Source organism: Oscillatoria nigro-viridis PCC 7112 (assembly GCF_000317475.1).
Taxonomy (GTDB): domain Bacteria; phylum Cyanobacteriota; class Cyanobacteriia; order Cyanobacteriales; family Microcoleaceae; genus Microcoleus; species Microcoleus nigroviridis.
Genome location: NC_019729.1, coordinates 115,344 through 173,014, shown reverse-complemented (window position 1 = coordinate 173,014; position 57,671 = coordinate 115,344). Strand labels below are relative to the sequence as shown.

Sequence of the window (57,671 nt, the reverse complement as noted above, 5' to 3'; positions counted from 1 at the left end):
AAAGCCCAAACAACCTACAAACAAATACTCCGCGACATCACCAACCCCAAAATCGTCTCCCAGACCCGCCAAGCTATTCAACGGGTTGAAACCGCACAACAAAACCTCCGCCAACAAGCCATAGAAACCGCCAAAAACGACCCCAGCAACCTCGAACCCGGACTCCTCATCCTCGAACCCGTGAGTCCCGAAAACAAAGCCGCAGCCGTACAAAATATCAGCAGAATCTTTAAAATCGACGCCTACACAACCCGGATGCAAATCCAAAGCCGCGGCTGGAGACTCTACAAAACAGGCCCCATTGCCGAACTCCGAATTTACGGTCAAGAACTCCTCAACGCCGGCATTCCCGTATTTTGGGCAACCCTAAGCGATATTCAAAAAATCCAAATCTTCCGAGTGCAACACTTCCAGTCTCTCTCTTCCCCAGCCGTTGTTTGCAAAGATCGACTCGATCGACTCGGTGCGATCGAATTTAGCTGGTCAGAAGTTAGCCAAAGAGTAGAAGGCTTGTTGCCGATGTTCATCGAAGTCATGGACTACTCGCCCAACCGAAGAAAGGAGCAATTTCGCCACAGAGAGATCAGGCAAGATTACGCTCAAATCTGTGACTTGCACATTCCCAGCAGAAACTGCATTCTGCGAATTTGCGACCAAAGTTACGAATTTCAACAAGGAGTTGACTTCACCAAAGCTTCTGCAGATCTCCCCACTTCACCGAACCAGAAAAACAAAAAATCCAGAGTCAAAAACTCTCAACAAATGCCTCAAAGTACAACCAGAATTAACTGGAATAACTTACTGGAAATATTCGATCGCCAGGTTGACGTTACAGTTTGGTCAGAATTTACGCCCTTTGCCGAGACAGTGCTCGATTACACTAATATGTTGAGCAAGATCGAATCTCATATAGAAGTCGATCGCAAATCCGAAACTCCTTGGGACTCAGCTTTTCAGCTATACAGCGGATTAGCCTTCCTCAGAAATGAAAAAAATAGGGAATAGAACAAAGGGTTAAAATTAAAAATGGGATTACTCATTTTTATTTTTTAACGCCAGCATTGGGAATTATCCAATGCCCAATTCCCTATTATCAATTCCCAATTTCCTACTTCGTTTTCACCTGACGGGCCATTTCCCGGAAATTGTTCATGCTGGGGCCAGGACTCCGACGACTTCCAGTTGGTGTTGGCATTAAATTATTAGGAGCAAAAGTCCGAATCGGTTCAGCTTGACTCGGCACTTTCCCGTTAGTTGCTGCTGCGACAGGTACCTTCACGGGTTCCGGAGTATTAGCAGGAACGCTAGCGACTGGTTCCTTGTCTTTCTTAGACTTTTTCTCTACCTTAGCCTTCTTAGCCGGTTCAGACTTCTCAGACTTCTCAGACTTCTCAGACTTCTCAGACTTCTCAGACTTAACAGGCTCAACTTTTGCCGGTGCGACCGCAACAGGCTCAGCCTTCGCAGGCGCAACTTTTGCTGGTTCCTTCGCTCCCGACTCGCCCAAATCTAGGAAATATTCAGACTTTTTCAAGCCCAACAGTCTGGCAAAAAAGCCGAAAATACCGCCGAAGAAATTTTTGATAAAACCAAACATTAGACTTACTCCTTTTGTTCTTTTAGAGAAATTTGTACAAGCTTGTCAACAAAATTAGACTACGAGGTTAGGCAACTTTTGTCTACATTTCTTAATCAAAATTTACATTTTGCTGTATTTAAGCTCGCTCATTCAAGCAAATTTTAGGTATAAATACCATCACAGCTTTGCACTTATTTACAAAGTATCTCAGAATTTGTTAGGGATTCCCACTAATTGCCGATCGTACCTCGATCCGATTCGCTAGCTGTCCTAGTACGGGTCACACTCCCTAGGGGAGTGATTTATGCTTTAATCAGCAAGCAATTTTCTTTTCAAATGAACAGTTCGCTCGATCGCAATCCCGTCATCCTCATACACGGCATCTGGGACACAAAGATTATTTTCAGCAAAATGTCCGCCCGCCTCACCCAACTCGGATGGTCAGTCCACAGCCTCAACCTCACCCCCAACGACGGCAGCCTCGGGCTCGACTTACTGGCCAAGCAACTCGCAGACTACATCTCTGAAACCTTCGATCCAGAACAGCCTTTAGACATAGTAGGCTACAGTATGGGCGGCATCGTCAGCCGCTACTACGTCCAGCGACTCGGAGGAATCAACCGCGTACAGCGCTTCATCACCCTATCTTCCCCCCACCACGGCACCCTCACCGCCTATTCCCTACGCCTACCAGGATACCTGGATATGCGCCCCGACAGTCGCTTGCTGCGCGATTTGAATCAAGATGTGACAATGCTCAAACGCATAAACTTTACATCAATGTGGACGCCATTTGACATAATGATTGTACCGGCGAACAGCTCCCAAATGCCAGTAGGTAAAGAAGTTAAAGTCAACGTTTTGCTGCACCGCCAAATTGTGACAGAACCCCAAAGTATTAACGCAGTAGTTGAAGAACTCAAAGCACCTATAGAAAATAAAATTCCCACTTCAAAATGAATAGCAATTTCAGCCGCAATCCCGTCTTGCTAATTCACGGTATCTTCATAAAATCGGGAATTTTTCACAAAATGTCTGCCTACCTCACCAAACTGGGATGGTCAGTCTACACCATCAATCTCTCGCCCCATTGGGGCAACGCCAGCATAGACGAATTAGCCCAACAAATAGCAGATTATATAGACAAAACCTTTGCGCCCGAACAGCATCTAGATATAGTAGGATTGAGCATGGGCGGTTTAGTAACTCGCTACTACCTGCAAAGGTTAGGCGGCATTAACCGAGTGCAGCGCTTTATTGCGATATCTTCTCCTCACAGCGGTACTTGGATGGCTTACACTCTCTGGGGAAAAGGCTGCGTCCAAATGCGTCCTGGCAGTGCTTTTCTCGAAGATTTAAATCGAGATGCAGCCTTGTTGGAAAAGCTCAATTTTACTTCTATTTGGACAGATTGGGATTTCATCATCGTACCGGCTTCTAGTTCCCAAATATCGGCTGCCAAAGAAGTAAAATTGTCCGTATTCGCCCACGCCATGATGGCGAGGCATTCCAGCAGTTTAAAAGCGGTCGCTGAAGCACTTTCAGAACCATTGAAAGTTCATGATTAACCGTTTGATTAATTCTTGTATAATGTCAAATTTTGTAGGGGCGGGTTTCACCGACAATCATTGCCTAAAACCAACAATCTCGTAAACCCGCCCCCACGAACACGGCAAATCGCTACCGGACTAGATATCAAACAGCGTCGCCAACTTCAGCGTATTCGCTGCGGCCAAAAATTGCTTCAGCCTCACAATAATACTTGAACTCCAGTATATTATGGAAAGGGTCTTCTAAGAAGAAAGTGCGGTGTTCTGTAGGCAAACCGACAAATCGCCGTCTCGGTTCTTGATAGAAATTTAAGTTGTTTTGCTGGGCTTTTTCTAGCAACGCTTCCCAGTCAGCTTCGGAAGTAAAAATCAACCCAAAATGCCGGGGATAGATGCCTCGCTGAGGCGTCAAAGGTTCGTGGCTGACGTGGGCGACAATTTGATGGCCGCACAAACCCATAATCGCAGAATTAGCCGATTCGCGACCTAGTTCGCAGCCCAGCCCGTCTACGTAGAACGCTTTTGTTTGGGCAATATCGGTCACGGGGAAGGCAAGATGAAATAAGACTTGGCTCATCAGAAAAATGGGTTTGAAACCCCGTCCTTACAGGACGGCTTTACAGGGAACGTGGTAAAATGTCCGGCATGGAAAAAGCCTATCGCTACCGCTTCTATCCCACCACCGAGCAAGAATCACTTTTGCGACGGACTTTGGGCTGCGTTCGACTGGTATACAACAAAGCGCTGGCTGCCCGTACAGAGGCTTGGTACTCTCGTCAAGAACGAGTTGATTACCTTCAAACCTCCTCCATGCTGACAAGTTGGAAAAAAGAGCCAGAGCTTGATTTTCTTTCGGAGGTGAGCTGTGTCCCTCTGCAACAGGGACTCAGACATTTGCAAAAGGCGTTTACTAACTTCTGGGCCGGTCGTGCTAAATATCCCAACTTTCAGAAAAAGCATCACGGCGGTAGCGCTGAATTTACTAAGTCTGCTTTCCGGTGGAAAGACTCTCAAGTATTTCTGGCTAAATGCTGCGAACCTTTGCCGATTAGGTGGAGCAGGCAAATCCCTCCTGGATGCAATCCATCCACTATTACGGTCAAACTGGATGCACAAGGACGATGGTTTGTCTCCTTGCTGGTAGATGACCCTACCGTCAAACCGCAGATCAAAACCGATAAAGCAGTTGGTTTGGACGTTGGGATCACCAGTCTGATTGCTACCAGTGACGGCAATAAGATTGCTAACCCCAAACACTTTAAGCGGCTGCACAAGAAGCTGAGGCGGGCGCAAAAAGCCTTGTCTCGGAAACAGAAAGGAAGCAACAACAGGCACAAGGCGCGACTTAAAGCAGCCAAAATACACGGGCAGATAGCCGATGCTCGCAAAGATTTTTTGCACAAGCTGACAACTCAACTGGTGCGCGAAAACCAAACGATAATAGTTGAGGATTTGGCTGTCAAAAATATGGTCTTGAACCGCAAACTGGCACAAGCTATTTCTGACGCTAGTTGGGGTGAACTGACCCGACAACTTACCTATAAATGCCAGTGGTACGGTCGGAAACTGGTAAAAATTGACCGCTGGTTTCCCAGCTCTAAAAGATGCGAAAACTGCGGGCATATTGTTGAGAAAATGCCGTTGAGTGTCAGGGAGTGGGAGTGTCCTAATTGTGGGATGAACCATGACCGAGATTTGAACGCGGCTAAGAATATTTTGGCGGCAGGGCTTGCCGTTGCAGTCTGTGGAGCGAACGTAAGACCCGATAGAGACTCCTCTAAAAGGCAGTTGCGAAAAACCCGTCTCGGGGACAGAAGCAGAAACCTAAATCGTGAGGTTTGGGAATTCTAGCCCTTATAGGGCGGGGTGGATGTCAAGGAGGTACTAAATGCAGAATTCAGAATTGTTCTTTAATTATTTATCTTGGTCTAATCCTTGGTTGGTGGCGATCGCCCTAAATACAGTTTTACTCGCGATCGCCACCATTGCTCCTAAAAAATTGCTCACTCCCGCCGGCCACTTTCACGGCTGGGTATTGGGCATCCTCATCTGGGGCTGTTTGGGATGGCAAGGCTATGCTGTGGTGATGTTTTACTTTCTTGTCGGATCGGGAGTTACCCGCATCGGCAAAGCCCAAAAAGAAGCTGAAGGCATAGCCGAAAAGCGTTCAGGCGCCAGAGGCCCAGAAAATGTCTGGGGTTCGGCTTTAACCGCTACTATGAGCGCTTTGGGAGTTTTGGCATTATCTATTTTAGGCAATACAGGCAAGATGCCTGTTTTAGGAGAGACAGGCATCTTGCCTGTGCCACAAGATGCTATTTCCCTGTTATTGCTGGGTTACGCGGCGAGTTTTTGCACCAAACTTTCCGATACCTGCGCTAGCGAAATCGGCAAAGCTTACGGCAAGCGGACTTTTTTGATTACCAGCTTGCAGCCTGTACCTAGGGGTACCGAAGGGGCCGTAAGTTTGGAAGGAACGATCGCGGGTATTGTCGGCTCAATTTTGATTGCGCTGTTGAGTTGGGCCGTCGGTTTAATTGATTTGACAGGAATTCTTTTTTGTGTTATTGCAGCTTTTATTGCCACGAACATCGAGAGCGTGATTGGGGCGACGGTGCAATCAAAGTTTGAGTGGCTCACGAACGAGGTGGTAAATTTTTTTAATACACTCATAGGAGCGATCGCAGCGATTATTTTAGCGGCAACCTGGAGAGCTTTTTTAGCTTAGTTAATCCGGACGCATTCGCGACCCAATCAACCTGGTTTTTTACGATAATTCAAACGATTAATATTATGTCCGGTCGATTACCCCTAATACGGTAGGGGCAGCTTCACGAAAAATATCTGCCAATAATTGACCATCTCAAAAACCCGCCCTTTTAATCGCGATCACTCGATCGGACACGATCTAACACAGTGTTTTTGGAAAAAAAGCCGATTGGGCCGTCCAGGACTATTAGCTATTAATCATTAGTCATGAGTCTCAAGCAATCAACTCATGACTAATGATTAATAGTTAATCAAACTAAGCGTCGTCTTGCGGTCCAAAAACCATTTGTAAAATCATCGTCGGTTCGCCCCGCTTGTGATAGCGATCGGCCCAATTGCGAATAATTTCATCTAATTCTTCAAGGGCTTGGTCGAGCCGTTCCGGCGGAATATCCAAAGTCTCCATAATTCGCATCACCTTCGGTTGTTTTTCCGCCCAATCCTTCATCAGCCGGAAATATCTAGCCGTATCCTCAACCATAGTAAATGTCCGCTCTTCCTGCTCTGCGGGAGAGTAAGTAGCGCGGGTGAGGGCATAAAACGGCATTCCCCAAGGAGCATCAATGCGAGTGACTGTTCCCGAATAGATCAAGCGGCGCTTGATGTGTTCTGCTAGAGCTTCGCTCAAAGGCATTCGCCTTTCTGGAGACATATCTTCTTGCGATCGCCTGTGCAGAAACTCGATCAACTCCATAAACTGAAAAGAATTGATCAGTTGAGCGTCAGGGGGATTCGGAGGAATCTTGCCTTCGAGATATTTTTTTTCATCTGCAGTCAAGTTGTTCCCCGGAATCCGAGGGCGTCCCGGCAACCAAGGATACTGTTCCAGCCAGACATAAGGAAACTGAATCAAATATCTAGGTTCTTGGGAACCCAACATTTTCAGCAATTTTCCCTGAGTCAGAGCTTCCTGGACTTCCTCAACAATCACCTTCACCCGTTTAGGCTCAATGTGATGCAAGTGTCCGGTCATCCGCAGGTTGTTTTTTTCCTCAATATAGGTCATGTAAATAGCACACTTAGCCGCCGTTGCGGCCGCGTCTAGAAACGCCCCGTGCCTGTGCCCACTGGTTCTCATGGCGCTAAACGCCAGATATAGCATGATCTGATCCATTGCGCTAGGGCTGAGGCTTTTGACCAGATCCAAAGAGTCATTTTTCATCACTATCCCCGAAATAGCCAAATTAGGAGGCATTTTATCGTCCTCCATTAAATTATTGCGAGAGCGCCGAATCAAGCATAGCCGACTGTCGCCGGAAAGCTTGCCAGCTACCCTAATATTCAGGTTAGTTAATTTCCCTGAGGTAACAGGGGCATGGGCTTAAAGGCTATCCACACCGCATAAGTGGTTCTTATTGGTGGCCAATTTAAGTAGATTGCTGCACCCTCTGCGCTGACAGTTTACCTATATATAAGTTAGTTATCGCAAGTTAATTATAGTGCAGCCCTTGAAAATTCAACCCTACCTGTGGGGGGGAGAAGGTAAATAACTGTTGCGGTCCCAGGAATTTGACGCGACTCCGAGCCCCTAATTCTTGAATAGTCATGGATGCCGAAACTCGGCTCGATCAAATACAATCAGGGTGTTGCATAATTGCGGGAAAATTTTGATGTTTTTTTGGGATGGGAGCTCGTAGCCCGTCCGCTGTATTTTCACAGCAGGCGGGACACCCCACAAGCATCCTCGTCAAATTGTGCAATGCCAAAATAAGGCGTGAAGGGCGAGGGATATCGGTTGAAAAAGCCAGATGATTCGGAGGGCTGTGGTTAGTTCCTGTTTAATAGAAGCGTTTTCAATACAAAACCGCCACATACTAGAATCTATCTCTAGGTAGATGGCGGTTTCCCGTTTATATGCTAACATTACTCACACAAAAAAGAATCTCCTCAGAACTGTCCACAAAAAGTGCAGTTGTCGCTTAACCTGAAAAACTAGAATCCCAGAAAATTCGATCGAGTGATCAAATGAACGGCCCGAAGCAACTCAGTTGTGGTAACCACTTGCGTCCAGTGCTCTTAGAAATCTTGTAGCGCATGAGTGTAAACATTAGGCTCCGTAAAACCCCTGCGTCCGCTGCCTCTCTCAGGACGGCGCTCGCCCTTTTGTTGAGTTTGGGCTGACAACATATATTGGGCGGTGGCAGTTTCGAGCTTGGGGAGTGGAGATTCAAAAGCTTGAGCGGCGCTGGCACTCAAGGTAATGCCCAACAGGCTCAGTAAAGCAATTGCAGTGTAGATTTGCATGGGTAGTATCCGTGTCAGTGTCTATTACGTGATACGGACTTGCCCGGGTCTATCAGGATAGATATCTGTGCAATTTTCGGATCTGTGCAAAAAACCCTACCTCTTCAATTCTACTGCGCCCGCCAGCAGCCAAGCACCTGCCGAATTCAGCCTGCCCCATACTGTCAGGGGCTTTTCGGTTTCGCAATTCTGTAAAAATCTGTCGGTTTCCGAGTCCAAAGTCACGAGTTGCCAAGTTTGACCGGCTAAGGATGCAGGGCTTGTCAGCGTTAGTGTCCAGTCTTGTTCGCCGAGGCGGCGGAAAATGCCAGAAAATTGGCTGTGGGTATTTGCTGTTTGACTGCTTTGTTTCTCTACAGACTCCTGACATTCGCCGCTGGCGGGATATGCTTCAGGTCGATCGAGATAATAGCGTTGCCAGTCGAGCCAGTCCGATCGCCCCCGTGTCAAATTAAATAAAGGAATAACCGCCGCACTCGCCTCGGAATCTTGCAGCAAAGCTTCCTGCAAAACTCTCACCGGCAAATCCCGCGGCTGACATCCAGATTCCGCGCACAAAGCCGCCGCCATCCCGGCCGCCTGTCCAATATTCATTACCGTCGGTTGCAAGCGAGTTGCACCGTTGGCGATGTGAGAGACGGAAATATTTTTTTCGCAGACTAGCAAACCGTCTGTACTCGCAGGAATTAGCGCGCTGTAAGGAATGGTAAACGGAGTTCCCGTCCAGCGGCCGCCCCAGCGGATCGATTTGGGCTGCAGAGGGATGTCGCCACTGGTGTAGTGGTGGTCGTTGGCATAGTTGCCGATCGCAATTGTTTCACAAATGCCCTCAGAATTTATCGGCAACTTCGCGACTCTTCCACCGACAATCGGCAAAATATCTTGTTCTGTGACTGTACTTATCCCTCGCAAGCGGCGACTTTCTCGGTAGTAAGGATGTAAGGCAAAGGAAGAAAGAAGGGAAGAATTTTGTTGATTGTCGATCGTTGAAATGGGGAAAATATTCTGTGCTAGGCCGTAGCGGCGGCCGAGTTGCGTTTGAATGAAGCGGGCGAAACTTTGAGTGTGCCACAGACTTTCTTGCAGGAATTCTTGTCGAGATGCTTCAGATTTAATGAGTCGATCGACCCCTTCACCATAATCATTACCTCGAATCGGCCAATTAATCATCAACAATCCCCCTGGCAGCCGGCCGTAATTGAGAAATTGTTCGGGAGTGTAACCGTCCCAAGCACCGATAAATCGATCGGGATTGTCAACTGGCGGCGCGGGAATTTCTGGCCGGGCTGCACCTTTACCAAAATCCTGCATGATTGCCACCCAAGTCGGAGCTTGCACCGAATAGCTCTCTGTGAGAGCATTAGAGGCAGCCGGCGCGCTGGGTTCTCCCCACTCGGCTTGGAATTCCCAACCCCAGCGGTGCCCAACCTCCGCTAAAGCCAGCAGATCTCCCAATTCCGTGGCATCCAAAGTGATTTTGGCCGAAACCGTAAAATCTGCAAACCGAACGCCAGAAATGCGAGATTCTTCCAGTATCACATCTTGAGCTTTTTGTCCACAAATCCACTGTAAGTTCGGCAAACATTTAACCCAATCAGCAAAAATTTCAGCACCGGTGCGGGGATCGTAAGTAAAAAAACTTACCCAGCCCCAATCCAAACCTCCCGGCTGTCGCTGCTGGAGTTCCCGCAAAAACGCGCCCCACAAACCAGTTTGAAAAGCTGCTAATTCATTGCCATCAGGGGCCGAAACGCCTGCTGCTGTAAGCATTCCTCCCAGCCAGGGGAATTCGCTTACTAAAATAGTTTTGGCACCTCGGCGGGCTGCTTGCACGGCTGCTGCGGTGCCGCCGGTGCCGCCACCGACAACCAAAACATCTGCTTTTAAGACCGAAGACATGGGCAATACCATTTTAGATTTTAGATTTTAGATTTTAGATTGCGAAAGGCTCAGTAAGGTCATGGGTGCGCTACAGATAGATGTTCGGCCTTTGTTATCGCCCATTGAATGTAAGGTACACAAGTGGCGCACCCTACGGATTTTAAAATGACCTCTTTCTCCTCTTCCCTCTTCCTCTGTGTCCTCTGCGTCCTCTGCGGTTAATAAAAAAAATTAGTTATTGTGAAAGTCAGATCGCATCTCAAATCAAAAAGAATCAGAAAATGGGGAACCGAGACAGTAAAATAATACGTCGCGTAAATTCCCCACTATTCACTACTAACCAAACAATTGAAAATGGAAAAAGGTTTTATTTTGTGGTTCACCGGGCTGAGCGGTTCCGGCAAGACAACTATCACCAAAGCTCTCGAACCAGAATTGAAGGCAAGAGGTTGCAAAGTGGAAATATTGGATGGAGATGTCGTTCGCACCAACTTGTCAAAAGGTTTGGGATTTAGCCGAGAAGACCGAGATACTAATATTCGGCGGATTGGATTTGTCGCCAACTTACTCAGTCGCAATGGAGTTGTGGCAATTACGGCAGCTATTAGCCCCTACAGAGCAATTCGCGACGAAATTAGAGGAATCGAGCCAAATTTTGTGGAAGTATATGTCACAGCGCCGTTAGAAGTGTGCGAAAGTCGCGATGTCAAGGGGCTGTACGCTAAGGCGAGAGCCGGAGAAATTAAGGGTTTTACGGGAATTGACGATCCTTATGAAGAACCGCTCAATCCTGAGATTATTTGTTACACAGAGCGAGAAAGTGTGGAAGAGAGTGTTAAAAAAGTTCTGAGCAAGTTAGAAGAGTTGGGTTACATTTGATGGTGGCGGGGTAGGAAGCGGATAGGGGCAAAAGGCGATGGCGAGCAAAAACTATTCAAAATTCAATACTGTCAAAGGTTTAACGGTCAAATTTTTAACAGTTTCAGCGCTGGCTGCAGGTTCATCTCCGGCAATGGCTCAGTTTTTGCCTCCTCCTCCTGCTTTCTCTCCTCCTCCTCCTCCTCCTGGCTCTTCTGTTCCCGTACCCGTGCCCGCAGTTCCGGGATTTCCGGCGGTTCCGGCAAGTGAACCTTCAAGTGTCCGATCGGAAGTTTACACTTTAGGAGCGGGCGATCGCATTCAAATGGACATCTTCAACGTCCCGGAATACAGCGGCCCCAACGGTCAACACCAAGTACAGGCAGACGGTTCCCTGAATTTGCCGTTAATTGGCAGCGTTTCGGTGTACGGGATGACCCTAGAACAAGCTTCTAATGCTGTTAAAGACAAATACGGCAAATACCTCAAACGTCCTTGGATTACCCTGAAACTGCTGGCGGCACGTCCTTTGCAAATTGCGATCGCGGGCGAAATCAACCGCCCCGGAGCCTATACAATATCCTCAACAGCAGGCCCCGGAGGCACAGCAGAGCAAATGGGAACTCAAATGCCAACGATATCGCGGGCTCTGCGAATGGCCGGCGGAATTACCCAGTCAGCAGACGTGCGGCAAATCAAAATCCGCCGCCCCCAGCGCAACGCACCCGAACAAATTATTAGTGTGGATTTGTGGGAATTATTGCAAAACGGCGATTTGCGGGCCGATATGACGTTGCGCGACGGCGATACTATATTTATTCCCACTGTAACTAGCCTCAACCGCCAAGAAGCACCGACTTTAGCAGTAGCTAACATTACCGGACAAAGCACTCAACCAATTAATATTGCTGTGGTGGGCGAAGTAACTCGCCCCGGTACTTATACTTTGGCAAAAGAGGCTCAAAGTAGGGTACAAGAGAATGAAATGGGTGAAAATTCGGGTTTGTTTGCTGCCAGCGAAACCAGCGGCGGGGAAAATGTTTTGCAGCAAACTGTCACGAGGGCAATTAAAATGGCGGGCGGCATTACGCCGGTAGCTGATATCAGACAAATACAAGTTCGCCGCCTGACGCGGGCGGGTACAGAACAAATTATTAATGTGAATTTGTGGCAACTTTTGGAAGGGGGAGATGTATCCCAAGATTTAGCGCTGCAACAGGGAGATACGGTAATCGTTCCCAAAGCCGAAAACCTCGATGCAACCCAAGACGAACAAGTTGCTAATTCTAATTTTTCCCCGGATACGATTAAGGTCAACATTGTGGGAGAAGTCGTGAAACCGGGAGCGATTGCGGTACTGCCCAACACTACTTTAAATCAAGCGCTGGTAGCAGCGGGAGGTTTTAATAAAGCGCGGGCTCAAATGGATTCGGTGGATTTAATTCGCCTCAATCCTAACGGCACAGTTTCCCAGCTAACTGTTAAGGTTAATTTTTCTGCAACTGCCAATGAAGAAACTAATCCCAAACTGAAAAACAATGATGTAATTATGGTAAGGCGATCGGGTCGCGCTACGTTCTCGGATAATGTAGGCGGGACTCTCGCTCCTCTCAGCCCGCTGTTAGGAATATTTCGGTTGTTCAATATTTTTCGGTGATTTGAATAGACTGGCATTAAGACCTCAGAAACCCGCTTTATAGAAAAAGTTGCGGTTGGGTAATGAAATATCTAGGAATCAACCGATTTCCTGAAACTCCTCCACCAATACAGACGTTTAAACTAATAAGTTGTAGAAATCCAATGAAACCAGGGAAAAAATCTCAAGTCGCACTGTTTAATCATAAAAAAGCCGCTGATATGCAAAAGATGTCTTCTGGGCTTTATGAAGAAGATCAATTTTTAGGCAGAAACAAAACCGAGGCAGAAGAGTTAAGTTTTTGGGAAGTTTGCCGCAGTCGCTCCATCTTAGTCATCGGCGTAGCAGCGGCAGTGACTACCGGAGTTTTCGCCTGGACACTGAATCAAAAAAGCGAGTACGAAGGGCACTTTCAATTATTAGTAGAACCAGCGGTTACGCAAAATACTTTAGCAAAAATATACTCCGGTGAGCTGAAACTGCAACCAGCGCCCCCCGCGACGACCGAAAAGGGGGGTTTTGACTACGAATCCCAAATTCAAGTTTTGCAAAGCCCGCAAGTAATGTCGCCGATTATTAAACAGTTGCAGGCTAAGTATCCCGAAATAAATTACAACTACCTCTTGAACCAAAAAGCAGATAATTTGCCGTTTTCTCGGGCAACTAGGCTGTCAATTAATCGATTCAAAAATACCAAGATTATCGAAGTTAAATATCGCGATTACGATCCGAAAAAAATTCAGTTTGTTTTGGAAAAAGTTGCGCTAGGCTACCGCAACTACAGCGTGCAAGATACTACAACTCAAATTAGTCAGACTCTGGATTTTGTGAAATCGCAAATTCCCAACCAGCGAAAGCGCCAACAAGCTCTGCAAACAGAAATTCAAAAATTGCGGCAGCAGTACAATTTCATCGATCCGCAAATTCAAACCCAACAGCTTTCGCAGCAAATCAGCCAACTGCAAGCGCAAAGATTGGACGCGCAAACGCAGCTCAACCAGCAGAGATTGCTCTATTCCAATCTGCAAAATCAGCTCGGACTGAACCAGCAGCAAGCGCTGATGGCATCGGCTATAAGTCAAGCTCCCCGCTATCAAGCGATGCTGACTCAATTGCAGCAATTAGAAGGGCAAATTGCGATTAACTCGGCTACGTTTACAGACGAAACTCCGCAAATGCAATTGTTGCGAGAACAGCGCAAGAACCTGATTCCTTTGTTGAAGAAAGAAGCCCAACAGGTTCTGGGAACTGATTTGGCTAAGGTAAATTCACAAGTGCTGGCTTTTCAAGATCCGGTGCGGATTAAGTTAATCGAGCAGTTTATCGGTACTGCTAATTTAATTCAGGTGCTGGGCGTGCGGAATCAAGTTTTGGAACAAGCTGCTAAGCAGTTGAATCAATACTCTCAAAAATTCCCGGTGATTTTGCGGCGCTATTCGGATTTGCAGCGCGAGTTGGATTTGACTAACAATACGCTGAATAGTTTGCTGGCAAAACAGCAAGCTTTGCAGCTTGAAGCTGTGGGCAAAAAAGAGGTGGCTTGGGAAGTTATTGCTAAGCCGGAAATTCCGCGTTACAAAAATGGCGAGTTGATGGCTGTTGCTCCGATTATGCCTTTGAATTTGGCTTTGGGGGGATTGGCTGGTTTGCTGTTTGGTATGCTGGCGGCGCAGTTGGCGGAACGGTTTAAGAATAAAACGGTGTTCCAAACTCCAGAGGATGTCAAACAGTCGATTCGCCTGCCTTTGTTGGGGGTAATTCCTGCTAGCGATAAAATTTTGAGACTTCCTCCTGCTGAGACAAGCCCGGTGGATGTGGCAATTTCGCCGATGCCGACGGATGCTTTTCAAGAAGCTTTTCGATCGCTCAATGCTAATATTCGCTTACTAAACGTTAATACTCCAATCAATTCTTGCGTAATTACTTCTTGTCAAGTAGCTGACGGCAAGTCTACTGTAGCAGTCAATCTGGCGCGGGCAGCAGCAGCAATGGGCCAGCAAGTGCTGTTGGTGGATGCGGATTTGCGGCGCCCGCAGGTGCACGAAATGCTGGGTTTACCGAATTGGCAAGGCTTGCACAATGTGATTTCTGAGGATGTGGATGTACAACAGGTGATTTTGCGATCGCCCCGCGATGAAAATTTGTTTGTGTTAACTTCCGGCCCGGTTCCTCTCGATCCCACAAAGGTGCTTTCTTCCCGAAAAATGCAGCATTTAATGGCAGCTTTGTCAAGTCATTTTGACTTAGTTATTTACGATACTGCGCCGCTTTTAGGTTTGGCGGATGCGAATTTGTTGGCGGCTCACACTAACGGGTTGATGCTGGTAGTAGGGCTGCATCAAACTGAGCGGGAGGCGCTGTTGTTGGCTTTTGAAGATTTGAAAATGGCGGGAATTCCGCTGTTGGGAATGGTGGCGAATAACGATAAAGGCAGCAGGTATTACTATCAGTCTTACGTGCAGGATTACGTTCAGGAACAGTCTGTTTGAGGGAGAGGAATACCTAATTATCGTAGGGTGCGTCGCTGCGAGATTTTCGCTCTTTTTTGGGATTTTTGATGGCGACGCACCCTACCGCTATACTAGGGATTTGCTTCCAGGCTGTTGACAATTTCTTGATATCTTCATTATTTAACCAGTTCAAACTGGAGGCCGTCGCTACTTTTAACTACCTTGACAAGAACTGGTTCTTGACCTTGGCGTTCACCGTTAGAAAAGCGGATTGGATTTCCTGAAGATTCATTTTGTGAAAAATTACGCTCTTGGAGAGTTGCTAATATCTTCTGGCGAGTGGGTTTCTCATCCGAAGGTAGAGCTTTAATAAAAGCTTGAGTTGCATCATAACTAGCAGCGGTGCGCCAGCTAACGCGCCCTTTCCATCTTTTCTCAGCTTCACCAGCAAATTTTTTTGAATTTGGTTCTTCTGCAAACCAAGGTACAGCTAAAACCAAACCTTCAACAGCATCTCCAGCCTCGAAAATCTTTGGATTGTACAAAGCATCAGCTCCCAGTAGCGGTAGCTTTTTAGTCCCCTGCTGGCTTAACCTTTGCTGGGCGCTGGCAATTTCATTAACCACAGAAATAGTCTCTGTGTCTGGCAACAATACAAATGCCTTAACTTGATTATCATACATTTTTGAAACTACACCAGAAGCATCCAGTGCAGAATAGCTCAAATTAATCGGATCTCCGACAACCGATCGACCTTTGTTTTTGTCTTCAAAAAATGTTTGAAACTCCTGCGTTATGCTCTTGCTATATGTACTATTAGGGTTATTGGCAATACCAACTTGTTTGTAGTTGTTTTCTATGGCATAACTCGCTAATTTTTCAGCAGTTTTTTCGTCATTCGGCACGGTTCTAAAAAAAACGCTAGGTTTTTCGTCGTTCGGCACGGTTCTGAAAAATCTGAAAAAAACGTTAGTTTTAGTTTTAATATTCTGTCTCTTCAGTGAAGTGCCTGTGCTAGTAGGGGAGATGATGGCTATACGAGCTTTTTGATACTCATCTAGCGCAGATTCAGTAGCTTTAGTCGTGTTGTGTCCAATCACTCCTATAATATCTGGGTCTTCGATTAGTTTCCGAGCAACTGTTTTAGCTTTATCGGGAGCGTTGTCATCTTTAGCGATCTTAATTTTTAAGAATCTATCCTTCGATTTTTTGTTGAAACTTGTTTGTGCTTGTGCCACTCCTCGCAAGATTTCCGCAGCGATTTCGTCTTTAGGATCGAGAGGTAAAACTACGGCGAGAGTGACTAATTTATCCTTTTCTTTGTTTCCTGATTCCTTATTTTTCAACAAGGCTGTGGCATTATTAGCATAGATTTGTACTTCTGGATCTGTAGGATTAGCTTGTATCGCGTCTTCAAAATAATTCATAGCATCGGCATACTTTTCATCTTTGAAAGCTTCAATACCTCGATCGCGCTTGGAATTTTCAATGCCCTTAAAGAGAGTCCGCTCACCTTCGCTAAAGAATTTCTGATCCACCTGATTGATATGCCACATAGACCAGATGCCTATCGAACACCCAGCCCCCAAAAATCCCAAAATCGTTAAGCTAAAGTTACGCCGGTTCCTTCGTCTTTCCAATTCTAGGCTTGCCGTTATAAAAACATTGTCTTCTCGGCTCAAGGTTTTACCCTTACTCCATAGGAGTGCCTCATTTAATTTTTTTCCTCGCAACAGTTTGGATGGGTGTTGGTCATTAGCAAGCCATTTCGTTATTTCCTGTTGGTAAGGTCGTTGATTCAGTAGCTGATTGTTAACCAACTGTAACTGCTTATTAACCCATTGATAATTAAAAATAAGCGGGTAAATCTGATTGTAAACTCTTAATTTCCCATCCTGTTTAACAACCAACCCTGATAACAGCAATTCTGGTTTTTCATTGCTGCTATTAGCAGTCATTTCTCCCTTATCTAAAATTTGCTCATATACCTCTAGTAATCGAGCTACACTTTCCAGGCTGGACTCGTAATTAAGAATGCGATCGCGTATCGTCGTCAAATGTGGCGGGTTATCCTGGGATTCCCAATTTTGAACGATTCGCTGTTGCACCAACTGTTCTACCCCTGATGCCTCCATACCGTTTGTTATAAGTTCGCAAATTTTTTGGGTAAGAAAAGGTTGCCCACCCGTCCAATCTAAGACTGCTTGCAGCACCGCATGGGGATTGCTAACTTTCCCCTGTAATTCCTGAATCAAGGGTTCAGCTTCATGCAGATGAAAGCCGTTAAGCTCAATCTTCGTACCAATATTAAACGGAGTCTTGTTTGGATCGCCGATCAAATCTGAGGGAATGGCTACCCCTAACAGGGCAAAAGTTATACGGTTGAATTCTGGTTTGCGAGCGCGTCGGTTATGGCAACTTCGGATCAAAGCAAAGAAATCATCTAGCTTGCCCTTCAGACTGGGACTGAGAACACAGTTTATCTCATCTACAAAAATGACTACTTTTTTTGGCAGAGTTACCAATTTATCTTTAATAAAATGGTTCAATTGCTGCAGCGACGAACGAAATTTATGACGCTTACACCAGGTTTCTAAATCAAAATTATCGAGATTTATATCCTGCTCTCTAAGCTCATTCACCAGGCTCTCAATTACCGCTCGATACCATTGGTCTGTAGAAGAAATATCCGTGCCGATCTCAGTAAGATCAATCGCAATACAAGCAAACCCTTGTGTCCTCAACCGTTCCATTGTTCTCACCATCAAACTGGATTTGCCCGTTTGCCGCGAGTTCAGGACATAACAATATTCCCCATTATTTAAAGCTTGGTAGAACCTTTCATCTGCTTCCCGCTCGACGTAGGTAGAGGAATCAGCAGGTAAAGGTCCTCCGACATAGTATTGAGACATAATCAATTAACTCTCCACTAATAAAATACTATGGACACAAGTCGCGTAAAACCAAAACATTATTGTCCTGCTTCTGGCTTTCCAAACTAAATCACGAGTCATACATTGAATGGCGGATCGGTTCTGATATCTTTAGAATGCACAATCACCAACCGCAATTTTTTCAAAGTATCCTCGTTCCTGCGATTATGTTTCCAAGAGCGCAGCAATCCAAAAAAGTTGTTTGCGATCGCTTGATGTTCAAGAATAAACTCGACGTTATACAATACCAAGACAAGGGGAGTTTGAATTTCCGCTAGCAGGTATTCTCGAAAGTAGTTGGTACATTTCATGTTGCCCGGTATTACTCCCTGCCAAAACTCAGCTAGTGTATTTGTTAGCTTAAGTTTGCTTGTAATTTCGGTACAAAACCACTGCAATAACCGTTCGGAACTGGTGAACGCATCTTTGTTTGCCTGCTGAAAGTCCACGGATACTGCTTGATAGCCTTGAGGAATGTCTTCCTTCATAATTTTCATTATTAAAGAGGCTGTTTTCATTTGTGAGGAAGTCTTCACGCAGATTACTGTTTTTGGCTGCTTCATCCTCCGATAAATTTCCGATCGTAAAACTGGTAGTTTTGGGCGTGTTAACTCTTTGGGTTGATCGTTCGTCAGATTAGGTTTTGAGGTTGCAGGTGAAACTGCTATTTGTGAGTTTTTTTTTCTTTTTCATCTATTGCTTGCTTAAAAATTTTTTTAATTCGATCAAATACCCTTCTCAACGAGATTTCTGTATCCAGTTCCACCTCATAAGACATAATTAAAGGTACAAGAGGCAGAGCGACTTTCAGTTTTGCTGCCGCAGGTGTCTGCGGTTCATTTAGCTTGTCGAGAATCTCCTGTAACTTCTGCATCAACTCATCGGAATATTTATTAGGTTGGATTTGAATGAGTTCCACTTCTGTCACAACCTCAACGATGGCATTACGCGCATCCTTTTCTATTACTTCGCAAAATGGTGCCTCTTGCACAAGAATATTCCAATACTCACGCTCATGCTGGCGAATCATTGGCAGGATCTCCTGCTCAATTCGGACTTCAAGATCGAACTTTTCAGCAGCGTTTGAGGTATGAGCAATCCTATACTGGAACTTACGAAGTTTTTTATACTCAACATCCAATATTTTTTCTAAATCAGCTAACTTTTGCATTGAGTCCATGCGAGCCTAACTCCTGTAAAATTCACGAGATATCGTAGTCAAATTCACCATTACTAGAAGCAATAGCTGCCGATCCCCTTGTTTTTTTGTTACGAGCATCTTTCAGTATTATCACTAAGCCTCACAACTCATCCGGAATACTTAGAAGGTTTTTAGCTAATATTCCTATGACACCGGGTTCTGCCCGATCACATCCTCGGCCGATTTGAGATTTGAGAATTACTCCTGTCCCAATCCTTCCCCCGGCTGACGATGCGAAGGGATTAATCCGGGGGCTTTGTACCCTGGATGCTTTCAGTCAGCAACGCCTGCACTCCATTCTGCGATCGCATTTCCGGCTCAACATTAACTTTAAAGACTAATTTTCTTAATATTTGCGATCGACATCTTGGACTATAATTAAAAGTAGAAAAATTTCAACAAATTGCGGCACTTGCAAATTGGCAAGACCTGAAAGAAAACGTGGCTGGTAAATTCCTATTTTGTAATACATCGATACAACTCCCCAGCTAGCTTTAAAACTAGCAGGGGTTTTTGTGTTTTTCACACAGGAGATGAAACAATGGCTATTGCTACTATTAACCCAGCAACGGGAGAAACGCTGAAAACTTTCGAGCCGATCGCAGATGAGGTAATAGAAGCTAAGCTGGAATTAGCACAGCAAGCTTTTAACAAATACCGCCAACTGCCGTTTGAACAGAGAGCTCTGTGGATGCAGAAAGCTGCCGACATCTTGGAGCGCGATCGCGAAATTTACGCTGAAATGATGACCCTGGAAATGGGCAAAACGCTTAAATCTGCGATCGGCGAAGTGGAAAAATGCGCCTTAGTTTGTCGGTATTACGCCAAAAATGCCGCTCAATTTATGGCAGACGTACCGGCAACCACCGATGCTAGCACCAGCTTTGTCCGCTACCAACCGCTGGGCCCTATTTTAGCCGTCATGCCGTGGAATTTCCCATTTTGGCAAGTTTTTCGGTTTGCGGCGCCGGCGCTGATGGCTGGCAATGTCGGCTTGCTCAAACACGCTTCCAACGTGCCTCAGTGCGCTTTGAAAATCGAAGAAATTTTTACGCTTGCTGGCTTTCCCGAAGGAGTTTTTCAAACTTTGTTAGTCGGCGCCGACAAAGTAGCCGATATCGTTGCGGACGATCGTATCAAAGCAGCAACTCTCACCGGTAGCGAACCAGCGGGTGAAAGTTTGGCAGCAAATGCGGGCAAAAATTTGAAAAAAGTAGTGCTGGAATTGGGAGGAAGCGACCCATTTATTGTGATGTCCAGCGCCGATTTAGCAGCAGCTTTATCAACTGCTGTGACATCCCGGATGCTGAATAACGGTCAATCTTGCATCGCCGCGAAACGCTTTATTGTAGCAGAAGAGATTGCCGACGAATTCATCACAGGATTTGTCGAAAAATTCGAGCAATTAAAAGTAGGCGATCCGATGTTGCCAGAAACCGATATCGGCCCTTTAGCTACTCCCGCAATCCTCAAAGACTTGGACAATCAAGTGCAAACTTGCATCCAATCGGGAGCAAAACTTCTGACAGGTGGCTGCCCCTTGTCAGAGAATGCCGGCAATTTCTACTTGCCAACTATTCTGGCAGATATTCCGCCGAATGCCTCTGCCCGTCAAGAAGAATTTTTCGGGCCCGTAGCTTTAGTATTCCGAGTTGCAGACATCGATGAGGCGATCGCCCTCGCAAACAGCACATCTTTTGGCTTGGGTGCGTCAGCTTGGACTACAGTAAACTCAGAGAGCGATCGATTTATTTCCGAACTAGAGGCCGGCGCCGTATTCATCAACGGTTTAGTAAAATCCGACCCTAGATTGCCCTTCGGCGGCATCAAACGCTCCGGTTACGGACGCGAATTGAGCATCCAAGGAATACACGAATTTGTTAACATTAAAACAGTGTGGGTGAAATAAGCTCCCACTCTATCAACCGATCGCACAAATCTACATAAGCCTGGGTTTATCTGCGTTTACCTGCGGTTAAAAATTCCCCTTTAGTATTTTTGCGATCGGTTGAAAAACAAAGACCAAAAAAACCCATTAGCCGAGGATAAAAACGGAAATGAACACAGCTCAACTATTGGTAAAATGTTTAGAAAATGAAGGCGTAGAATACGTCTTCGGACTTCCCGGAGAAGAAAATTTAGAAGTTCTAGAAGCCCTGAGAAACTCTTCAATTAAATTTATTACTACTCGCCACGAACAAGGCGCCGCTTTCATGGCAGACGTTTACGGTCGTCTCACCGGCAAAGCCGGCGTTTGCTTGTCCACTTTGGGCCCTGGCGCAACTAACTTAATGACAGGAGTTGCTGACGCCAACTTAGACGGCGCTCCTTTAATAGCAATTACCGGACAAGTCGGCACAGACAGGATGCACATAGAATCGCACCAATATTTAGATTTGGTCGCCATGTTTGCGCCAGTTACTAAGTGGAATGCTCAAATTGTGCGCCCCAGCACGACGGCAGAAATTGTCCGCAAAGCCTTTAAAGTAGCTCAAAGTGAAAAGCCGGGAGCAGTTCATATTGACTTACCTGAAAACATCGCAGCCATGCCTGCTGAAGGACAGCCGCTCACTAAAGACAACCGCGAAAAAACTTTTGGCGCTTACCAAAGCTTGAATAAAGCCGCTGTGGCAATTTCCAAGGCAAAAAGTCCTCTGCTTTTAGTAGGAAACGGCGCGATCCGCGCTAACGGCAGCGATGCTTTGACACAATTTGCTACTCGATTGAATATTCCTGTAGCTAATACTTTCATGGGTAAAGGTGTAATTCCTTACACTCATCCTTTGGCACTGTGGACGACGGGATTGCAAAAACGGGATTACATTAGTTGTGCTTTTGAAGAAACGGATTTAGTGATTGCTGTTGGCTACGATTTGATAGAATATTCTCCGAAGAAGTGGAATCCAGAAGGAAAAATTCCGATTATTCACATTGGATCTTTGCCAGCAGAAATTGACAGCAGTTATATTCCTCTTATAGAAGTTGTGGGGGATATTTCTGATTCCCTCAATGAAATTTTGCAGCGTGCCGATCGCATGGAGAAAGTAGACCCTTTTGCTAAGCAATTGCGGGCGGATATTCGCGCTGGGTACGAACAATATGCAGCCGACGACGGTTTCCCGATCAAGCCACAAAAACTCATTTACGATTTGCGGCAAGTTCTGGACCCGGAAGATATTCTTATATCTGATGTGGGAGCTCACAAAATGTGGATCGCGCGGCACTATCATTGCGATCGCCCGAATACCTGTTTGATTTCCAACGGCTTTGCCGCGATGGGAATTGCGATTCCGGGTGCGGTAGCTGCAAAACTCGTTTATCCCGATCGCAAAGTAGTAGCAGCCACCGGAGACGGTGGTTTTATGATGAATTGCCAAGAGTTAGAAACTGCTTTGCGAGTCGGTACTAATTTTGTAACGCTGATATTTAATGACGGCGGTTACGGGTTAATTGAATGGAAGCAGCAAGATTATTTTGGTCATTCCGATTTCGTCAAATTTGGCAATCCCGACTTTGTAAAATTTGCGGAAAGTATGGGTTTAAAAGGCTATCGAGTGGAATCTGCAACGGATTTAATTCCGATTCTGAAAGAAGCCCTGGCTCAAGATGTCCCTTGCGTGATTGACTGTCCGGTAGACTATCGGGAAAATGCGCGTTTCAGTCAATTATCTGGGGATATGAGTTGCAATTTGTAAGCGTAGCCAGAAATCAGGAAACGGCAGTGCCGTTTCCTCCATCGCCGTGTTGTTTGCGGTTATATCCGATCGCACGATCGCGCTTTTTGACAAGTTGGGATGTCGCGGGCGATCGCGCTTTCTCAGATTCAAGTATTCGGATTAGCTGTTGCCTTCGTGATGTACTGGATAATCAGGTCAAAATTATTACGGATTTCTGCCAATTGTTTTACCCAAGTATTAGAAGCATAAATCACTTCCTTTTCCTTTTGGCGATCGGCTGCAATTTGGTTCTCAATTTCTCTGGATAGTTTTATTTTAACTTGTCGGATTTTTTATTCTATCTGAGTTTCGAGGTCTTTGGCAATGGCAATAAACTGACTCATTCTCTCGCCACGAGCTTCAACCAGTTCCTGAGCTAATTCTCGTTCGTTTTTGACTGCATGGATATCCATTGCAACTGAAACCACTCCTAGAATTAGCCCTACATCCATCGCCACGTTAGTTATCACGTTAGTTATATTTTTGGCAATGTTGACTGCCTCCCAATTGTTGGGTCTGCCGTACTTAGTGTGCTAATTTTTCTCAAGAAATGCCTCAAATCCTTGCGGGGCAATATTTTTTAGCAATATTTAACTTAAATAGAGGCGGTTTTTCAGTCAATTCAGACGTATTTTAGTTGGTGGCTACTTCCAGTAATATTTGAGCATAAGCTGTTGTGCATTTAAAACGCATATTGGTATAATATAACATAATGATATTCAGAAAAAGTGAATGCCTGCTAAAAACTTTCTAAGTTCCGAAACAAAGGAAAATCTTCAACAAGTATTAAAAGAGCATGAGCATCCAGATATTCGGCAAAGAGCCTTAATTTTTTGTTACTAAATAACGGAAATACACAAGCTCAAACTGCTGAACTAATTGGATGTTCTCTAAGAAAAGTTGCTTATTGGAGTATTCATGGTGATCCTGAGAATTTAGACAGTTTTAAAGATGATAGGATGAAGGGTAACTACCGAAAAGCCACAGAAGAATACATTGATTTACTTCTAGAGACAATTGAAGTAGAACCTGAGAAATATGGCTATGAATTCGGGAGATGGACAACAGCTAGACTTGCCATATATTTAGGAAAAAAGACAGGAATTGAACTGAGTAGCACTCAAGTAAGGAGGATTTTAAAGTCAAAAAAGTATGTTTACCTTTGGGCAAAATATAGCTTAGAGGATAAACAAGATACCGTAGAGAGGGGTTTATTTAAAGATAAATTAGCTGAATATCTAAAAATAGAAAAGAATCTCCTAACCTTTTACAGGTATGGTTTTGGGACGAGAGTGGATTTAGTTTAAGAGTAATCAGAAGGAAGAACTGGTGTAAAAAAGGGACTCGAAGTAAAAAAGAGGAGAGCGACGAAAAGGTCGTATTAATGTCATGGGTGGAGTGAGATATTCAGATAAAAAAGATGGGTAGATTTTATTCCATCTGGGAATTCTGCTAATTTTTATGCAGTGCTAAAAAATTTTTATGAAGATTTAAAAGCCGAGTGGATATTGCAAGGAAATTTAGCCGAAGACTTTAAAGATAAGGGCTGTAAGTTTGTGATAATTTTGGACAACGCTAGTTTTCATAAAAAAGCCGAGACTTTGCAGAAAATAGCGTCAGAAATGCCGAATCTAATCATAGAGTTTTTGCCCAAATATAGCCCTGACTATAACCTAGTTGAATTAGTATGGCATTCTGCCAAGGAATATGTTGCTAATAGATTATTTGAATCCATTGAAAAACTAGAATCACTGTTACATAAACTTTTAAACGAAGGAGGACTAATTATGAAATGGAACCGAAAAATAAAAAATAAAGGTAACTTGGTTAATGCTGTTTAGATGTCGAACAGCTTACTAAGTATGGAAGACCCGTTTTTGGCTACTTAAACTAATATTTAAGCACACTAAGGAATGAGAATTAAATAACTTCCACTCTTGAAAGTGGGATGGGCGTCCCGCCCGTCCTTTTTGAACGGGCTATAAGAGCCTATCCCACAATAACAATTAAAATTGTAAGTTATTTAATTCGCGATCCTAAGTACGAAACAGCCTATTTTTTGATTTTTTAGCAAGCCCCAATACTTCTGTCTCGCATCTCATCACTTCAAACCCAATAATAAGGCGATTCCGCCGATCGCACCAACTACCCCCAAAACAGCCCGAATGCTCACTTTTTCGCCCGCCAGCACCGCTAAAGGCAGTATAAACAGGGGACTGGTAGAAATGAGTGCTTGAGCGATTGCTGCGGGTGCATATTTCAGCGAAATCTGTTGCAGGAAAATTCCGAGATAGGTTCCTAAAAAAGCTGCTAGAATTATTGCACCTAATAGTTTTGGCGCTTTTAATTGTTGGAAACTGTCAAGATTTGTTGGTTTCAAAAAGCAGAGCATGACTGCCATGCCGCCGCTCAAACGCAAGGCTACTGTCCACAGGGGATCAATATCTATTTGAGTGAAGGCGGCGCGGGATAAAATAGCTCCAGCGGCGTTGGCTATTTGTCCTAATAAACTAATCCCTAATCCCTGCCACAGATGTTTTGATGGTAAGATTGTTTCGGCTGTTCGTTCTGCAATTACCCACGCTACGCCGCCGATTGTTAAAAGAATGCCAGTACAAGCAATGGGCGATAAGTTTTCTTGCAAAAATATTAAGCCCAATAAAGCTGTTAAAGGGGGAGATAGGGTTTCTAAAAGCAGCGTTCGCCTCGCGCCTAAATATTTTAATACGATAAAGAAAGTGGTGTCTCCGATGCCAATTCCTAAGCCGCCGCTGATGAGCAGCACTGCTAAAATATTAGGGTTGATTGCGGGTAAGGGTTTGCCTAAAATTAGTACAGTGGCAAGGATCAGGAAAAGGGCGATCGCGCCTTTGAGCAAGTTTAGCACCACTGCCGGGAATTGGTGTTCCACTCGCTGCCAGATAGTTGAAGATAGAGCCCAGACAAATGCAGCGCCTAAAGCGGCAATTTCACCCATAAAATCTGTTGACTGTTGACTGTTGACTGTTGACTGTTAACGGTTGACTGTTGACTGTTGTCATTAGTTACCAATTCGCAATTCCCGATGCCCTCTTTGGCCGATGCCCGATTCCCGATGCCCGATTCCCCATGCCATATAAATTAGGGTTCCCGGTGACCTACCTGGAACCCTAGATTTATTAAGCTTTTTTAGCACTGGGCGGTGAACGTAAATCAATACCGTCATGTCCGAATAGAGGAACGAATTCGCTTGCAGTTTGGGATGGCTTCGTTCCTTTCTTCGGACACCCAAGATATATGTCTACCTACGGATTAACCTTGTGGTAATCCCGGAGATTGCGAAGGTTGAAATTGTGACCGCATATCTGTTCTTACCCAAGAACCAAAACGATCGGGACGAACGCATTCAGCATTCTCTAATTCGTCTTTGAGTTTATTGGCGAAAGATTCAAAGAGCTCCACTAAAGCCTGACGATCTGTTAAGCAACCTTGGAGAGCAATAAGTTGTTCCAGCGTCCAGTTATACAGTTGAGTGTCCCCTTGTTCAATTCGTAAATAGAACTGATTCTCAAACTGTGCCAGATTAGAGTAGAAGTTCTCAACTTCTGCCTTGATCAAGTTCATATCCAGGTAGAATTGTTGCTGTTTCAATTCTGCAAAAATCGTATTTTTGAGGTTCTGCGTGAAGTTTTGGTTCAGCTCATTATTGACGATAGCAGAGACATCATTACGGAAGTTGAGAATCTTGTTATCCAAGCTAGTATTAATGCGATTGTCAAGATCGTTGACAATATTAGTAGTCACTAACTGCACGTTGTGATTGCTAGATTGATTAACCACCGTATTGATGCGTTGATCCATGTTAGCTTCAATCTGCTGAATGACCAAATTTTTAATGTTTTGGCTTTGGTCAGCAATTCTGAGATTAACTACGGCATTAATCCGCTGATCTATGTCGTGTTGAATTTGCTGAACAATTTGAGTGTTAATATCTTGAGATAGATTAGACACTTTGAGGTTCACGACATTATCGATGCGTTGATCGATGTAAGTTTGCATTTGCTGAATCACCAGATTCTTCACATTCTGGGTTTGATCGGAAATCTTGATGCTCACCACATTCTCAACACGCTGATCGATAGTATGTTGGAGTTGCTGAATTACCTGATTAGTGATCTCTTGAGATTGATTTGCGATTTGGACATTAACGGAGTTACTAATGCGCTCATCAATATCAGCCGACATTTGATTAATTACCTGGGTATTAATCTCTGTAGACTGATTGGCAATTTTGATGTTAACTACATTGTCAATCCGTTGCTCAAGTTCAGTTTGCATTTGCTGAACTACGAGGTTCTTAACTTCTTGAGTCTGATTAGACACTTTGAGATTAACGACGGACTCAACACGCTCATTGAGTTCGGTTTGCATTTGTTGCAGCACTAAGTTTTTAATCTCTTGGGTTTGTTCAGAGATTCTTAAATTCACCTGCTCACTAACAATGCGGGGAATTCGGGAAATAAATAAGTCATTGAGATTTTTGTTGAAGTACCCCGACCAATTGTGGAAATTCTGATTAAAACTAACTTCCATTTGTTGGGTAAGAGTCTTAAGCATAAACTCCAGCCGTGCTACCTTCATCCCTAAGTCTTTAGCTTGAGTTTGATAGCCTTTAAGCAGCCATTTTTCCAAATTGTCCCAATAAGCTTCTTTTTTCTCGTTCGGATCGCCTGTTACTGTGATGGAACTATTGATTTGGGCTGCCATTTGCTGCCACATTTGTTCCATCTGATCTTGGTCAAAACTGAAGTTAAATCCACTGCCAATATTGATATTGTCAGGGCCAGAGCTAGTTGTACCACCAGTCGTAACTGATGTACTACCAGAGCTAGTTGTACCACCAGTCGTAACTCCTGTACCACCAGTCGTAACTCCTGTACTACTAGAGCTAGTTGTACCACCAGTCGTAACTCCTGTGCCACCAGTCGTAACTCCTGTACCACCAGAGCTAGTTGTGCCACCAGTCGTAACTCCTGTACCACCAGAGCTAGTTGTGCTACCACCACCCACTACACTAACACTGCTTTCGCCGCTGCCCGTACCAGGTGGTAGTGATGACTGTGCATATTCTTCGGCTACTTCTAGATCGCTGATGTTGTTGATTTCTAAAACAACTTGCCCTTCGTTATCTTCTATGTATGTATCAAAAAAGAAGCCGGAGAGGGTGGTTTTTTGTTTGACTTCAAAAATAACGTCATCTTTGAAGCCATTTAAGGAACACCAACTTTCGCTAAGTTCAATTCCTGTCAACTTGGAGATAAATTTTCCCCCTTGAATCAACAGTAACGCCCAAGGTTCTAATTGGAAATTTTTTGCTTCTGCTCCATAGGTGGCATTGCTTTCCCGAATCTTGACGCGATAGTTCCCTGGGGCTAACTCGATAGAATTAGCATTGGCTTTTTTAAGAGTGGAGAGATAATTGCCATCCAGCGAATAGCAGTTTTCCTTGCTATCAACGGTTAAAGTTTGGGGATTAAACTGTTGATTGCCAGTGATTGAAACAGTCACTTGTCCTTGATTATCACCACTATAGGTATCAAAGAATAAAGCACAGACTACAGCTTTTTCTTTGATGTCTAACTGCAATTTGTCGTTATAGCCGTTTAAAGTTGCCCAAGTTCCACCTGTCTCAACACCTGTCTTTGTGTTGATAAAGGTACTGCCATCAAGTCCATAAATCCAGAGAAAAACAAAAGGCTCACCGACGGTATTGTCTGCACTATAACTGTAGCTACCGCTGGTAATTTGGATGTCAAAAGTTCCTTTGTCTAATGTCAGAGACTTAGCAACATTTTGTTGCAAGTCATTCATCTGAGCAGTATTGATAACGTAACAGTTTTCTTTGGTATCAATCGTTAACAGTTGCATAGTTTCCTCACGAGTTGTAGTAGTTGTTTGTGCAGCTTGTGTACCTTCAGTGTTAACTTTTGAAGTGATGGTTGCGATCGCTTCTGCTGCTGGTTGATAAACCGCAATTCCTGCCCAACGACCGCTAGGCATGGTTTGAGCCACTAATGTGCCTTTACCTGTCTTGGTATTAATGCGGATTAATTGACCGTCTTTTCCCAAGTTAAAAAAGCTGCCCGTAACGCCATACAGGACATTGCTAACAAATTCCATACTGCCAATACCAGGAAATCCGGTATCACCAATAGTTTTAACTTCGCTAGTATCGAGATTGCATCTAGCAAGTAATTTCTTCTTGTCGTAACCAATTAATGTTATGATTAAAGTCAGTGAAGGAGTCGCCTCCTCCACTGCTCTCCAAAACGGAACGTGATAGTTTCCCATCATTCCGCTCCTCAATAAAACGGCTGTTGTCATCAGTACGTCATTACCAACATATCGTTTTCCCAAGCCCAAAGGCTTGGTTCCACTGGTGGCTTAGGTTTAGCACTTTTGCAGCTAGATTTGTTACCAAGACTGCCATCATTGGCAGTCTTTGTGTCGTGGCAATGTCGATGGAGTAGCTGCCAATTATCATACGATTCCTTTCCACCTTTCGATTTGGGGGCGATGTGGTCAACCTCTATCGAATCTCCATCTTTGAAGTAGTTATCGCAGTGAGCGCATTTCCCTTTTTGTCGCTTGAGTAGTTTGGCTACTCTTACGGGTATTTCTGGGTGTACTCCCATTCTTGAACTCCAATATATCCAGTCACCGTCATAGGGTGATGCCATCCCTTTTACTTTTACATAGCGCTTTATTTCAGTGGAACTATGTTGTATGAGCTTTAGAGGATTGTTACCCTCTCCGGTTGCGAACACCCAGTTATTGCCTTCTACGGTTTTGAAGTATTTAAGGCGTGTCCATCCTCTGCCCTTGTTCCTATGACGATGGCGACCCCATTTGAGAAGCTTCCAAACCACTAAGTGCCACAGCCTATCAAATATTTTCTTGCTGACGACTGTTGAGAAGTAGTTACACCAACCCCTAATGATAGGATTGAGATTTTTTATTAAAGTCGCTTGGTTTAACCCACGCGATTTATTTATTACTTCCGCAACTTTTCTGTAGTGCCTTTTCTGACTTTCCTTGCTAGGGCTGATAATAGTTTTAAAGCCCAATAAAGTGCCTCTAGTTCCCTTACTTGAGTTGTGTTTTCCTACTGGAAACTGCCTGATGTTGAATCCTAGAAAGTTAAATCCAGGTTTTTCATCATCTAGTTTATTCAGGGTGTGGGCTAATCTTGTTTTACTCGGCTTTAATTCTAACCCAATGTCACTTAACCACTTCTCTATCTCAACCTTACACAGCTTCACAACTTCTACATCCTCATGGAGAACTACGAAATCGTCCGCATATCGTATCAGTGAAATCGATTTGATTTTGTCTCGTAATCCATAAGTATGACCACGAGAGTCTCTCATCTCGAATTTTGGGGCTAAACCCATAATCAATTCCTCAATCCCATGTAAGGCGACATTGGCAAGTAGAGGTGAAATCACCCCGCCCTGTGGTGTCCCTTCATCAGTTGGGAACAGCTTGTTTCCATCCATAACACCAGCTTTTAACCAAGCCCGGATTTGTCTCCGTAGGGTAGGATAGGTATTTAATTTTGAGAGAAGTACATCATGGTTAATGCGGTCGAAGCATTTACTGATATCGGCATCCAGCACATATTTTGATTTCTGACTTACCGCACTGAATATTGCTCCTATTGCATCGTGGCACGAGCGTCCTGGTCTGAACCCGTATGAGTTAGGTTCAAATCGCGCTTCCCATTCTGGTTCTAACACCAGTTTGACTAACGCTTGCAAGGCTCGGTCTTCCATTGTCGGTATGCCTAACGGTCTTTCCTCATCTGTCCCTGGTTTGGGTATCCAAACTCGGCGTGTTGGCTTAACCTTTGAACCCAATGATATTTTATCTATCAGTGCGAGACGTTGCTTTGGGGTCAGCGATTTAACACCGTCCACGCCTGCCGTCTTCTTTCCTTGATTATCTTGTGTTACCCGACGAACCGATAATGCTTTTGCTGCCCAAGAACTTATCAACAGTTTCTGGAGTCTGCGTACTAGCTTGACATCACCACGATTAGACGCTTGATATATCCGCTTTTGCAATTTAAAAACGTTACGCTCTAGCTTTCGCCAGTTGATATCGTTCCATTCATACATCGGTTTTTCTACCGTGTTCATAACATATTCATTGCTACTTGTAGCTATACCATCCGTATTACCGTAAGTCCGTTAGCATATCCTCACCATTGCAGTGAGGCGTTGGCTTTTGACTCAATCTCTACCACCTGTTACCTGGAAGTCCAGATGTTTCGTCTTAGCTGACTGCTCGAAGTATTCGACCTCTTCGAGAGTAATCAGGTGGGTTACTTCGTTCCTCATAACCATTGGTCTGTTCCGTTAGGATGTCACCTCTTCACCGAGTTTTTGGGTAACGTAGGTATGTCGGGCAAAATTCTCATACCACCCTGTACTAATGCCCTTTTGGGACTACCAGCGCATAAAGCCTTATTTCGCTGGTTCGCCGTAACGGTGATTCAGGCAGTGACTTCGCATTTGCTATCCGTAGGAACTTGCTCACGGGATACCACTTTTAGGCTAGTGGCTCTTTCCGCTTTTATCTCCGCTTCACCGATTGATGGCTAGTCTCTACAGTGGGAGATATGCTTTCACCTCTACGTCTGAGGGGCAGGACTTATCGTTTTCTAGGATACTAACGCTCACCTGCAAGGTTATGAAGTTGTCATCTACAAGGGATTAAAGTGCGAACTCAATCCTCATGGATTACCCTGTAGAAGCCAGTCATCCCCCAATTTCTCGGTTTCGACTGAACGAATCGCACTATGCTATGCCATTGCTATCAAAAGCAACTTCACCACAGTTGTAGTCTTTATTCGCTACGGTAGCTACTGGTGTACCTTTTCCTGTTTTGAGATCGAGGGCAATGAGTTGTTTAGCTGTGGTGGCATAAAGGGTTTGACGTTGGGCGTTATAAGCCAAGCCGGCTGTAGCAAAGCCCGTATCCCCAATGACAATAGTCTCGCCCGTTTTGATGTCAATTTTAACGAGCTGCGTTGTGCCGCCTTCTTGCTCAATGCCATAGAGCTGTGAATCAACAAAGGCAATATCATACATTTCTGTAATGAGCTCACCGATGAATGTTGCTTTACCTGTGGCTAAATCAAGAGTATACAGTTTACTTAACTGATTCGAGACACAATCTTGGATATAGACTGTGCCTGGAACCATAGCTAAATCCACAGAAGGTATATTGCTTCCCTGATTACTCATCTTTTTCTGTTTTTATTACATAAAAAAGCAGATGAACGTAAAAGTGGGGTTGGTCATCAGTTATTTCAACTGATTTTGGGAAAATACTCGCCTAGCAACGACAGCCACCAGCGAGTGCGAGATAAAGTGATGATAGATGCAGTTGGAGCTGCTTGGCTATTGAGCACAGAGCGCTTTATTACAACATCACTAGCTTTCCTCGCAGTGGGCGGGGAGAGAATCGAACTCTCATACCTTTCGGTGTCAGATTTTGAGTCTGATGCGTCTACCAATTTCGCCACCCGCCCTTTGTGTTGGTTTCACGCTAATAACACACCGATCGATTTCCTCCAAGCAAAGATTCATAATCTTTTAAACTTGTCCAGCGATCGATCTCTCTGGCGCGCGATCCTGGTACAGGATGGGACAACTGAGCCGTCTGAGCTTGTCTGAGCTTGTTTGAGCATATCTCCTAGTTGAGTGGTGCTGAGGTCGTCGTAGGCTCACGCCTGCGCCAAAAACGCATCTACATTCAGTTTTTGGTAATCACTTAATGTGATATATGCTATTAGACTTGTTTTGCAAAACTGTTAAGAAATCATACTCGAGGTTGCTGATGACGGTATTTCCATTAGTGCCGATCAACTCTCAGCATCTGCTAGAATTGGTCGCCAATTTTACCGCTCCGGGCATGACTATTACTCTATCTAAAGGCGTAGATAATTTTTTTTTTATTAATAAAACGTAATATCTTTCTCTTCTTTCAGTGGTGCGAAGTCAGCAGCAACGAGCATTTTATCGAGATCGTACTCGCTCCATGCCATAGAGTTGTGAATATACAAAGGCAATATCATACACTTCTGTAATGATCTCACCGATGAAGGGGGTCTCCTGGCTATCCGGTGATTGATATAGCTGATGTGTCTCTGGGTAAGAATTTCAGTGATTTTATTGCCAAAATTTTGTACTTTTCGATACACTTTCCAGCACAAATCCAAGAGAGCCGATGAATGTTGCTTTACCTGTGGCTAAATCAAGAGTATACAGTTTGCTTACCTGATTCGAGACACAATTTTGGAGATCAACTGTGCCTGGAACCATAGCTAAATCCACAGAAGGTATATTGCTTGCCTCCTTACTCATCTTTTTCTGTTTTTATTACATAAAAAAGCAGATGAAAGTAATAGTGCGGTTGCTCATGAGTTATTTCAACTGAAGTTGGGAAAATACTCGACTAGCAACCACAGCCACCAGCAAGGGGGATATCAAGTGATGAGATATGCACTTGGAGCTACTGGGCTACCTAGCACAGAGTTCTTTATTAAGACATCACTAGCTTTTTTAGCAGTGGGCGGGGAGAGAATCGAACTCTCATACCTTTCGGTGTCAGATTTTGAGTCTGATGCGTCTACCAATTTCGCCACCCGCCCTTTTGGGTTTCACCATCATAACACACCGATCGATTTATTGCAAGCAAAGATTCATAATCTTTTGAACTTGCCCAGCGATCGATCTCTCTGGCGCGCAATACTGGTACAGGATGGGACAACTGAGCCGTCTGAGCTTGTTTGAGCATTTCTCCCAGTTGAGTGCTGCTGAGGTCGTCGTAGGCCCGGGCCTGCGCCAAAAACGCATCGACATTCAGTTTCGGAGCTAAACTCGGCGAACCTCCGGCCAGTTTCATCAACAGCGATGCTACCACTTTTGGGTCTTGGGTGGCGAGCAAGGCGGCGCGATCGCACGTAAATTCCGCACACCGCAACCATTCCAACATTTGCGCCTGCAAACCCTGGGCGAGCACGGTTCCTACAGGCGAAAATTGACCGGCGGCCAACACAATTAAATTAGCCAGAGTCAGGTAAACTCCGTGTTCGCACTTCAAATGCCCCAACTCGTGAGCAATTACTGCCTTAACTTCCTCGTCTGTGAGCAAATCAATCAGAGAAGTGTGCATCACCACAAAAGGCTGTTTTCCCCGCATCGCAAAGGTGTAAGCATTGGGCATCGGATGCTGGCGGACATAAAGCTGCGGCGGTTCCAAATCAAGAGTTTTGCAGGCATCCAACAGCAATTGATGCAGGTGGGGCAATTGATTTTCGCCGACTTGGACGCTGGAAGCCAGATTTTCCAGCATAAAAAACTGTTCGCCCAGTTGTCCCAGCAACTGCCGCACCATCAAATCCAGCCCGGGCAGTTGTTTGAGAGTGCTGGTAGCTTCCAAGTCTAGCGGGTGGCGAAACTGGTCTGCTTTCAAACCGATGAGCGGTATGTTCGACATTTTAATCCTGAGTCATTAGTCAATAGTCACTGGTCGTTAGTCATTGGTCATTGGGAAATGGGAATTATGAATTGGCAATTGGCAAGTGAAAAAGGTTGAATTATTTTTCTTTCTTCTTCCTGCTTCCTGCTTCCTGCTTCCTTTTTCCTAATGACTAATGACTGCTGACTAATGACTAATTAACAGTTTAAACCCGATCGCACGGGATTGACAGGAGCCTCAGCAGTCGCCGGGTCTGTGCCCTCTTTGACCCGTCGCAACTTAGCTCCCAATTTTTGCAGTTTCACCTCTAACTGCTCGTAGCCGCGGTCTAAGTGCTGCAAGCTGCTGATGGTGGTGACACCATCGGCTGCAAGTCCCGCTAGCACTAACGCCGCCGAAGCCCGCAAATCTGTAGCCACTACCGGCGCACCCGACAGCAGCGGCACTCCGCGCACAATCGCTACATTGCCTTTAAGGCGAATGTCGGCGCCCATGCGGTTGAGCTCTGCTACGTGGCGCAAGCGATTCTCAAACACGGTTTCTTTGATCAAGCTGTCTCCTTGGCTCAGCGTCAGCAAAGCCATAAACTGAGCTTGCATATCTGTGGGGAAACCCGGATAAGGCAGAGTTTCGATGTCGGTGGCCGAGTGAGTTTGGCCGGGAACTATCCGCAAAATGTCGGGGGATTCTGCAATAATTTTCGCCCCAATTGTCTGCAATTTGGCAATGACTGCGGTCAGGTGGTCGGGAATTACCGGCGACAAACTGATTTCGGAGTGAGTGATGGCTCCTGCTACTAAAAATGTTCCGGCTTCAATGCGATCGGGAATAATTGAATAGTCTACCGCGTGCAGCTTGGGAACTCCCGAAATGACGATCGTATTCGTGCCTGCGCCTTGAATTTTTGCTCCCATAGCGCGGCAGAAATTCGCCAAATCTGCGACTTCCGGCTCTTGAGCCGCATTTTCAATCACGGTTTCTCCTTCAGCCAAAGTCGCCGCCATCATCAAAGTTTCAGTTGCGCCGACGCTGGGGTAGTCCAAATAAATTTTGGCTCCTTTCAGGCGGCGGTTCGGCCCTTTGACGTAAGCGTGAACCGTGCCGTGGTCGATGTGGACTTCGGCGCCGAGGGCTTGCAGACCGCGAACGTGGAGTTCCACGGGTCGCGCGCCGATGGCGCACCCACCGGGCAAGGGTACTTTGGCAAATCCCAAACGCGCTAGCAGCGGGCCGATGATGAAGAAGCTCGCCCGCAGTTGGCTGACTAATTCGTAGGGGGCTTGAGCGTCTATGAGGTTGCTGGCGTTGATGTCTAAAACGTCGCCGTTTTGCTGTAATTTGACTCCTACAGCCGAGAGAATTTGCCCCATGCGGGCGACATCGACTAGACCGGGAACGTTGCGGAGACGGCAATCCTCTGGGCATAGCAGGGTTCCTGCCATGACGACTAAGGCCGAGTTTTTGGCGCCGCTGATTTTGACGTGTCCTTTAAGGGGCTGGCGACCCCAAATTTGCAATACTTCTTGGTCGCTTTCAGGTGAAGCTGGGACGTTAGATGAGTTCTGAGCTGGTGTAATGGGTTTGCCCTCCATAATGCGCTTCGTTACTTTATACATTATTAATTTTGGTTCGATTTTACCGGAAAGTTTTTATATGTCTAGGGGTAAAATGAAGAATTTTCTGGCTTGTATTTACTGAAATTCAATAGGGACAAGGCTTTTAGGTTTACTGGCACAAATAATCCCGATCGAGTCTCATGCAGTTATCTGTATCAAAATTTACGTTCATTTGTAGCGGTCGCTCGGATCGCAGATATTGTACATTTGTCAACGAACTTTTTAAGTAAAAGTCGGCTGGGTTGTTGACAAAGGTGTTACACTAGATAACCAAATCCCGGGATTTTACCGTACATTACCGGACTTAAACCAAAAAAACTTTTCTCCCCCAAGAAAATATGATGGTTGTTGAAAGACATTACATAGACAGACAGCATCAGTTTTTTCAACAGTTCGATCGCTTATCCTTCGTGTCAAAAAACCTCTACAATCATTCTAACTATTGGATGAGGCAACACTTCTTTAAGTCTGGGTCGAGCGCGGGCTCGGGTTTAAGTCTCAAACAGTTATATGCTATCGTCAAACCCACCTCCGACTATAAATCCTTACCCGCCAAAGTTAGCAATCAAGTTCTCAAACAAGTTATTCACGATTGGTCAGCTTGGCAAAAGTCAATAAAAGCCGATCGCCGGGAGATCCCGAAATTTTCATCCCGCCCCAAAATTCCCAAATATAAACATAAAACTTGCGGAAGGAACTTATTAATTTACGATAACCAATCCATAGGACAAAGAGGGAGACAGAAAAATAACGGCCGACTTCATTTATCTGGAACAGACATAATAATTGCCACCAAAGCACAAGATGTCATAGAGGTAAGGATAGTTCCAAAAACCGCAACCTACATAGTTGAGGTAGTTTATGAGAAGCCCGTTACCCTTGCGGATTTCCACCCCAAATTCATAGCAGGTATAGATTTAGGGATTGATAACCTCGTGGCAATGGCATCAAATAAGCCCACATTTAGACCAATTATTTATGACGGAAAGCATCTCAAATCAATCAATCAAGGTTTCAACAAGCGCGCCAGCTTTCTACAGTCGCAACTAGAAACAGGAAAATATACCACCCGCCAAATCCAGCAAATCACCTTAAAGCGAAACAAGCGAGTAGAAAACTACCTTCATCAAACCAGCAGTTTAATTGTCAAGCGCTTGGTGGAGGAGCAAATAGGGCAGTTAGTAATTGGCAAAAATGAAAAATGGAAACAAAATGTAGAGTTAGGAAAAAAAACTAACCAGACATTTTGTTCAATTCCTCATGCCAAGCTAATAGACACGATCGCCTACAAAGCTCAGTTAGTGGGTATCGAGGTAACAGTTACAGAAGAATCTTATACAAGTAAGTGCAGTTTTTTAGATTTAGAGCCTGTCGGTAAGCAAGAGTCTTACCAGGGTAAGAGAGTGTTTCGCGGGTTGTTTCGGTCAGTGAGTGGGACTCCGATTAATGCTGATGTGAATGCAGCATTAAATATGATTAGAAAAGTAAGCGGAAACTCACCCTTTGAGGGGTGCAGCAACCGTTTAGAGGTGTTTGCAGTTTCACCTGTGCGGGTCAATCCTGTACGAAAAAAAACACAAAAAGTCCGGTAATGTCAAGCATTGCCCGGTTTTTTGTGAACTGTAAGATATCGGTTCGATCGACCATGCCAGAAAGTTAACACATTGTCCATCACCCCATTGCCTGTGCTACCCTGTGACAACAACCTAGAGCCAAAGCTACTCCTAGCACATGGTTCACATTAAACGGATCGAACTGACTAACTTTAAATCTTTTGGCGGCACGACGGCCATTCCCGTGCTGCCCGGTTTTACTGTGGTTTCCGGGCCCAACGGTTCTGGAAAGTCCAACATCCTCGACGCTTTGCTGTTTTGTCTAGGGCTTTCGAGTTCTAAGGGAATGCGGGCTGAACGTTTGCCGGATTTGGTGAACAGCGCCCAAAACAAACGCGGTACGATCGAAGCTAGCGTGACTGCGACTTTTGCGCTGGAAGATGTGGGAGAGGAATGGTTCGCCCGGGATGAAGATGAGGAGGAAAATGCAGCAGATGAGTTATCTGTTGAAGCTGAGGAAGTCGAAGGGATAGAAATTGCCGAAACTCCAGACAACAACGGCCAATCATCTCCTGTAAATCGAAAATCAAAAATCCCAAATCGCAAATCGGATGAGTTATCTGTTGAAGATGTAGAAGAGATTGAAATCGCCGAAAATCAAGACAATAACGGACAACTACTCGCTACCAATCGAAAATCGAAAATCGCAAATCGAAAATCGGATGAGTGGAGTGTGACGCGCAAACTTCGGGTAACTCGCCAAGGTACTTACACTTCAACTTATTACATTAACGGCGAAGCTTGCACGCTAACTCAACTTCACGAACAACTCAACCGCTTGCGAATTTATCCCGAAGGCTATAACGTCGTCCTGCAAGGAGACGTTACCAGCATTATTTCGATGAATTCTAAGGAACGCAGAGAAATCATTGACGAATTGGCTGGGGTCGCTCAGTTCGATCGCAAAATCTCTTTAGCTAGGCAGAAGTTGGATGAAGTTAAGGAGGTGGAAGAACGCAGCCGAATTGTAGAAAAAGAGCTGATTTCGCAGCGCGATAGACTTGCTTCCGATCGCACAAAAGCGGAAAAATATCAAAAGCTGCGGGCGGAATTTCAAGAAAAGTCGCAGTGGGAAATTGTGCTGAAATTCCGGCAATTGCAGCAGCAAGAATGGAAGCTGCGAGAACAAATCGAAACGGGCGATCGCACTTCTGCATCTCTCACCGAACAACTGCAAGCAATTAACACCCAAATTCAAGAAGCAACCGCCGAACTTGACGCGCTGAATGCCCGCGTTAAAGCTTTGGGAGAGTCAGAATTGTTGGCTTTGCAAGCGACGATTGCGACTCAGGAAGCGGAACGGCGGCAAGTGCAAAACCGCAAACAGGATTTGGAAACAACTGCTGGGCAAATGGCTGCTAATATAGCACAAACCGAGTCAGAAGTTCGGCAATTTAAGCAAAGTTTGGAGCAAATTGAGATTGAAATATCTTATGTTAAGTCTCAAACAGGAAGTTTGCAGGAACAGCGGGACGCAGCCCAACAAAGTTTAGATGAAAGTCGGGAAGTTGCAAATGCGATCGCCTCGACGGCAGAAGCTTGGGTACAGCAGCAAACGGAACTGCACCGCCAAATCGAAACAATTCAACAAACTTTGGAACCGCAGCGTACAGAACAAGCTACCATTGGCGAAAGAGCCGATCGCCTGCAAAGTCAAATTCAAGAACAAAACCAATCGCTGCAAGTATTGGAACAGGAAATTGCAGCGAAAAAAGAGCAGCAATCTCGTCTTGTGGAAACCAAAGGCGTTGCATCTTTGCAAGTAGAATCGCTGAATCAGATTTTAGTCGAAGCCGAACAAGAATTGCAACTGCAACAGGAAACTCAAACTCGTTTGTTGGAAGAACAGCGGGAAAGACAGCGCAAATTAGACAAACTAGAAGTGCAGTTTCAAGCACTGCAAGAAGCGACGGGAACGTTTACTGCAAAAATTGTCGCGCAAAGCGGAATTGGCGGAGTTTGCGGCTTGGTGGCTCAACTGGGCAGGGTGGAACCGCGCTATCAGTTGGCGCTGGAAATAGCGGCGGGCGGGCGCATGGGAAATATGGTGGTGGAAGATGACAGCGTGGCTGCTGCTGCGATCGAATTGTTGAAACAAAAACGGGCGGGAAGGATGACGTTTTTGCCTTTGAATAAGATTAGGGGCGGCAGGTATTCGGTGAATGAAAATTTGCGGCGGGCGGCTGGGTTTGTGGATGCGGCTGTTAATTTGATTGATTGCGATTCGCGGTATCAGGAAATTTTTGCTTACGTTTTTGGCAGTACGGTTGTGTTTAGCAACCTCGGCGACGCCCGCCGCTATTTGGGACAGTACCGGATTGTCACTTTGGACGGGGAAATTTTGGAAACTAGCGGGGCGATGACTGGGGGAAGTTCTACTAATAGATCTACCTTGCATTTTGGCACGGTTGAGGCTAGCGAGGCTGCTAGTGAAGCGCGCACGATCGCGTCTTTGCAAGAAAGGTTGGAGGAAATTGAGCGGATTTTGGAACGGTGCAAAATTGCGATCGACCGCGCGTCTGTTGCAGTCAAAACTCGCAGCCAAGAATTGATGGAAGCGAAACAAAACTTGCGCGAACATCAGTTGCGCTTGGAACAGTTGGAGTCAGAAATTAAGAATTTGCAAGCGCAACAAGAACAAGTGCGATCGCAAATTGCGAAAAACACGCAGGAATTAATTAATTCGCGATCGAGATTGCAGTTGCTGGAGGGAGAATTGCCCGCACAGGAAACTCAATTGCAGCAGTACCGCCAAACTTTGGCGCAGTTGGAAGAGTCGAACAGTCACAGCGAATGGCAGCAAATGCAATCGGGTTTGCGCGCGCAAGAAGCGCAACTGCAAGAGCGAGAATTGGCTCTGAGAAACGTCCAGCAGCGCCTTGTAGACTTGGAAAATCAATTCGGGCGTTTGGAAGACAAAATTAAGGAAGGCAGCGAGAAATTGCAGGAATGGCAAGTGCAGCAAAACGCGGGGGCGGATGCACTCGATCGCATAGTTTCGCAGCAGTTAGAACTCGACGGACAAATTGCAGCAGCTAAGGCGGCTTTGGGGGAAATTGAGGAAAAATTGGGCGTGCAGAAGGGAGAGCGCGATCGGGCGGAATCTCAACTGCGAGAGAAGCATTTAGCCAAACAGCAGTTACAGTGGCAGTTGCAAAAACTCCACGAAACTCAGCAAGAACGCCGGGAACAATTAGCCGCAGTCCGCACTCTATTGGAAACGCAGCGGGCGGAAATGCCCGACCCCGTGCCGTCGATTCCTGAAAATGTCGAGAAAGCCAATTTGACGGAATTGCAGCAGGAAGTAAAGGCGATCGCCAAACGCATTCAAGCTTTAGAACCAGTCAATATGCTAGCCTTGGAAGAGTACAACCGCACTCAAGAACGCCTTCAAGAATTGAGTCAAAAATTGACGACATTGGAAGGAGAACGCACTGAACTGCTGTTGAGAATCGAAAATTTTACCACACTCAGGCGGCGCGCTTTTAAGGAAGCTTTCGACGCGGTTAACGAGAACTTCCAGACTATCTTTGCAGAACTTTCCGAAGGCGATGGCTATCTCCAGCTAGATGACGAGGAAGACCCCTTTAGCAGCGGCTTGAATTTGGTCGCTCACCCGAAGGGCAAACCAGTACAGCGGCTGGCTTCCATGTCTGGAGGCGAAAAGTCGCTGACGGCGCTGAGTTTTATTTTTGCTCTGCAACGCTACCGCCCGTCTACGTTCTACGCTTTTGATGAAGTGGATATGTTCCTGGATGGGGCAAATGTGGAGCGATTAGCTAGAATGATAAAACGACAGTCTGAACAAGCCCAGTTTATTGTTGTGAGTTTGCGGCGACCTATGATTCAATCGGCTGAGCGTACAATTGGCGTTACTCAAGCGCGGGGAGCTTATACTCAAGTCATAGGACTGAAGTTGTAGTCCCGGAGTGTCTGTTGATGACCCTACCCAAAAACGGATACAAGCCGCCGACAACAGTCGTGGACAGATCAAAATTTTAGACCATAGTTCCAGCTCCCACATTCAATGCGAGAGTAAATCTAAAATCTAAAATCTAAAATCGACTGATCGTGTTGAGTGATATATGTACTTAATAAATCAGGATTAAAGTTAGAATGACATCCGAACAAATTTGCCAACGCTCCGACATTCTCGGCACTCAGGTCATCACCCGCGACAGAGGTAAACGCTTGGGGGTGGTTAGTCAATTGTGGGTGGACATCGATCGGCGGGAAGTTGTGGCGATCGGTCTGCGAGATAATATATTTGCGGTCGCTGGAATGCCGAGGTTTATGTTTCTCAGCAATGTCAGCGAAATCGGCGACGTGCTGTTGGTGGAAGATGAGAGCGCGATCGAAGATGATGTTGATGTTGAAGTCTACAGCATTTTGATTAACAGCGAAGTTATTACCGAAACCGGCGAACTTTTAGGTAGGGTGCGGGGCTTTAGGTTCGACCCCGAAGACGGTAAGTTAGTTTCTATAATTATCGCTTCCCTGGGAATCCCCCAAATCCCCGACCAAGTTCTGAGCACTTACGAGTTGGGGATTGAAGAAATTGTCAGCAGCGGCCCGAATCGCTTGATTGTGTTTGAAGGTTCCGAGGAAAGGCTCAGGCAGCTTAGTGTGGGTTTGCTGGAGCGCGTCGGTTTGGGCCAAGCACCTTGGGAACGGGAAGAGGACGAGCAAGGTTATTATCCGAAACCCGTGGCTACGGATCATCAATTGGGCCCGGGCGTGCGGATACCTGCACCGGAAATGCGGAGCCGCGTAGCTGCGCCTGCGGTGGAGGAAGTTCCTTGGGATGAGGATTCGCAGTGGAATCGGCCGCCGGTGCGACAGCAGCAGCAGATGCGCGCGGTGCAGCCTGAGCCGATCGACGATTACGAGGATTACGAAGAGGATAATTGGGGCGGCGAGGAGGAAGATTATGAGGAGGAGTACGAGGAGAAGCCGCAGTACACTCGCTCTGAGAGTTCTCGCCCCAAGCAGCCGATCGTGCAGTACGAGTACGAGGATGATGTGGAGGCTGATGCTTGGGCTGACGATGAGGCACCGAAGCCTTACCAGGCTCCTCGGGTGAATATCCCTGAGAAAAATAAGACTCCCGAGTACGAGGAGGAAGCGAATTATTAGGAATTAATCCATCGGTTGCCTGTAGGGGCGGGTTTTACAAACAATATTTGAGGTTCGCAAACAATTTAGATAAACCCGCCCCCACACAGCCGATAATCTAGATGAACCTGATGTTTGAGTTCGTGGAAAAAAATGTAGATTCCGATTATTCGTTGGGCGGGGGCGGGTTTATTATATTGTTGGTCTTGCGCCGATATGGTTGGTGAAACCCGCCCCTACAATTGCCTGTAGGGGCGGGTTTTACAAACAATATTTGAGGTTCGCAAACAATTTAGATAAACCCGCCCCCACACAGCCGATAATCTAGATTAACCTGATGTTTGAGCTCGTGGAAAAAAATGTAGATTCCGATTATTCGTTGGGCGGGGGCTGGTTTATTATATTGTTGGTCTTGCGCCGATCTGGTTGGTGAAACCCGCCCCTACGATAAATTATGAAAAAAGACTTTATTAAAACCTCTATTTTCAGATTAATAACATATCTAATTTTTCCAATTTTTTTATCTACCACCACCGCTGAAATTCTCTTGCGAGTTGTGGGATACAAACCCTGGCAAAGAGAAAATGTTGATGTTGCAGTCGAACCAAAAGGTAACTTTTTTACCAAAGACTCGGAACTTGGCTACAAGCATTTGCCGGGTCAATTCAAGGTGACACTTAACGGCAATTACTCATTTAATGCAACTCATCTCAATAATAGTTTAAGAATAACACATCCCCTGAATACTTACAATCAATCCTCAAAAAAGCCTGAAATTTGGATATTTGGCTGTTCTTTTACCTACGGTTGGTCATTGAATGATAGCGAAACTTATGCTTGGTTGCTGCAAGAGAAATTACCCAAATATGAAATAGTAAATTTCGGGGTTAACGGCTACGGCACGCTGCACTCGTTGATTCAATTCAAAGAAGCCCTCAAACAAGGAAATAAACCCAAAATTGCGGTGATTGCTTATGCGGGTTTTCACGACCGCCGCAATACTTTGTTAAGGGCGAGAAGAAAGCAAATGGCTGGTTGGAATAAACTCGGTATTCTATTTCAGCCCGATGCTAGGCTGAATGGAGAAAATAATTTTACCTACAGCATGGCAAAACTTGAATATCGCGAGTTCCCGCTGATGCGGGTTTCTGCATTAAGCCATTTTTTGGAGGTTAATTACAATCAATTTGAAGAGGGATTGTACAAAAGTCACGAGGTTTCTAAGGCAATTATTGAAGAGTTTAACCGTGTGGCTGAGGCTAATGGTGTTAAGTTAGTTGTGGCAGGAATTAATGCGGGTTCTGCTAAAATGTTGGAGGAGTTAAGTCAGGAGGGAATTGCTACGGCGGATATTTCGGTTGATTTGAAAATACCTGCCAATAATAATTTACCTCATGACCTTCATCCAAGTGCGATCGCCAATCGGCAATATGCAGAAAAGTTGGAAGGTTTTTTGCAAGGTACTGTTTTAAGGTAAGTTAACGAATCGCGAAGGCGCAAAGGGCGCAAGGGAAGAGAGAAAGAGGAAATTTAGAAGTTATTTAGGGTTGCTAGACTGATGGGATTATTTGATTTTGTTTATTTTAAACGACCTCAAAAATTTCTAATTGATGGGTTTTTCCTGTTTTTACTTGTTATCGTCACAGTGGCAGTAACATCAATCTATGTATCTAGGGAACATACTTTTTATTGGTGGGATTACGCGGGATACAATACCGCTACAGTCAACACGGCCAATTTATTTCGAGACTCTCCAGATCGAGCATGGCGCGGAGTTATAGAATCGCTATCTAAGGAAAAAAACCTGTTAATCTCTTTGCCGTTAGTGCCGTTTATTCTCTTATTTGGCGAGTCTCGGCTGAGTTATATTCTCAGTGTATCCCTGATTTATGTGCTGCCGTTTCGCCTGTTGCTGGGGGCAATTTCTGCAACGCTAATTCCAGTTTATCCCCGCCGGGTGTTTTGGTCAACTGTGCTGCTGAGTTTATTAATTCCGATGAGTTGGATACCGACTCTGCGGGGATATCTGGATACTGGCGGCTGTGTGTTTGTAGCCTTGGCAATTTGGGTTTATGTGCAGGATGTCAAGCTAAAATCTTGGTGGAAAATCCCGTTAATTGGGTTTTTGCTGGCGGCGGCGATTCTGTTGCGGCGCCATTTTGCTTATAGTGCGATCGCATTTTTTGGTGCCGCGACTTTACAGGCTTTCATCGAGTTTATTGTACAGTATAGCAATCCCAAGTCAGTTATCAACATGGTTCAGACTTTTAGCCGGGACGGGCTAGAAGCCCATCCCACAAATCATTTAGGATCGCTATTTCAAAGTATTCAAAACAAACGTTGGAAAAATTTGTTTGAATCCGGCATCAAATTGGGTTTGATAGCTGCAACTAGCTTGACTATTTTAATGTTGGTAGCGGGAGATTTTACTCGCAGTGCTCTGACGGTTGACTACCGCAATTTGTATGTTGCTTGGAGTTTGCCTGTAAATGATATTTTAACTCGTTATGCGGATTTTTACGGTTTGGGAACTTGGCTGCTGGCACTGATTGGTTTTTATGCGGGAATTCTCACCAGAATTCTGGTTCCGGCGGCGGCTATTTTTGTTTCGTTGTTTGGGGTTTTGTCGCTGATTGAATGGCTGTTAGTTTTGCGTTACGGCTACTTGCACTATACAATTCATCTTACACCGATCGCACTTTTAGGATTGTCAACATTTTTCTGGACAACTTGGCTGAAACTCAAGGGAAAAGTCCGGTATTTCATGCTGGGCGCGGCGGGTTTGTACCTGATTGTGAATGCCGCAGTCGGGTTAATTCCTCTCAAAATTGATTTGCCAAGACTGTTTGTCGGTAATTTTCCGCCGTTAGTGCGATCGGACTACGACGAAGTTGTAAAATTAGTAGAGTTTCTGCGAAAATTAGCACCCAATGAAGAACCAATTTATATTGCCGGTGCTTCTAACAATTTCAATGCTAACATACTCAGACAAGCCAACCGCAAATTAAATCCGCCGGAGGGTTGGTGGAAATTAAATACCATCGGGAGGCCGCAAATTGACTCGCGCGATACTTACCCGCTACCGGAGTTGTTGCAGTCACAATATGCGGTGGTTGCTGTACCTTTTCAGCAGGTGTTACCGACTGACGAACAAGTTTTGCGATCGCACGAACAAGATGTTGTTAAAGTTGTGTACGATGCCTTTACTCAAAACTGGGAAATTGCCCGCGATTTCCAAGTGCTACCGGAACAGTTTAAGCTAGAAAACGGCGTGACTGTCAGGGTTTACCGGAGGCTGCGGCCGACTGATACAGCAACGGCAGTTAGGACTCTGGAGGCGATGCAGCGGCAAATAGTCGATCGACCGGGCACGCAGTTAGATTGGATTAGTTTGCATCAATCAATCTACACAAGTGCCAATTATTCAGTCAGTAAAAAATCGGATGACCTATATAATATTGTAACTCATCCAATTAAAAATCGCAATAAACTCGATACATCTTTTCTGTATTTAGGTGCCATTTCAGACAAAGTAAAAGTTACCGGCAAACTCAATTTACCTAACCAACAATGTCCGGGAGTTGTCCTGCGCTTGACTTTGTGGGACAAGCAAGGTAAATTAATAGACTCAGCAGAGATGGCTTATAGTCAAAAAAGTGCGATCGGCTTAAATCTATTAGTTGAGGGCAAAAATCCCATTTATCTGCTGCTTGAGGTATTGAGTAGCAGCAAACAGGATTTAACAAACCAATGCCGACTGGAGATTAACAATTTGGCTGTCAGTAGGTAAGTGGAACCGTCAATGCAAAAACATCAAAAATCTCACTGGTATTTTAATCTATCTCTCTATACTTTTGTCATCATCGGCTCCCTGATGGCCACTGGCTATATTTTCCCCATTGGAGGCAATTTTCCCGAAGTGCCGCCAATTCAATTTATGTTAAATCCTGAACTCTATAAAAATGACTATTACGTTCAGGAAATGGTTAAATTTAATCCGAGATATTACTATTATTATATTATCTATTTGCTCGCCAACTTAGGAACCAGCATTCCCCTAGCGCATTTTATCTATCAATTCCTAGCCTTCGCTTCATTTATCCTAGCTTGCTACGCAATTATCAATATCTATACTAATTCAAAACTGCCCGCAGCAGCGATGGCTTTTTTATGTATAGCCGCTTCATTTACAGATGTTGGCAACACGCTGATATTTTCCACCAAATCAGTACCCAGTACCTTCGCTATGGCCTTCGCAATCTGGGGAATTTACTTGAGTTTGCGCCAGAAATGGCTGGCTGGATATTTCTGTTTTGGATTAGGGTGTGTGCTGCAATTTTTAGTTGGTTTGTTGCCAGGATTGATGATGGTTCCCGTTTTGGTAATTCAATCTGTAAAACAGCGGAATTTCAAAACATTGATTTTGGCGATCGCACTTTTAGCAGCAATGGCAAGTATCGTTTACGTACCGATGTTATTAACAGGTACTACCAGCACTCACACTATCGACAACGCTGATTTTGTCTACATTCACGCGAAAGTCCGCAACCCCCACCACATCCTCCCGTCAAATTGGGATTTTGGGAATTGGTTCAACTTTATATGTTTCATAATTGGTGGCTTGCTGTGCATCAAAAATTCCGATTTATTGCCAAAAAAAGACAAAGTTAATTTTTATGTAATTGTGGGCACGTCAATTGTTGCATTATTTCTCAATTACGTATTTGTTGAAGTTTACCCTTTGGCTTTTATCGCAAAACTACAGTTAGCTAGAACCGTACCTTTTGCTCAAATAATTATATTTATTGCTGTAGCTTTGACGGTCGCTCAACTTTACAGAGAAAAACAAATAGCTATTAGCTTGTTGCTGTTAGCTGTACTAACTTTGCCTTTTAGGGGTATCATTTTCCTAGGATTATCAGTTTGGCAGACAAAAAAATACGTATTTCCCAAACGATATAATATATTGTTGTGGATTTTAGCAGCAGGCACGGTAATTTTCAGCTTGATATATCCGGTGACTGATTCATGGGAAATTATGGGCGATAGAATAATTAGCATCCCTGTTTTTTTCTCAATCCTCGCCTTCCCATTCATTTTAGAAAAAACATCCCTAGCTACATCTATCAAACAGACTGTAACTCACACATTAGCCTTAATAACTACCGCCACCTTAGTTTTTGGAGTAGCAGGAATTCTGCCCAAACCTATATTAAATGTATTTCAAACAAGAATTAATATCAATGCCGTTCCCAGGGACGACTTAAGCAGATTAGCGGTGAGATTTTCCCAAATTAGCAGCCGCGATTCACTCGTATTAATTCCACCCTCAGTTACCAGCTTCCAGTTTTTCTCCGAAAGAGCGATTGTCGTCAACTTCAAGAACTTCCCCTTTACCGAAAAAGGCATCAAAGAGTGGCAAAATCGCATGGAAACCGTTTTAGGAGTTCCCTTAAACCCGCAAATGATTTGGGGAGGAAATGACTTTTTCATCCGCCGCAGCAGTGCGGATTTAGTCAAAGTAGCCAAAAACTATCATGCCGATTATATCCTGACTCGTACTGACTGGCACCCAAATATTCAAGGGGAAATCGCCGACAAACAAGGCAAATGGATACTGTATAAAATTAGGTAATATGTAAAAATTGTTAAATCCAAATCAGACTTTTATCTTAGTGTACAGAGGTAGACTTTGCTTGTATACAAACGATTTCAATCGCCGATTTATCTGCGTTAATCAGCGTTAATCAGCCTTAATCTGCGGTTAAATATCAAAACCAGAATCATCAATAATTTCGCTAATTTGCTTGTCCACATAATCAGCATCCACATTCCGCGCCATCAACTCAGCTAAAATTCCCAAAGAAATCAACTGCACCGACAGAATTGTACACAAAATCCCAAAAAACAACAAAGGTCGATTCCCGATCGGCCCAAAATTCATCCCCGCCAAATTCAGAAACCAAATAACTATCAAATAACTCAGCGAAACAGTTCCAACCAAGCCAAAAAACAACCCCAAACCCCCAAACAAATGACCCGGTTTGTGCAAATACTGCGTCGTGGCTAACACCGTCAACAAATCAATAAAACCCCGCGCATAACGTTCCCAGCCGTAATTAGATTTTCCGTGCTTGCGCGGATGATGTTCCACAACTACTTCGCCAATTCTAAACCCTAAATTGTTTGCTAAAGCCGGAATGTAGCGGTGCAATTCCCCGTACAATTTAATCGACTGCAAAACTTCCCTGCGATAAGCTTTAAAACCGCAATTCATATCGTGCATTTGCACCCCAGTCAGCAAACACGCAACGGCATTAAACAGCTTGGAAGGTAAAGTTTTAGAAAGCGGGTCGTTTCGCTGTTTTCGCCAACCGGAAACTAAATCAAATCCCGATTCTAAATGATGTAAGAATTTGGGAATTTCAGCGGGGTCATCCTGAAGGTCAGCATCGAGAGTAAAGATAATTATCCCTGCTGCATTGCGAAATCCTGCTGAAAGTGCGGCGGATTTGCCAAAGTTGCGGCGCAGTTTAATCGCTTTAATGAGTTTGGGATGTTGGCTGGCTAAATCTGTGATTTCTTGCCACGAATAATCGCGGCTACCGTCATCTATGAAAATGACTTCGTAACTGTCAATTCCTGTTTGGAACATGACAAGTTTGATTTTTTCAAACAGTAATTTTAGGGTGGCTTCTTCGTTGTGAACGGGGATTACGAAGCTGAGGTGTTTTGGCATAGGGCTATTCTATTTCATTTGTGTTGTCAATGAGATTTTTTTATTAACCGCAGAGGGCGCAGAGGGCGCAGAGGAGGAGAAAGAGAGATTTTTTAGTTTTTATCGATCGCTTGGGAGTTTCGCAAGGCTACCCAACCTTCGCGGTTTTTAAATGAGGCATAGGCTGTCAATAATTTATCTGTTGGTGATGTTTGAACGTATCCTCTCCAAGCTGCGAATTCGTAGGAAGGGCCAAATAATTTAACTAAATCGGGGCGGGGAAATCCTGAAATGGCAAAACCTCGAACGACATTTTCTTGGTTGAGAATGGCAATACATTTTACATTGTTTTCGGGGTCTCCTACCCAGCCAATTACTCTGGAGGCGGCGGGTGCGAGTTTAGTTACTGTATCAAAATATCCGGGTACTCCGTCTTTGGGTGCTGACAGTAAGTTGGGAGCGATTTTTGTGTCTAATGCTGCACAGAAATTGTGTTTTTTGATGTCTCGGTTAAATGGAACTAAGTTGTTAGTTTTTAAGGCGTCGATTAACCCGATAAAAGCGGCCGGTTTGTTGCCTACGCGGTCTTTAATTAGCGTTACGTCGGTGATGCCTAATTGCAGTGATAATGCTACTAACGGTTGATAGGTTGCTCTGTGGGCGATCGCCCTTGCAGTTTCGCCTCCCACCCCGTACATTAAAATAATCGCAACTGTGGCGACTGCAAACAGCGGTGTCAGCCAACGCCCTTGAATTCTTGGTGTTGGCTGCAACTCGCGCACCCACAATACTGTCAGCACAATTGTGCTCATCCAAAACAAAGCTGGGAGTGTGGCGTAGCGGGAAGCGGTGGCTTGTTCGACGCCAAATCCCGATCGGCTGACAGCGGCCATTAATGCCGTTTGCAGCGTGTAAAGTTGGATTGATAGCCAAGGCAGCCAATCCGGGCTATCGACCTTTTTTACAAATAGCCAATAACCCACAAAACCCGTCGCTGCAATCAAACCAATTATACCAATAATTGAAGCAACAATAATATTTTCGCTAAAAATTGCGCCGAGATAAGTGGGAATATATTCGAGAGTTTTCAGCGGGTTAATTTTAGTTAAAGAAGGGTGATAAGATGGAGTTTTATAAGTTAAAAAATAAATCCCTATCACCGTAGTTGCAGCAATGAAATACAAATAAGTTATTCGCCGAGGAAACCGCAGCACAACAGCAGCAGCACACAATATCGGCCACAAAGCTAAAGGAGTGCTGTAACTAATACAGCCTAAAATACCAAAAATAATGCTGCCAATTACCCACTTATTTTGTTTCCCTTCCGTGTTCCCAAGCAAAGCCTGGGAATGAAGATCGGCAGGCTCTTTTTCCCTTTCATTTAACAAAGCTGTCACATAGGCTTGCAAACAAAATATAGAACAAATCACAAATAAATTAGCAATTATCCAGTGAACCCCGCTGAATCCCCGCATCCAATTGTGAGCCGCCGCCGGAGTAAAATTAAAAATAGAAATGCAAAGGAGTAGCGAGATAAATTGCAGGGGAAAACGCCTCACTTTTAACGGCAGCAGAGCAATTAATACGTGACACTGAATCCAAGCCAAGAACCAGGCAACTAAACATAAACCAATATTTGAACCTTTGGTGACAACGATATTCAACGCATAAATAATTGCCGGAATCAAGACAAAATGCTCGTTCGCCCGAAATATCCAATTCAAAGGATTTGTAGAGAAACCGTCTACTGAATAAAAATGCCACGTCATCCACCAATAATCAAAATTAGACAAGTCTCCCGCTTGGGATATCAAGTACAAAATATATGACGCTGGTATTAGAATGCCGAGAACTGATGCAACTATTAAAACATATTCTGACTTGACTTTCATGGGATTTGTAAACACAAATATTTGGATTAGTAGGGGCGGGTTTTACCAATAATTTCTACCTAAGACCAATAATCTAATAAACCCGCCCGCACCCAACAGTAAATTCAAATGTAGCTCTTTCAAGATACAAGGGGCGGGATTAGGATTAATAATTGGCATATCGCAAATAAATCTGTACAAAACCCGCCCTCATGTTTTGAACTTGACTCAATTTTTCATTTCACTTCTCTTGCCAGCATTTTTCTGAGTTCTTGCCGCCAGTGGGGAGGATACGTACCCAGAAGTGCTGATATTTTTACCGTAGAGAGAACAGAAAAAGCGGGGCGTTTGGCGGGTGTCGGATATTCGGAGGTGGTGATGGGAATTACGCGCTGAACTTTTAGGGGAAGGCCGAGTGTTGCTGCTTCCTCAAAAATGGCGATCGCAAAATCGTACCAACTACAAACACCGCTGTTAGTGTAGTGGTAAGTGCCAAAAGTTTCTGACCCAAGGAGAGGAATAATTTGCGAAGTCGCCGCACCTAAATCCCCAGTCCAAGTAGGACTTCCGATCTGATCTGCTACTACTCTAATTTCTTCCCTTTCCTTTCCCAACCTCAGCATGGTTTTGACAAAATTACCTTTGCCACCGTTGCCGTAAACCCACGCGGTTCTAATAATAATATGTCGGTTTCCCGCTTTCCGAATTGCTACCTCGCCTGCTAATTTAGACTTGCCGTAAGTTCCCAGCGGGTTCGTAGAATCTGTTTCCAAATAAGCAGAACCGTGGCTGCCGTCAAATACATAATCAGTGGAAAAGTGAATCAAACTTGCTCCCAGTTTTTCACATTCTTCTGCAAAAATTCCTGGGGCAATACAGTTGACTGCATATGCTAATTCTGGTTCACTTTCCGCTTTGTCTACCGCAGTGTAAGCACCCGAATTGACGACTAAATCCGGTTGAATTTCAGCCATGGCTTGACGGATGCTTTCGGGTTGGGATAAATCGAGGCGAGTGCGATCGAGCGCAATAACCTCTCCCGAAGATAATAAAATCGGCTGCAATTCTTGAGCTAGCTGTCCGCTGCCGCCTGCGAGTAAAATTTTCATGATCAAAACACTTGAGCTCTTTTCAACGTTTGTCCAGCTTGGTCTTTAGCTGATAAGATTGGTTGGGCACCATCTAGCGGCCAGTCGATCGCCAAATCCGGGTCATTCCACAGGATACACCGCTCGTGGGCTGGTGCATAGTAGTCTGTAGTTTTGTACAAAACTTCAGCCGTCTGGGAAACCACTAAAAAACCGTGTGCAAATCCCGCCGGCACCCAAAATTGCCGTTTATTTTCTGAACTCAGCAAACAGCCCACCCACTGGCCAAAAGTCGGCGAACTTTTTCTAATATCCACCGCTACGTCAAATATTTCGCCTGCAACTACCCGCAGCAATTTGCCTTGAGGCTGCTGCATTTGGTAGTGCAAACCGCGCAGGACATTTTTAGAAGATTTGGAATGATTGTCTTGAACAAATTCGGCCGTCACGCCTGTTTTTTCGACAAAAGCTTTGTGATTGAAACTCTCAAAAAAGAAACCGCGATCGTCTCCGAAAATTTTAGGCTCAACGATCAGAACTTCCGGTATTTCGGTAGATATAACATTCATAGTTGGCTGTATCGCGTGATAAACTCATACTCTGTCTCTGCTATTTTACTATGAAAACTGACACATATCTCAAAAAGTTGTATGCCAACCGCTTTGATTCCCGACAAAGGCAAGCGAAGGTGGCACTCTGGAAAGTTTTAATTGAAGATTTTTTACAAAATTATGTTCCTCCAGAATCAGCAGTTTTAGATATTGGCGGCGGTTACTGCGAGTTTATAAATCAAATCGTGGCAGAAAAAAAATGTTTAATAGACCTCAATCCCGATTCAAAGTTATTTGCAAATCCTGATGTAAAAGTGCTGAACATTGATGTTTTAAATCTTGACCAAATCCCAGCTTTTTCCGAAAAATTTGACCGAATATTTATCTCTAACTTTTTTGAACATCTCCGCAATAAAGAAGAACTAATCCAAATTATTTCATTTTGCTTTGAGGCGCTTAAGCCAGGCGGTTCTCTCTTAGTGATACAACCCAATTTCAAATATTCGTTCAAAGAATATTATGATTTTATCGATCATCAATTACCCATTACCCACTTATCGCTGCAAGAACTTTTACAAACCGTCGGCTTTGAAATCGAGCTAATTATACCCCGATTTTTACCATTTTCGACCAAAGGCAGACCTGCCTCGCCCTGGCTTTTAAAAGTTTACTTAAAATTACCTGTTTTGTGGCAATTTTTAGGAGGTCAAATGTTTGTTAAAGCATCGAAAAAAAACAATAGAGGCAGAGACTCATGACTCGCATTTGCAGTCAGATTCAGGCAGAGCGATACACCTGCGTTTATCCGCGTTTATCCGCCTGCATCTGCGGTTAAAAAATCCCTATAAAATCGAACTTAAAACCACCTCATTAGCAGCAATCCAATCATAAATATCCTGCAAAGCCGCTTCCGGCCTAATAACAGGCCGCCATCCTGTTTTCTCCATCACCCTAGAAGAATCAGTAATAAAAATCGGAATATCCCCCGCGCGTTCCTCCAAAATAGGATTAATTGAAATCGATTTCCCGGTAATCTTTTGGCACAAATCAGTTGTCTCAACCAAAGAAAGACTATTGATCAAACCGCCACCAACATTAAAAACTTCGCCGTCAAATTCAGCAAAATGTTCTAATTGATAATTAACTAACCTCAACAAATCTTCAACGTGCAGCAAATCCCTAACTTGCTTCCCGCTGCCACCAAAACCGATATAACTCAGCGACTTTTGAAAATAGTGAGCCGCCACCCACAAACCGCAAACTCCCTGATCGACTTTACCCATTTGCCAAGCCCCGGTAATTAACCCGCAGCGGTTAATAATTGCCGGCACATTGTATGCTTCCCTGTATTCCTCAATCAGCAATTCTGAAGCTAATTTAGTTGCTCCGTAAAGCGAACGGTGTCCTTTTAATGGGAAGTCTTCTGATATGCCCAACTGCGATATACCGGGTAAAGTTTGCTCGGGGGCGATCGCAAATCTATTCGGCAACTCTAACAGCTTAACAGACTTGACACTGGCGATCGGATAAACCCGACTCGTAGACAAAAACAGCAAACTAGCACCCGTTTGTCTCGCCAACTCCAAAACATTCACAGTGCCCAGTAAATTCGTCTGCAAAACGTACTGTGGCGAACTAAAACCAGCCAGCACAGAAGGCTCCGCAGCACAATCTATAATGCAGTCAGCATTCAATGCAACTGGATCTAAATCTGCCGCTGTGCGAATATCCCCGTAAACAAACTGAATCCCGCAACTTTTAAGCCGAGGCAGATTCAATTCCGATCCCCGGCGACGCAGGTTATCTAAACAAATTATTTGCCATTCCGGGTGCAGTTTTTTCAGCCCAATTGCCAAACAACTGCCGATGAAACCGGCACCACCAACAATTAAAATTCTCTCAGGCATTCACTTTTAATTTTGCTATCTTTCTAGTCCGGTGGTAGTCGCCGCGAGACAGATGTTTTTCCAGCCATACATACAAGACAATAAACAAATACCGACTGCCCATCTCTTTGATTTTTAGCTTAGAAATACCAGCAGTCCGATTGTACCACCTCAGAGGAATTACCGTATAGGAAAAACCCCGAACAATTGCTTTTAAAGGCAGTTCGACTGTCAAATTAAAATGATGGCTCAAAATAGGTTGTACGCCTTCAATTACTTCTCTGCGGTAAATTTTAAAAGCATTGGTGACATCGCTGTACCGCAAGCCGAAAATACTTTTGACAAACCAGTTTGCTAAGCGGTTAATTGCTAACTTGTGAATTGGATAATCAACCACAAAGCCGCCTTTGATAAAGCGGGAACCAAAAACGCAATCATATCCTTCTTGCAACTTGCGGTATCCTGCTACCAAATCTATCGGATCGTCGGAAGCATCCGCCATCACAATTGCGGCAGCATCTCCGTCAAATTCCGCCAATCCCCGGCGCACGGCAAATCCGAAACCGTTGGGAGGTTGATTGTTGATGTATCTAACTGTGGGAAAAGTCTCTGACAACTCCTGGCAAATATCAATAGTTCGATCGACACTGTTGTCATTGACAATCAAAATTTCGTGCGGAATGCCTTCTAAATCGAGCGTCTGGGCGATCGCCCGCACAGTACCGTACAAACAGCCCTCCTCATTGTGAGCTGGTATAATCACAGAAATTTTCACTCCTCATCCTCCGCGCAACTGGACAAACTGGTTGTCAACAGGATTATACACCCAAGCTTTAATTTCGGTTTGGGCGATCGGCAAATTATTATCCGACAAATCAACAGCCCACCTTGCATTGTTGTACAACTCAGATTTTAAACTCTTAGCAATGTCGGGACTGTTCAAATTTACATAAGCGTTAGCAAAAAAAGATTGTTTATCGCCGACAGATAGCAGTACAATATTTGGTTGTTTCAAATTTCCTGGCAAAACCGCCCAACCGGAAGCCTTGACAGCAGAATTTTTCTTGACAGTCACCGATTTATCGCTGGTTTGAGGTTGGTCTAAATAGCCGTAAACTTTCTCGGTATTAGAAATAAACTCTACATTTTTCGCGAACTTTTTCCAACCTATTTTGTCGATAATTGCCGCGCCTTCTCTCACCAGCCAAGTTTTTTTGCTCAGCACCCTCAAACAGCTTTCCGGCGAATTATCAAAAAAATCAGACGGTTGCAGATAGTTGATTAACTGCAAACAATCTTGAGCGCCTTGTTTGTAAAGAAGTGCCGATCGAGTTTGGGCGATCGCCTGTTGAGAGTTAACAATAATTGTAGCAATTAACAGCCCTGCCAACATCCGATAAAAAAAAATGTATTTGTGGTTTAACGTTGCTTTTGTTTCTCGATCGTTACCTCGGACAAACAATTGCCCTAGCTGAACCACAGCAATTAACAGCAAAATCGAATTCGTCGTATATCTCGACGATTCGAGCGCCTGAATCGCCCCAAATTCCGCCCTACCAGCAGTAATAAACAGAGCCGATAAAACCGAAAATAAACCTATTGACAGCCAAGGTAAAGCCTCGTGATGCTCGGTAATCTTTCTTCCAAAGTGGAATCCCAAAAATAAGAAAATTGCAAATATTAGCAATCCAACTAATGCTGAAATTCCAGACGATCGCACAATTGGCGAACCCAACAGACTCAAAAAGTAATCAATTACCACAAGTGGCTTATTCAACAATGAAATAATACTTGTTTTCCGACTGGGATGATAATCAATTGAGTAAACAGCACAAGTTGCAGCAAACAGCAATATCCATAGAATCAATCTTTTTCTTTTTTCTACCGCATTTCCTTCTAAAGCCGCCACAGCCGGAATTGCAGCCAACCAAGACAGCAAGCCTTGCGCGAGGGAAAAACTAGCAATAAAGCAGAATAAAGCAGCAATCGATATTTGAATATAGTAGGGACACGACAGTGCCGTGTCCCTACTCTGTTCGATCTGAGGTGTTGCATCATTCTCAAGAACGGGCAAGATGCCCGTTCCACAAGAACATTGAATTTTTGTGGAACGGGCATCTTGCCCGTTCCTAAATAGCTTATCGATATTGGTGCAACATCTCTGTTTCATCCGATTGAAAACGGCTATATTCGGCAATAATTTGTGATTTGAAACCAACGCATAAACCGCAGCTACAAAACACAAATTTACGATAAACCACGCTAATTGAAATCCCCAAAGCCAGTTTTCGTGCTGAACTAGAGAGAAAACCAAAATACAAGTTAAAATATTAGCTAAATGCCACAAATCATCCCCAACATTCTTAACTTGCATCGAGGATAACTTGTACATAGCCAGAAAAGTTATCGCAGCCAAACCTATGCTGAGACACAACTGATAATTAATATTCCATCTGGAAGCAAAAGCCAGCACTGCAATAATTATTTTCGGGAAAAGTATCCGGTGGTTGCTGTGCAAAGCCCAAAAATCGTTAAAAGTTACATTTCCCTGAGCTATTTTTTCAAAAAGGCTAGCTAACCTCCACTCGTCATCAACGGGAACGTTAACGCTAAAATTCGCTACAAATCCGATTAATAAGAGGACAGGAATCAGATATAGAGTAAATAAAATAAATTTTTTCATGAATGTGCGATCGCACCGATTGCCATCACCATTTTATATCAACCCGGCTTAAATACTCTTTATTTTTTAGTCAGCGAACGAAGTTCGTTGAAGCTTAGTCTAACCGCCGAAAGTTTGACTTTTGAGGTGTTTTAACCACCTAATTCTATCGAGGAGATTGTATTTACTTAGGATCGCGAATTAA

41 protein-coding genes, 2 tRNA genes and 1 pseudogene (1 of these 44 only partly in view) are annotated in these 57,671 nt (G+C 44.6%); 18 read left to right on the top strand and 26 right to left on the bottom strand.

Translation table 11 applies throughout. The features are described from left to right. Nucleotides 1-1,005, top strand: partial view of a tetratricopeptide repeat protein gene (locus tag OSC7112_RS00715; protein WP_015174121.1) — the 3' portion only. 153 nt of this gene lie to the left of the window's left edge; the window shows 1,005 of its 1,158 coding nt (coding positions 154-1,158); its start codon lies beyond the left edge, outside the window; it ends in the stop codon at nucleotides 1,003-1,005. 103 nt (nucleotides 1,006-1,108) lie between these two features. Here the strand turns inward: OSC7112_RS00715 and OSC7112_RS00710 are convergent, their stop codons facing one another. Beyond that, nucleotides 1,109-1,597, bottom strand: a complete 489-nt coding sequence (locus OSC7112_RS00710) for a hypothetical protein (RefSeq protein ID WP_015174120.1) — start codon at nucleotides 1,595-1,597, stop codon at nucleotides 1,109-1,111. A 318-nt stretch (nucleotides 1,598-1,915) separates the two neighbouring features. Between OSC7112_RS00710 and OSC7112_RS00705 the strand changes: the two genes are divergently transcribed. Both OSC7112_RS00705 and OSC7112_RS00700 read left to right on the top strand, forming a co-directional pair. Beyond that, complete coding sequence (locus tag OSC7112_RS00705; RefSeq protein WP_041622837.1) at nucleotides 1,916-2,539, top strand: esterase/lipase family protein; 624 nt, start codon at nucleotides 1,916-1,918, stop codon at nucleotides 2,537-2,539. Then, nucleotides 2,536-3,147, top strand: a complete 612-nt coding sequence (locus OSC7112_RS00700; protein ID WP_015174118.1) for an esterase/lipase family protein — start codon at nucleotides 2,536-2,538, stop codon at nucleotides 3,145-3,147. Before OSC7112_RS00705 ends, OSC7112_RS00700 begins: the two co-directional genes overlap by 4 nt. A gap of 127 nt (nucleotides 3,148-3,274) precedes the next feature. Here the strand turns inward: OSC7112_RS00700 and OSC7112_RS00695 are convergent, their stop codons facing one another. After that, on the bottom strand, nucleotides 3,275-3,706 hold the full coding sequence (locus OSC7112_RS00695) for a VOC family protein (protein WP_015174117.1): 432 nt from the start codon (nucleotides 3,704-3,706) through the stop codon (nucleotides 3,275-3,277). 59 nt (nucleotides 3,707-3,765) lie between these two features. Between OSC7112_RS00695 and OSC7112_RS00690 the strand changes: the two genes are divergently transcribed. Together OSC7112_RS00690 and OSC7112_RS00685 are read left to right on the top strand one after the other, a co-directional pair. Further along, the gene (locus tag OSC7112_RS00690) at nucleotides 3,766-4,980 is read left to right on the top strand and encodes an RNA-guided endonuclease InsQ/TnpB family protein (RefSeq protein ID WP_015174116.1); all 1,215 of its coding nucleotides are present in this window, start codon (nucleotides 3,766-3,768) and stop codon (nucleotides 4,978-4,980) included. A 37-nt stretch (nucleotides 4,981-5,017) separates the two neighbouring features. Beyond that, the gene (locus tag OSC7112_RS00685) at nucleotides 5,018-5,857 is read left to right on the top strand and encodes a DUF92 domain-containing protein (RefSeq protein WP_015174115.1); all 840 of its coding nucleotides are present in this window, start codon (nucleotides 5,018-5,020) and stop codon (nucleotides 5,855-5,857) included. A gap of 297 nt (nucleotides 5,858-6,154) precedes the next feature. On the opposite strand, the gene hetR is transcribed toward OSC7112_RS00685, so the two are convergent. The 3 genes from hetR to OSC7112_RS00670 form a co-directional block, all read right to left on the bottom strand. After that, nucleotides 6,155-7,060, bottom strand: coding sequence for a heterocyst differentiation master regulator HetR (hetR, locus tag OSC7112_RS00680; RefSeq protein WP_190274407.1), 906 nt, complete (start codon nucleotides 7,058-7,060; stop codon nucleotides 6,155-6,157). Between the two features lie 854 nt (nucleotides 7,061-7,914). Next, a complete protein-coding gene (patX, locus tag OSC7112_RS00675; RefSeq protein WP_015174113.1) occupies nucleotides 7,915-8,142 on the bottom strand; it encodes a heterocyst-inhibiting protein PatX in 228 nt (75 codons plus the stop codon). Nucleotides 8,143-8,238: 96 nt separating this feature from the next. Then, complete coding sequence (locus OSC7112_RS00670) at nucleotides 8,239-10,041, bottom strand: FAD-dependent oxidoreductase (RefSeq protein ID WP_015174112.1); 1,803 nt, start codon at nucleotides 10,039-10,041, stop codon at nucleotides 8,239-8,241. 336 nt (nucleotides 10,042-10,377) lie between these two features. On the opposite strand from OSC7112_RS00670, the gene cysC reads away from it, so the two are divergent. From cysC to OSC7112_RS00655, 3 genes are all read left to right on the top strand, one after another. After that, nucleotides 10,378-10,902, top strand: a complete 525-nt coding sequence (gene cysC, locus OSC7112_RS00665; RefSeq protein ID WP_015174111.1) for an adenylyl-sulfate kinase — start codon at nucleotides 10,378-10,380, stop codon at nucleotides 10,900-10,902. A gap of 37 nt (nucleotides 10,903-10,939) precedes the next feature. Beyond that, complete coding sequence (locus OSC7112_RS00660) at nucleotides 10,940-12,538, top strand: SLBB domain-containing protein (protein ID WP_015174110.1); 1,599 nt, start codon at nucleotides 10,940-10,942, stop codon at nucleotides 12,536-12,538. Nucleotides 12,539-12,681: 143 nt separating this feature from the next. Continuing rightward, nucleotides 12,682-15,006: a GumC family protein gene (locus OSC7112_RS00655; RefSeq protein ID WP_015174109.1), complete on the top strand. Its 2,325-nt coding sequence runs from the start codon at nucleotides 12,682-12,684 to the stop codon at nucleotides 15,004-15,006. Between the two features lie 137 nt (nucleotides 15,007-15,143). On the opposite strand, the gene OSC7112_RS34250 is transcribed toward OSC7112_RS00655, so the two are convergent. The 4 genes from OSC7112_RS34250 to OSC7112_RS39200 all read right to left on the bottom strand — a co-directional run bounded on the left by OSC7112_RS34250 (nucleotide 15,144) and on the right by OSC7112_RS39200 (nucleotide 19,627). Then, nucleotides 15,144-17,879 carry an AAA-like domain-containing protein gene (locus OSC7112_RS34250; RefSeq protein WP_015174108.1) on the bottom strand — a complete coding sequence of 912 codons (2,736 nt, stop codon included), beginning with the start codon at nucleotides 17,877-17,879 and terminating at the stop codon, nucleotides 15,144-15,146. Nucleotides 17,880-17,977: 98 nt separating this feature from the next. Further along, nucleotides 17,978-18,475 carry an AAA-like domain-containing protein gene (locus OSC7112_RS00645; protein ID WP_223300917.1) on the bottom strand — a complete coding sequence of 166 codons (498 nt, stop codon included), beginning with the start codon at nucleotides 18,473-18,475 and terminating at the stop codon, nucleotides 17,978-17,980. Nucleotides 18,476-18,564: 89 nt separating this feature from the next. Continuing rightward, entirely contained in the window at nucleotides 18,565-19,080 is a 516-nt protein-coding gene (locus tag OSC7112_RS00640; RefSeq protein ID WP_015174106.1) for a hypothetical protein, read from the bottom strand. Between the two features lie 367 nt (nucleotides 19,081-19,447). Next, entirely contained in the window at nucleotides 19,448-19,627 is a 180-nt protein-coding gene (locus tag OSC7112_RS39200; protein WP_041622299.1) for a hypothetical protein, read from the bottom strand. Between the two features lie 15 nt (nucleotides 19,628-19,642). On the opposite strand from OSC7112_RS39200, the gene OSC7112_RS00630 reads away from it, so the two are divergent. Beyond that, entirely contained in the window at nucleotides 19,643-21,010 is a 1,368-nt protein-coding gene (locus OSC7112_RS00630) for an NAD-dependent succinate-semialdehyde dehydrogenase (protein WP_015174104.1), read from the top strand. Between the two features lie 148 nt (nucleotides 21,011-21,158). Continuing rightward, nucleotides 21,159-22,796 carry an acetolactate synthase large subunit gene (locus tag OSC7112_RS00625; RefSeq protein WP_015174103.1) on the top strand — a complete coding sequence of 546 codons (1,638 nt, stop codon included), beginning with the start codon at nucleotides 21,159-21,161 and terminating at the stop codon, nucleotides 22,794-22,796. 314 nt (nucleotides 22,797-23,110) lie between these two features. Here OSC7112_RS00625 and OSC7112_RS39195 read toward each other — a convergent pair whose 3' ends face one another. Then, nucleotides 23,111-23,287, bottom strand: coding sequence for a hypothetical protein (locus OSC7112_RS39195; protein ID WP_190274309.1), 177 nt, complete (start codon nucleotides 23,285-23,287; stop codon nucleotides 23,111-23,113). 262 nt (nucleotides 23,288-23,549) lie between these two features. Here OSC7112_RS39195 and OSC7112_RS36765 point away from each other — a divergent pair. Further along, a pseudogene (locus OSC7112_RS36765) lies at nucleotides 23,550-24,658 on the top strand (IS630 family transposase). Between the two features lie 260 nt (nucleotides 24,659-24,918). On the opposite strand, the gene OSC7112_RS00610 reads toward OSC7112_RS36765, so the two are convergent. From OSC7112_RS00610 to murA, 9 genes are all read right to left on the bottom strand, one after another. Next, nucleotides 24,919-25,794, bottom strand: coding sequence for a DMT family transporter (locus OSC7112_RS00610; protein ID WP_015174101.1), 876 nt, complete (start codon nucleotides 25,792-25,794; stop codon nucleotides 24,919-24,921). Between the two features lie 314 nt (nucleotides 25,795-26,108). After that, on the bottom strand, nucleotides 26,109-29,180 hold the full coding sequence (locus OSC7112_RS00605) for a ring-infected erythrocyte surface antigen domain-containing protein (RefSeq protein ID WP_190274308.1): 3,072 nt from the start codon (nucleotides 29,178-29,180) through the stop codon (nucleotides 26,109-26,111). Beyond that, the gene (gene ltrA / locus OSC7112_RS00600) at nucleotides 29,180-30,997 is read right to left on the bottom strand and encodes a group II intron reverse transcriptase/maturase (RefSeq protein WP_015174099.1); all 1,818 of its coding nucleotides are present in this window, start codon (nucleotides 30,995-30,997) and stop codon (nucleotides 29,180-29,182) included. The genes OSC7112_RS00605 and ltrA overlap by 1 nt, the downstream gene beginning before the upstream one ends. Nucleotides 30,998-31,657: 660 nt before the next feature. Beyond that, the gene (locus OSC7112_RS00595) at nucleotides 31,658-32,107 is read right to left on the bottom strand and encodes a DUF6923 family protein (RefSeq protein WP_015174097.1); all 450 of its coding nucleotides are present in this window, start codon (nucleotides 32,105-32,107) and stop codon (nucleotides 31,658-31,660) included. Nucleotides 32,108-32,312: 205 nt separating this feature from the next. Beyond that, a tRNA-Leu gene (locus OSC7112_RS00590) sits at nucleotides 32,313-32,394 on the bottom strand. 640 nt (nucleotides 32,395-33,034) lie between these two features. Further along, entirely contained in the window at nucleotides 33,035-33,229 is a 195-nt protein-coding gene (locus OSC7112_RS39190; RefSeq protein ID WP_015174095.1) for a hypothetical protein, read from the bottom strand. 205 nt (nucleotides 33,230-33,434) lie between these two features. Beyond that, nucleotides 33,435-33,516, bottom strand: a tRNA-Leu gene (locus tag OSC7112_RS00580). Then, complete coding sequence (locus OSC7112_RS35085; RefSeq protein ID WP_015174094.1) at nucleotides 33,495-34,364, bottom strand: M48 family metallopeptidase; 870 nt, start codon at nucleotides 34,362-34,364, stop codon at nucleotides 33,495-33,497. The genes OSC7112_RS00580 and OSC7112_RS35085 overlap by 22 nt, the downstream gene beginning before the upstream one ends. A gap of 179 nt (nucleotides 34,365-34,543) precedes the next feature. Further along, nucleotides 34,544-35,962, bottom strand: a complete 1,419-nt coding sequence (gene murA, locus OSC7112_RS00570; RefSeq protein ID WP_015174093.1) for a UDP-N-acetylglucosamine 1-carboxyvinyltransferase — start codon at nucleotides 35,960-35,962, stop codon at nucleotides 34,544-34,546. Between the two features lie 338 nt (nucleotides 35,963-36,300). Between murA and OSC7112_RS00565 the strand changes: the two genes are divergently transcribed. The 6 genes from OSC7112_RS00565 to OSC7112_RS00540 all read left to right on the top strand — a co-directional run bounded on the left by OSC7112_RS00565 (nucleotide 36,301) and on the right by OSC7112_RS00540 (nucleotide 48,325). After that, a complete protein-coding gene (locus OSC7112_RS00565; protein ID WP_015174092.1) occupies nucleotides 36,301-37,554 on the top strand; it encodes an RNA-guided endonuclease InsQ/TnpB family protein in 1,254 nt (417 codons plus the stop codon). A 139-nt stretch (nucleotides 37,555-37,693) separates the two neighbouring features. Then, nucleotides 37,694-41,497 carry a chromosome segregation protein SMC gene (smc, locus tag OSC7112_RS00560; protein ID WP_015174091.1) on the top strand — a complete coding sequence of 1,268 codons (3,804 nt, stop codon included), beginning with the start codon at nucleotides 37,694-37,696 and terminating at the stop codon, nucleotides 41,495-41,497. A gap of 194 nt (nucleotides 41,498-41,691) precedes the next feature. Beyond that, entirely contained in the window at nucleotides 41,692-42,711 is a 1,020-nt protein-coding gene (locus OSC7112_RS00555) for a PRC-barrel domain-containing protein (protein WP_015174090.1), read from the top strand. A 535-nt stretch (nucleotides 42,712-43,246) separates the two neighbouring features. Beyond that, nucleotides 43,247-44,167, top strand: a complete 921-nt coding sequence (locus OSC7112_RS00550) for an SGNH/GDSL hydrolase family protein (RefSeq protein WP_223300727.1) — start codon at nucleotides 43,247-43,249, stop codon at nucleotides 44,165-44,167. An 81-nt stretch (nucleotides 44,168-44,248) separates the two neighbouring features. Beyond that, complete coding sequence (locus tag OSC7112_RS00545) at nucleotides 44,249-46,480, top strand: hypothetical protein (RefSeq protein WP_015174088.1); 2,232 nt, start codon at nucleotides 44,249-44,251, stop codon at nucleotides 46,478-46,480. A 12-nt stretch (nucleotides 46,481-46,492) separates the two neighbouring features. After that, entirely contained in the window at nucleotides 46,493-48,325 is a 1,833-nt protein-coding gene (locus OSC7112_RS00540) for a DUF6798 domain-containing protein (RefSeq protein ID WP_015174087.1), read from the top strand. 129 nt (nucleotides 48,326-48,454) lie between these two features. Here the strand turns inward: OSC7112_RS00540 and OSC7112_RS00535 are convergent, their stop codons facing one another. The 4 genes from OSC7112_RS00535 to rfbC all read right to left on the bottom strand — a co-directional run bounded on the left by OSC7112_RS00535 (nucleotide 48,455) and on the right by rfbC (nucleotide 52,936). Beyond that, nucleotides 48,455-49,429, bottom strand: a complete 975-nt coding sequence (locus tag OSC7112_RS00535; protein ID WP_015174086.1) for a glycosyltransferase family 2 protein — start codon at nucleotides 49,427-49,429, stop codon at nucleotides 48,455-48,457. Between the two features lie 92 nt (nucleotides 49,430-49,521). After that, a complete protein-coding gene (locus OSC7112_RS00530) occupies nucleotides 49,522-51,300 on the bottom strand; it encodes a hypothetical protein (RefSeq protein ID WP_015174085.1) in 1,779 nt (592 codons plus the stop codon). Between the two features lie 215 nt (nucleotides 51,301-51,515). Beyond that, entirely contained in the window at nucleotides 51,516-52,388 is an 873-nt protein-coding gene (gene rfbD / locus OSC7112_RS00525) for a dTDP-4-dehydrorhamnose reductase (RefSeq protein ID WP_015174084.1), read from the bottom strand. A 2-nt stretch (nucleotides 52,389-52,390) separates the two neighbouring features. Next, nucleotides 52,391-52,936 carry a dTDP-4-dehydrorhamnose 3,5-epimerase gene (gene rfbC / locus OSC7112_RS00520; protein WP_015174083.1) on the bottom strand — a complete coding sequence of 182 codons (546 nt, stop codon included), beginning with the start codon at nucleotides 52,934-52,936 and terminating at the stop codon, nucleotides 52,391-52,393. Between the two features lie 50 nt (nucleotides 52,937-52,986). Here rfbC and OSC7112_RS00515 point away from each other — a divergent pair, with 50 nt between their 5' ends. After that, nucleotides 52,987-53,676, top strand: a complete 690-nt coding sequence (locus tag OSC7112_RS00515) for a class I SAM-dependent methyltransferase (protein WP_015174082.1) — start codon at nucleotides 52,987-52,989, stop codon at nucleotides 53,674-53,676. Between the two features lie 84 nt (nucleotides 53,677-53,760). On the opposite strand, the gene OSC7112_RS00510 is transcribed toward OSC7112_RS00515, so the two are convergent. The 3 genes from OSC7112_RS00510 to OSC7112_RS39185 are packed head-to-tail and all read right to left on the bottom strand — an operon-like array spanning nucleotide 53,761 to nucleotide 57,487. Next, a complete protein-coding gene (locus tag OSC7112_RS00510) occupies nucleotides 53,761-54,825 on the bottom strand; it encodes an NAD-dependent epimerase/dehydratase family protein (RefSeq protein ID WP_015174081.1) in 1,065 nt (354 codons plus the stop codon). Continuing rightward, nucleotides 54,818-55,579, bottom strand: coding sequence for a glycosyltransferase family 2 protein (locus OSC7112_RS00505; protein ID WP_015174080.1), 762 nt, complete (start codon nucleotides 55,577-55,579; stop codon nucleotides 54,818-54,820). Before OSC7112_RS00505 ends, OSC7112_RS00510 begins: the two co-directional genes overlap by 8 nt. Before the next feature lie 3 nt (nucleotides 55,580-55,582). After that, nucleotides 55,583-57,487 (bottom strand): hypothetical protein, encoded by a 1,905-nt coding sequence (locus tag OSC7112_RS39185; protein WP_015174079.1) that lies wholly within the window; start codon nucleotides 57,485-57,487, stop codon nucleotides 55,583-55,585. Nucleotides 57,488-57,671: the final 184 nt, after the last annotated feature.

What these genes read in the sequence shown, in the direction of transcription:
- OSC7112_RS39185 (WP_015174079.1), bottom strand. Translation starts at nt 57,487, where the DNA reads ATGAAAAAATTTATTTTATTTACTCTATATCTGATTCCTGTCCTCTTA.
- OSC7112_RS35085 (WP_015174094.1), bottom strand. Translation starts at nt 34,364, where the DNA reads ATGTCGAACATACCGCTCATCGGTTTGAAAGCAGACCAGTTTCGCCAC.
- rfbD (WP_015174084.1), bottom strand. Translation starts at nt 52,388, where the DNA reads ATGAAAATTTTACTCGCAGGCGGCAGCGGACAGCTAGCTCAAGAATTG.
- smc (WP_015174091.1), top strand. Translation starts at nt 37,694, where the DNA reads ATGGTTCACATTAAACGGATCGAACTGACTAACTTTAAATCTTTTGGC.
- OSC7112_RS00700 (WP_015174118.1), top strand. Translation starts at nt 2,536, where the DNA reads ATGAATAGCAATTTCAGCCGCAATCCCGTCTTGCTAATTCACGGTATC.
- OSC7112_RS00630 (WP_015174104.1), top strand. Translation starts at nt 19,643, where the DNA reads ATGGCTATTGCTACTATTAACCCAGCAACGGGAGAAACGCTGAAAACT.
- OSC7112_RS00685 (WP_015174115.1), top strand. Translation starts at nt 5,018, where the DNA reads ATGCAGAATTCAGAATTGTTCTTTAATTATTTATCTTGGTCTAATCCT.
- cysC (WP_015174111.1), top strand. Translation starts at nt 10,378, where the DNA reads ATGGAAAAAGGTTTTATTTTGTGGTTCACCGGGCTGAGCGGTTCCGGC.
- OSC7112_RS00515 (WP_015174082.1), top strand. Translation starts at nt 52,987, where the DNA reads ATGAAAACTGACACATATCTCAAAAAGTTGTATGCCAACCGCTTTGAT.
- OSC7112_RS00670 (WP_015174112.1), bottom strand. Translation starts at nt 10,041, where the DNA reads ATGTCTTCGGTCTTAAAAGCAGATGTTTTGGTTGTCGGTGGCGGCACC.
- patX (WP_015174113.1), bottom strand. Translation starts at nt 8,142, where the DNA reads ATGCAAATCTACACTGCAATTGCTTTACTGAGCCTGTTGGGCATTACC.
- OSC7112_RS00690 (WP_015174116.1), top strand. Translation starts at nt 3,766, where the DNA reads ATGTCCGGCATGGAAAAAGCCTATCGCTACCGCTTCTATCCCACCACC.
- OSC7112_RS00660 (WP_015174110.1), top strand. Translation starts at nt 10,940, where the DNA reads ATGGCGAGCAAAAACTATTCAAAATTCAATACTGTCAAAGGTTTAACG.
- OSC7112_RS00710 (WP_015174120.1), bottom strand. Translation starts at nt 1,597, where the DNA reads ATGTTTGGTTTTATCAAAAATTTCTTCGGCGGTATTTTCGGCTTTTTT.
- OSC7112_RS00605 (WP_190274308.1), bottom strand. Translation starts at nt 29,180, where the DNA reads ATGACAACAGCCGTTTTATTGAGGAGCGGAATGATGGGAAACTATCAC.
- OSC7112_RS00545 (WP_015174088.1), top strand. Translation starts at nt 44,249, where the DNA reads ATGGGATTATTTGATTTTGTTTATTTTAAACGACCTCAAAAATTTCTA.
- OSC7112_RS34250 (WP_015174108.1), bottom strand. Translation starts at nt 17,879, where the DNA reads ATGTCTCAATACTATGTCGGAGGACCTTTACCTGCTGATTCCTCTACC.
- OSC7112_RS00565 (WP_015174092.1), top strand. Translation starts at nt 36,301, where the DNA reads ATGATGGTTGTTGAAAGACATTACATAGACAGACAGCATCAGTTTTTT.
- OSC7112_RS00510 (WP_015174081.1), bottom strand. Translation starts at nt 54,825, where the DNA reads ATGCCTGAGAGAATTTTAATTGTTGGTGGTGCCGGTTTCATCGGCAGT.
- murA (WP_015174093.1), bottom strand. Translation starts at nt 35,962, where the DNA reads ATGTATAAAGTAACGAAGCGCATTATGGAGGGCAAACCCATTACACCA.
- OSC7112_RS00530 (WP_015174085.1), bottom strand. Translation starts at nt 51,300, where the DNA reads ATGAAAGTCAAGTCAGAATATGTTTTAATAGTTGCATCAGTTCTCGGC.
- OSC7112_RS00695 (WP_015174117.1), bottom strand. Translation starts at nt 3,706, where the DNA reads ATGAGCCAAGTCTTATTTCATCTTGCCTTCCCCGTGACCGATATTGCC.
- OSC7112_RS00610 (WP_015174101.1), bottom strand. Translation starts at nt 25,794, where the DNA reads ATGGGTGAAATTGCCGCTTTAGGCGCTGCATTTGTCTGGGCTCTATCT.
- OSC7112_RS00625 (WP_015174103.1), top strand. Translation starts at nt 21,159, where the DNA reads ATGAACACAGCTCAACTATTGGTAAAATGTTTAGAAAATGAAGGCGTA.
- OSC7112_RS39190 (WP_015174095.1), bottom strand. Translation starts at nt 33,229, where the DNA reads ATGAGTAAGGAGGCAAGCAATATACCTTCTGTGGATTTAGCTATGGTT.
- OSC7112_RS00655 (WP_015174109.1), top strand. Translation starts at nt 12,682, where the DNA reads ATGAAACCAGGGAAAAAATCTCAAGTCGCACTGTTTAATCATAAAAAA.
- OSC7112_RS00595 (WP_015174097.1), bottom strand. Translation starts at nt 32,107, where the DNA reads ATGAGTAATCAGGGAAGCAATATACCTTCTGTGGATTTAGCTATGGTT.
- ltrA (WP_015174099.1), bottom strand. Translation starts at nt 30,997, where the DNA reads ATGAACACGGTAGAAAAACCGATGTATGAATGGAACGATATCAACTGG.
- OSC7112_RS00640 (WP_015174106.1), bottom strand. Translation starts at nt 19,080, where the DNA reads ATGGACTCAATGCAAAAGTTAGCTGATTTAGAAAAAATATTGGATGTT.
- OSC7112_RS00535 (WP_015174086.1), bottom strand. Translation starts at nt 49,429, where the DNA reads ATGCCAAAACACCTCAGCTTCGTAATCCCCGTTCACAACGAAGAAGCC.
- OSC7112_RS00540 (WP_015174087.1), top strand. Translation starts at nt 46,493, where the DNA reads ATGCAAAAACATCAAAAATCTCACTGGTATTTTAATCTATCTCTCTAT.
- OSC7112_RS00705 (WP_041622837.1), top strand. Translation starts at nt 1,916, where the DNA reads ATGAACAGTTCGCTCGATCGCAATCCCGTCATCCTCATACACGGCATC.
- OSC7112_RS00555 (WP_015174090.1), top strand. Translation starts at nt 41,692, where the DNA reads ATGACATCCGAACAAATTTGCCAACGCTCCGACATTCTCGGCACTCAG.
- hetR (WP_190274407.1), bottom strand. Translation starts at nt 7,060, where the DNA reads ATGAAAAATGACTCTTTGGATCTGGTCAAAAGCCTCAGCCCTAGCGCA.
- rfbC (WP_015174083.1), bottom strand. Translation starts at nt 52,936, where the DNA reads ATGAATGTTATATCTACCGAAATACCGGAAGTTCTGATCGTTGAGCCT.